Consider the following 57,671-nt stretch of genomic DNA (forward strand, 5'->3'; position numbering starts at 1 on the left):
AGCTTCATCGGTTTCGCCGACCACGCCGCCTATTGTGCTTCGAAGGGCGCGCTGGACGGGCTGACACGCGTCATGGCGAACGAGTGGGGCCGCCACGGCATCCGCACTAACGGCGTTCACCCCGTGATCACGCTGACGCCGATGGCGGTGAAGGCGTGGAGCGATCCCGAGAAGTCCGAGCCAATGCTGCGGCGCGTGCCAATGGGCCGTTTCGTCGAGCCGATCGAAGTGGCGGGTGCCATCGCTTTCCTGCTGTCCGACGAAGCCGCGATGATCAACGGTATCGACATGCCGGTGGATGGCGGCTTCCTCGTCAACTGACGCCCTCCCGCTCAAAAGGAATTAACTCTCCAGGCACTTGTTTCGGGTGTTCCATCCCAGCATCTGGTGGATCGGATTGACGATGAACCGGTCTGGCTTCGAGGTCCAAATCTTGGCGATGTAATCGTAGGGCGTCAGGACACCGCGAGTTTGGAGCCGGCGGCTTGTGTTGTAGGCCGCCATGAAATCAGTGAGGTGCGTTCGTAGCCGATCATACCTTTCGTGGTAGAAGCGTTTGACGGTAGCTGTCTCGATGTTGCAGTTCATCCGCTCGACATAATCATCGGTCCAAGGATGGTTCGGCATTGGTAATGCGGTGCGCGATGCCATTTGCCTCGCAGATTATCTCGCGCCGCAGCTGCGGCGACCAGGCAGTGCCGCGGTTGCGCGGTAGGTCGGGGAACTGGAGGCTACTGTCGGTCAGGATCGTATGCACCCGGTAGGTTACGGCTTTCAGCAGATGCTCCAAGAACACCCGTGCCGCTTGTCGGTCTGTGACCTGCTTCCGAAAGTTCAGACAGTTTTAGTTGAAATTTTCCACTTGCGACTCCGAGATCGGGATTAGGAGGATTTTATGCAGAAATCCAAATTTACCGAAGCATAGATCGCGTTTGTTCTGAAGTAGACTGACGAAGGACCGGCAGTCGCAGAGGTCTGCCAAGCAGCAGTATCTGAAGGGATCTAAGCCGAAACAGCCGTAGGCGTCGTCCTGCCGACTACTTTTCTGGTTTGCAGTCCGGTGCCAGTCGTGCGTCCGAACTTCTTCCAATGAGGTGAGCTAAAAAAACTACATCACCGCATCGCTATACCATCAGAGCTTCTTAGAAAGAAGCATTCCGCAGTACGACGACGATATAGCGTTGCCCGCCGGAACATCGGCAGGGCGAACGCATAGTTTATCTCGGAGAAATCTGATGCCCGATCAATTTGGAATTACTGAATCGGCTGACGACGATACGGACTTCGCCACTCCCGAACATTTTACGATCGCCATTGTCACCGAGCCACCCGGTGCATTCGCGATCACTACCTGGAATGGTCTCCCCCTTTGCAGTCAAACGATCCCTTCGCTGAAGAAGCTTCGGCTTCTCGGGGAGGGTGGACTGTTGACCGGACATTTGCAGTCGATCCCGAATATCAGCGCCGTCACCAAGGTCTGCATCAATCTGCCGAACAACTACGATCCGGTCGCAGGCACGCCGAAGCTCAATACTCGTTCCGGCCTCGGAAGCTTTATTCATCTGCTGGAATGGCTGCAGGTTCCTATTGTTGTCGCTCACAATTCGATCTGGCGCCATCACGTTGATGAAGCCTACGGCGTTAGGTCATCTGTCGAACATCTTCAGCATATCATTCCTCCCTTTGTCGAAGAGGATCATCCGAACGAGCAGCGAGCTGAGGCGGTTTTGCTCGCGCTTACCGCGTGCAACAATCCCAACTGGGAAGGGCTGCAACCTAACGAACTGTCGCCCATCAAGAGGTTCCTGCTTTAGGAGCTGGATAAAGCATACAGAATATTGGTCGCCGGGCACAATTGTGTTCGGCGTCCTTATATCGACCACAGTCGATATTGACCCTGCTGTGATGCTTTGGTCTTCAACGACTAGATTTGTTCGGTTGGAGATCCTCAGTCGTATCCTTGCTTCGACGCCCAGACAAACCTTCGGCTCTGTTCGGCAGAGGAGAGGTTGCTTCATTACTGTTCATGTTTGCCAGCGATGACGGTCAGGATACATCGATCCGGATGACCGTATCAACACGACTGTATGCGCTTCATATCAGCCTCTCAACGCACCTGACGAAGGCAGCGATGGTGCTGCGTAGAATGCTATACTCGTCCAGAGTAGGTCCCATGATTGCTCGGTTCAGTGACGCCTGCGGTCCTGTATCGACGGAAGGGGAGTAAGCAATCGTTCCTCCTTCGTCTTATTCCCGAAGTCGAGCCTCACGCCGCAAGCAGGCACGCTCTTCAGCATTCGAGATCGAAGCGATGTGATCGTCGGAATCGGGATCATTCGTTTCCAGCTGATCAGACGTCGTAGCATTTCCTTTTTGTGATGTTGGGATGGGGTTCACGTCCAACATCAGCCGCTCCTTGCTGGTATCGTTTCGGTATCAGGGCGTTATGCGCCTTTGCTCTGGTACCTTCGGAAGAAGCGCAGTTTTCAAGCATTCCCAACGAACTTGAGGTGAGAACTAAGGCGCGGTTCTTGCCGCCTGTTTCCGAAGGCAGAGCAGGGGCTGGCGCCATTCAGCTAGCCCCTGTCCTGCAATCTATCGAAAGTGTCGCTCGCTACGCCTTTTCGCTCGAGCCCTCGACGCTCCCAAGCGGCATGGCCATTTCCACCGACTCGCTATCCAACGTCGTCGGAAGCTGCTTCGTGAAAGGCACGATGACAGGGATTCCGCCAACAGGAACCTCCATCCAGTTCTTGAGGCGCTTCCCAGCAGCCTTCTTGGGACGAAGCGCCGGCTTCGGAACCGGATGCAACAGAAGCTGCAGAGCCGCTCCCTCAGAACCCGCTTCCGGCACGTTAACCGATCGGATCACTTCGCGGACGAAATAGTTGTCGCGATCAAAATCGCACCACGTCAAGGCTCGGGCGCGCTCAACCGGAGACGTGAGCGCAGCAATCTCCTTCAAAGTCAAATTGAAGAGAAACGACGACGGAACGTCCTTCTTGAGCGGAACACTAGCCGAAGCATTAGTGGTCACGTTCTCAGCATCCTTAGCCGAACTCAAGAGCGACGTGTCAGGAGATGGGGATGCAGTAGATTTGGCAATGCGCGTCATAAAAGAATCTCCGCGATTATGCGCAGAGTGCCGTTTCCGACCTTCGTGGGCGGGACTATTGCCTCTGCCCTCATATATAGAGAATTTCGGCTCTAAATCGCACGAATTTTGAAAATAAATTTATTTTTTTGCGATAAACCGCCTCAACAGAAGCTGGTATGCTTGGCGTCGCGCCTTCCCTAATCCAAGCATATAGGCCATTAATATTTTAAGGCAAGGCGGGTTTTTGCCTTAGCGGCCGCTTTCCCGTTTTTCATCGCTGGACGCCGTAGCAAGGAATGTTTAGCCGACAGGGATGAGCCGAACTGCTGCCCTTCCGCCTGTCCTCATTTCTTCGGCCGATCGAGCGCTGCGCGGTATCGGCTTGATGCTCGCATTCTGCGTACTTGCTCCACTTATCGATGTCGCCTCGAAACTAGCTGTGCAAACGGTTTCCGTCGGCACGGTGACGCTAGCTCGCTTCGTCGTGCAAGCCGCGCTGATGGCTCTCGTCGTCATCGCCATGCGAATACCCACTAGAACCAGCGTTCGGATAGTCAAAATGACTATTCTCCGAGCGCTCGCTGCCATCGGTTCGACTTTCTGCTTCATCGCTGCTGTACGTGTGATGCCGATCGCGGACGCGCTGTCCATCGCCTTCGTGTCGCCCTTCATCCTTTTGTTGATGGCGCGCTTCATCCTTCACGAGCAGGTGGGGCCGCGCCGGCTCGCCGCTGCACTCGTCGGCTTCGTCGGCACCGTGCTGGTGATCCAGCCGTCGTTCAGTCGCTTTGGCGCTACTGCGCTCTACTCAGTCGGCAGTGCCTGCTGCTTCGCGTTCTATATGCTGGTGACGCGCCACCTCAGCCGCGCGCAGCACCCGGTTACAATGCAATTCCATACGGCGCTCGCCGCCAGTGCCTTTTGTCTGCCGCTTCTCGCCTTCGGCACCGTGGCGGACATTCAGCCGATCGCGTTCATGGTTCCGGAAGGCGTGGTCTGGCTGTCCTGCCTCGGCGTTGGGGTCGCGGCGACGGTCAGCCATCTCGCCATGACCTACGCTCTGTCCTTTGCGCCGTCCTCAACGCTCGCACCGCTGAATTACCTCGAGATCGTCACTTCGACGCTGTTCGGGTTCCTGTTCTTCGGCGATTTTCCTGTCGGCATGACCTGGACTGGAATTGCAATAATCGTGGCGTCCGGCCTCTACGTCATTCATCGCGAGCGCGTTGCGGCCCGTTCGGATCGCGTGTTGGTTGACGATCAAGAGCATTGAACTTCGTGATGCCGGGTTAGCAACGCCAATCGGCATAATAATCGTCAATCTTACATCAGCGGCGGACCTCACGATGTATCGCGAAACGGCAGCCTGCGATCCAAATGTTGCAGCAGGCTTGGTGCTGCCATTCCGAGCTACGCCTAGCTTACACAGCGCGACCTTCTTCGTAACCCAGCATGAGTGATGCCACCCCGACCTATAAACGCTCCCCCTTCCAGGCTTCATGCAGCTTTCGAACGGCTGGTTTGCGCGCTTTATTCAAGCGACTGGGAGATGCCTTTCAGGGGGAGTGCCGCCGAGTGGAAGGCCGGCTACCACCTCATCGATCTGAAGCTTCACTTCCTCCCTCCCGCTCCCCCTGCTGATCGGCCTCACCAGACGCTGTCGGACCCTTCGCTATTTCCCGCTCTGACCGAGAAGCCGTCAGACGCGACACCATCGTCTCGATGATGCCACGTCCCCGTCGAAGGCAGCGCGATCCGCCTCCACGCTGATTGCATCCCGCAACTTCTCCAACCAATCGCTGAAGCAGGATCCACGATCGCCGCCGCTCCTGGCCGGTCGCAAGGAGCCTCGCCGCTATGCCCGCCAACGTCTACGCCGCCGTCACCGCGACGATTTCAAAACAGCTGCAGACCGCCGATCCCGCTGCCTTCGTCTGTCCCTGGCATCGGAGTGGCAGCACCGGCCTGCCCACCAACGCTAATACCCAGCGTCCCTATCGCGGCATCAACATCCTTGCCCTCTGGTGCGCTGCCCGCGCCGCCGGCTTCGGCTCCGATCGCTGGGCGACCTATCGCCAATGGACCGCCCTTGGCGCTCAGGTTCGTCGCGGCGAGGCCGGCACACCTGTCTTGTTCTACCGCGAACTCACTTATGAATCCGACGCTTCATCGGGTGCGCCTCGCCAACTCCCTTCGCGTCAACAAGCACGTGGCGATGCCGAGTCCGCCACCGACCGGGCCGTGTCGCCCCGTGTCGCCCGCACATCCTTCGTATTCAACCAGGCGCAAGTCGATGGATTCGAGGAACCTGACATTGCGCTAGACACAGCCGCTGCATTCGATCCGATGCCGCGCTTCGCCGCTTTCGTCGCGGCGACTGGTGCGGAAATCGAAGTTGGTGGCGACCGTGCCGCCTATGTGCCCAATTCCGATCTCATTCGGCTGCCGCCGCGTGAGCGGTTTCATTCTCCCGGCGGCTACGCCGCCACACTTGCCCACGAACTCTGCCATTGGTCCGGCGCTCCGCACCGACTGGCGCGCGATCTGTCCACCCGCTTCGGTTCGCGAGCCTATGCTGCCGAAGAACTGGTCGCTGAACTCGGCAGCGCCTTCGTCCTCGCCAGTCTTCAACTTGCGACGACACCGCATCCAAATCACGCAGCCTACATAGCTGGCTGGTTGCCGCTCGTTCAAACCGATCCCTGCGCCTTGATCACGGCTGCCGCGCAGGCATCGCGTGCTGCTGACTATCTATTGGGGGCTCCGGCTTCGGCGTTATCTGAAACTGATGGTGGGGAGGGCGCTTGATGAGCTTGCCGACCCTTCGTCCATCCTTCGCCACTTGGAAGCAGACCTCGCGGCGCAAGCTCCGCCTTTGGGAGGGTATGGGCGCCTTCGGCGACCACCTTCTAGCCAGTATCGATCGACGGCCCGATGGCAGTTGGCAGGCGCGCTACGCTCTCGAAACGGATGAGCAGATCTTCGCCAAACGCGAAGACTCCATCCAATACCTCAGCCAACGGGCTGCAAAGGAGCACAGCGTCGAAGTTCGCACATCGACTCGCATCGTCTCTCCACGCGTTTCGTTGCAGCCAGTCCTAGCCTAACAGTGCAGGGCCGGTGTCTAGCTCAGGACATCGCATCAGCTGCTCGCGGCTTCACAGCGGGGCTGTGGAAAGCCTGGCCTACCGTCGCCCGACGACGGTTACTAGCGGATCGCCATTTCGGCCGTCAGACAACACGTTCATTTCGACTGCGGCGAAGCCAGCCCGCTCCAGATAAAGCCGCACAAGCGCAGCTTGACCATTCGCATCGAGCGCTTGCCAGACCGCGACCGCCTTCGTCGGAAAACAGCGGTTCGAAAAGCTAATGATGACAATGCCGCCAGGACGAAGGAGACGCCGCACGTCGCGAAACACGGTGATGGGCTGTTCGAGATACTGCACGCCGACGCAGCATAGGACGGCGTCGATGCTTTCATCGGTAAGCGGTAGGACGGGCTCCCGATTCAGGTCCTGGACGAACCAGCGGTTGAGGCGAGGATTGACGGCTAGTTCCTCGCCGTTCATGCCGTGGCCGATGACGTCCCGAAGTGCAAGGTCGTCAGGCAGGTGGCTGACCCAGCTCGACATAAGGTCAAGAACCGCTCCCTGTTCCGGCAACATACCTGCATAGAACCGCGTCAGGGCTGCGACCGCCGCTTCGTCAATGTGTGTCACAAGACGCGCCGCCCGATAGAACAGCGCATCATCGCTTCTATCCGCTTTTTGAAAAGCGCCGTCCGGAAATTCAGGAAGCCCATATTTCATTGCGGAAGAATGCTCCAAACAACTGCACCGTTGCAGGACTGTCGGTCGCACCTCAACGACTTCGGTCAATATGGAGCTAATTCCTACTGCGGGCCTATAGCTACCGGTCTGCTTCGGGTAAGGGGAAGGGGAGTTGCGTTTCTCCTATCCACCCAACTCGAATCGTACAAACTGCTACGGGCACTATCCGAAAACGGGCTTGTGCGTGGGTTCGCCAATGAAGATGCCCATTTGCCGACTTGCTGCTTCGTCTTTGCAAGCGTCAGCACGATCCGCTGTGTTGCCGGCCGCTTCAACACCACCTGCGCCGCTTCCATTTACTTGACCTCGCTTCATGTCTTACCTCCTCCAGTCGTAGCTGATCCTCTCAATCACCCTGCGCAAAACCAGCCGGTCAACCTCGTGAAGCGCTATATACGAGACGGGTAAGCGAGGAGTTCGTATCGCATTGCATTAAGAGGGCTTTTTCCGCTGATTTCGCTTAATTGCCATCAGCGCTTCCATAATTGTCATGGGCGAATGTGGCCCTGTCGATTTTCCCTGCGGACCTGATAAGATCGCCCTTCTGCTCCACCGCCCTGTCCGCGCCATTCCGATCGATGACGCGCTTTCCATCGCAATCGTGTCGCCCTTCATCCTCCTGCTGCTGGGGCGCTTGATCATGACGGAATAGATTTGACCACGAAGGCGGATGTCCGCCGCCTTCGTCGGTACGGCACTGTTGATCCAGCTGTCCCTCAGCTGTTTCGACGCCACCGCTTTTCTGCCAGCCGGCAGCAACTTCTGCTTCGCCTTCGATATGCTCGTGACGCTCAACTCATCCGCAGGGAAAGCAGCTGGTTGAACACTGTATCTAAGCGATAGGGGGATCTGCCTCGAGGTCCGCACCACCGCACGCAGCAACGTTCCGCGCTCGTTGTGTGCCCGCAGCTTCCCTGCGAGTTTCGAATGGTTTTTTTGGGTTGCTCCCGATCCTACCTTCTATCGCCATGACAGCCAGGACAAACTTCATAAAGTCCATCAACAGCACGGCGGACTAACTCTTCCGCGTAATCTCGGCTATGGGTCTTTCCAAGTTCCTCAATCACTTTCGATCGAGCATCAAGATCACCTGTATCTATCAAATAACCTTCATGATCTGTGCATTGACGAGCTGCGCCGTTTTCTTCGAACAACTTCTCAACCTCATGACGCTGTTCTTCTTCCCAGTAATTTTCCATACAATTTCCAACTCCCACTTGACCTCACTCGATGAGGACAGCCTCGCCTTTCGCAGCATTCACCGTCAGCCGCAATGGGCCGGAAGCAGAAGGTCCGCTTCGAGGGAAAAGGGGCTGAAAACTGCCGTTCTGGTGTCGCCTCTTCCGGCGACTATCATGCTCTAAAGGCATTCCGAACGGAGGAGCGCGTTCAATAACTAGCGGCAGCTGCAGTCCGAAGTGGATTGACGTACATCGGTAAAAGCTTACCTCCCTACATGGCGTTCGACACACCAGGCCTCGTTGAGGTGACGCGCACAGCTCGCGAATGGCCAGTGATGTGGCCAAGGAAGCACGGGCTCCATTTCGGATGCCGCCTATAGGCAGTAACGCATAATCAAGGCCATCCGAGCCGCTACGCATGTTCGAAGCCCACGCACAGATGACTGTCGCTCCTAACGATCCAGCAACGGTCGATGCTCTCGCCGCAACCGCACCTCAAACGGTCGAACAAGCGGTGCGTGTCGATCCGGCCTTCGTCCTGTCGAAGATCGAGACCTGGGTAGTCGGCTTTCAACGCCTCCTACCAAACATCCTCGTCGCCCTTGTCCTTTTTGCTCTGACTTTCGCTGTCGCCTGGGCGGTCGAACGCAGTTTCCGCTCTTGGGCGAACAAGCACGATCGGTCCAATCTCGGGGCGGTGCTCGGCTCGTTCGTGAAATGGATCATTCTCCTTGTTGGCGGCCTTCTCGCGCTCACCATCGTCATTCCGTCGCTGAACCCGGGCGACCTGATCGCCGGCCTCGGCATCGGATCCGTCGCGATCGGCTTCGCTTTCAAGGATATCCTTCAGAACTGGCTGGCGGGTCTCCTGATCCTCATCCAGCGCCCCTTCGGCGTCGGCGACCAGATCGTCGTCAACGGGTACGAGGGTACGGTGGAATGGATAGAAACCCGGGCAACTATCATCGCGATGTATGACGGACGCCGCGTCATTATCCCGAATGCCGACGTTTATTCGCACGCGGTAACCGTCAATACGGCACGTCCGACGCGACGCTCCCAATATGACGTCGGCATTGGCTACGGCGACGACATCGAAGGGGCACGATCCGCGATCCTGGACGCGCTTCGCACCGTCGAAGGTATCGAAGCCGATCCGAAACCCGAAGTGCTCGTCTGGGATTTGGGCAATTCCAGCGTGAACCTTCGCGTCCGCTGGTGGACGCAGTCGAAACGCACGAACGTGGTGCATGTGCAAGCCGCCGTGCTGCAGGCGGTCAAACAGGAACTGGACCGAGCGGGTATCGACATGCCGTTCCCGACGCAGGTCATGCTCTTCCATGACCAGACGGAGGAAACGGACGGTATGCGCGGCCAACAGCGCGAAGGTTGGCCCCGGCGTCGTTCAACTCCGGAATCGCCGGATACGGCCACCGGCCGAAATCGAAAGGCTTCGTCGTCCGGCCTTTGACCCGAAGGACGACAAGCCATGGCTATCGACCCTCTGCGGCATAGAGACCTCGTTGTTTGGAAGGCTGAACCTTTACCGGTCTTCCGCCTTCATGGGAGCCGCATTCCTGGGAACCGTAATGACGCTCCAACAAATTCTCGCCTTCGGTGTCATCGCCGCCATGATGGTCGCGTTCATCTGGGGACGGTATCGGTATGATCTCATCGCGGCGGGCGCGCTCGTTGTTTCGGTCGCCGTCGGCATCGTCGCGCCGGGCGACGCCTTTTCCGGCTTCTCCGACGACATCGTCATCATCGTGGCGAGCGCACTCGTCGTCAGCGCCGCGATCGCGCGCTCCGGCGTCATGGAATATGCACTCCAGCGCTTTGCGCCGAACGTCACACAGCCACGCGCCCAGCTTCTAATTCTGGTTGGCATCGTCACGGTTCTTTCGGCCGGCGTGAAAAACATCGGCGCTCTGGCGATCATGATGCCGATCGCCTTTCAGATGGCGCGCCGTTCCGGGGTCTCGGCCTCCATGTTCCTGATGCCCATGTCCTTCGGAGCGCTGCTCGGCGGCCTGATGACGCAGATCGGCACGTCGCCCAACATCGTCGTTTCGCGCGTGCGCGGCGAAATGACCGGCACACCCTTCACCATGTTCGACTTCACACCCGTCGGCGCGACGCTGGCCCTTGTCGGCGTTGGTTTCCTGGCTTTCTTCTACTGGCTCCTGCCGGAGCGAAAGCGCGAGGGCGCCTCGCTGGACGAGGCCATCCGCATCAAGAACTACACCTCCGAAGCGCGCGTCACGGCCGACACCGTCGCCGTCGCCTCGACGGTCTCGGCCCTCCAGGAACTCGCTGATCGCGAGGCGATGGTCACGGCGATCCTCGACGCCTCCGGCGGTCGCCGCATCCCGGCACCGGACGCAGTGCTTCGCGAAGGCGACATCCTTCTGATCGAAGGCGATCCCGATGGTCTCGATAAGATCATCGCGCAAGGCAGCCTCGGCCTGTCGGAGCGCCGGCAGCGCGAGTTCGAGAAGGTCGAGGAGAGCATCGGCACCGTGGAGGCGGTGATCGGCGAGGGCTCGACGCTCGTCGGCTTCTCGGCCCGCGACATCGAACTCTTCGATCGGCTGGGACTGAACCTTCTTGCCGTCAGCCGCAGAGGCCGGCGCTTCTCGGAACGCCTGTCCGACATTCGCTTCAAGTTCGGCGACGTGGTCGTGCTCCAGGGTGATCTTGCCCGGATGCCGGAGCGACTGGCGGAACTGGATTGCCTGCCGCTGGCCGGCCGCAATCTTCGGCTCGGCAATATCCGGCGTGGACTGATCCCCGTTCTGATCCTGCTTGCTGCGATGGCGGCCACCGCGACCGGCGCGGTTCCGGTCGCCTTTGCCTTCTTCGCCGCCGCCGTTCTCATGATCGTTACGCGCGCCCTGCCCTTGCGCGAACTCTACAACCATCTCGACGCGCCGATCCTCGTCATGCTGGCCGCCCTGATCCCTGTCAGCGAAAGCCTTCAGAAGACCGGGGCGACGGATGTGGTGGCCCATGGCCTGTCGCAGATCGCCAGCGTCCTGCCGGCTTACGGCGCGATCGGCCTGATCCTGGTCGCGGCGATGGCGGTGACGCCTTTTCTGAACAATGCCGCGACCGTGCTCGTGATGGCGCCGATCGCGGCGAGTTTTGCGACGGACCTTCAGTTTCGCCCGGACGCGTTCCTGATGGCGGTGGCCATTGGCGCCGGCTCCGACTTCCTGACCCCGATCGGTCACCAGTGCAACACCTTGGTGATGGGCCCTGGCGGGTATCGCTTCGGCGACTACTGGCGTCTCGGTCTGCCGCTATCCATCATCGTCGTCCTCATCAGCGTGCCGATGCTGATGCTTGTCTGGCCAGTTCGATAAACGCGCCTTCCCTGAATAAACGCCGCTGCTTAAGGCGATGACGAGAGCGGGCCGAAAGCAGACCGGCCGCTTCAAGGGTCGGGATAAAAGATAGCTGCCGTGCAACTGAGCAGAACCGACACAATCTGCAACCACGGCGCATCGATCAGTTTATACCGCTTGGCCGCCATCTTCTGCTCCGCGGCTCAACACGGAGACTCATGCATCAGCAATCGGCCTGCTCGGAAAACCTGACTGTCGGTCCGTCCTGAGGGGTCAAAGCTGTGGCGCTAACCGTAAGCGCGGTGCTTCTCACCATATCCGTTGCGATCTGCCCGGATAGAGGGCGATCGAACAGGTAGCCCTGGCCTAAATGACTGCCTGCGTCGCTTACGATCTGACGCTGCTCCAGCGTCTCAATTCCTTCAGCGACGATGGTAAGACCGAGCTGGTCGGCAAGAGTGCAGATCATCGAGATGATCGCTACGCTTTCCGTGTTTCCTGCATTTTCCCGCACAAAGGACTGGTCAATCTTGATCTTGTTGAAATGAAAGCGGCGAAGATAACTCAAGGAGGCATAGCCAGTACCGAAGTCATCAAGTGATATGCGACAGCCGAGCTCTTGCAAGCCATCCAATACACCCAAAACACTTTCATCGTTTCCGATCAGGGTGCTTTCGGTAATTTCAATCTCAAGCCGACCCTGGGATATGTCATAGCGTTCAAGGCACTCCGAAATGTATCGGGACAAGCCGCGATCCGTCAGTTGGCGTGCCGAAACGTTGACTGCAACGAAAATCTCATCGGGCCAACAGGCAGCCTGCCGACACGCCTCTTCGATAACCCAACGGCCTACCTCCTCGATCAGACCGCTTTCCTCAGCGATGGGTATGAATTCGGCAGGAGAAATAAGCCCAAGCTCGGAGTGTTGCCACCGAAGCAGAGCTTCGAACCCACGTGGTCGCCCGTCGCCGAGATCGACGATAGGTTGGTAGAGAAGAAAGAACTCCGCCCTTTCGATTGCTTGACGCATATCCTCCAACAACCTTTGGCGGCGAAGGAACGATAGCTTCATATTGGGTTCGAAAACCAGGAAGGTTCCACGGTCGGCAACCTTTGCTGCGTAAAGCGCGATATCAGCGTCATTGAATAGCGAGGCGCTATCCGGCTCACCCGCAACACACAAACCCTGCGTGACGGTAGGAACGATTTCACGACCGTTGATAAAGACGGGAACCCTGACAGAACTGGAAGCTCGCTCCGAGAATGCTAGGCTCTGCTCCTCCGCGTCCTTGCCAGCGAATAAAACCGCAAACTCGTCGCCTCCAATCCTTGCGAGAGCGTGGGCTCCTTCCGCCGCGTCCCGCAAACGAGAGGCTACGATGCAAAGAAGCTGGTCTCCCGCATCATGCCCAAGGCTGTCATTGATCGCTTTGAAATGGTCCACGTCTACAACGACGAGCGATCTCTTTTGATCGACCAGTCTTCCCAGATCTGCATTGAACGCTCGCCGATTGGCTAAACCGGTCAACGCGTCCGTTCGAACAACTTTATCCAGGAGCTTGTTTTGTCGAAGTACGACGACAACCAACGACGTTCCAACAACCAGCAGAGCGATCGTCAAGATGCGGATGCTTTCGAGAACACTCCCGAGATCTTGCTGGTTCTGAAGAACCTTATCGCCGCTTTCGGCATGCGCGCGAGAAGCAACACGCGAAAGTCTTGTCACGAACGGCTCGAGTCGTTGGATGGCCGTTCGTATCGCAACTGGATCGACGCCGTTTGTCATTAGCGGCTTGATGGAGTCGAGGGTCGATCGGAGTTGTTGAAAAAGCTCGGTACGATCGGCCTCATCCAACAACGTGTTGGGCTGAACGACGTTGATGCGGTTATGGAGGATGCTGCTTCGTAATTCGACCTTTTTCAAACCGCCTGCTTCAGCGCTTTCCGCAATCGCCATTTGCAAACGAAGCAACTCGACCGAAGCTTGAGAAAAGTCGAAAGCTTGGTTGTAGCGTGACGCAGCAATCATTTCCTGTTGATAGCGAGACGCCAGCAGCGAGCAAAGGACGGCCAAAACCGCAAGGACACTTGTCAGTGCGATCAGTCCTTTGCGGACAATCTTAGATCGGTCCGAAACTTCGCCGCTGGAGCGCACTTTCATTTGACGATTTCGATCTCGGTGAGCTGCCAAACGGATCGGCTATAATAAGTCTGATGCTGAAGCTCATTTCGGCTATCGAAGGGGAAGATCAGAAAAACCGGCCCTTTGTCTTCGACCGGCATTGTCTGACCGTTCTGCCGCGTCGCCAAAATAGCGTTGCCACCTGTGAGCTCGCTGACGTTGGCGTCGACGGAATAGTCATTCAACGCAATCAATCGGATATCCTGCGCTTTCACACCGAACGCGGCGAGGTAATCCTTCAGCGAAACGCCCGAGAACTTCACAACACCCTCGTGCCAGGGTGTTGTTGTTGAGAACGACGTCTGTGGAAGCGCATCGAGATCGGCGAGAGTGCTTCGGGCTTCACCATTGCGATCAGCTTTTCCGAAGGCACCCGTCAACGTGAGGATGGGGTCTTCTGCCCTCGCATCGGTCGCGGTTACGAAGATGGCGAAGCCGAGTGCTGTAGCTGTCGTGAGTAGATCGCGGCGGTTGATCATGTGGACCCCGTACGGATGGATGTCCGTACGTAGGCGGGGGCTATTAATTTAGATTATCTGGATCTGGCCCGGCTGAAACGGGCAGCCCTGATTTGCAAAAGCATGCATAATGCTCAGTGAATATGCCGATCAGATCCTACACTGGGCTTGTTCGAAAAAGATAGGGTTCCTGTATATCTGCGGGAAACAAAGGACCGAAAGCAGACAGGCCGCTTTTGGACGCATGGAACCTAAAAGCAGACGTTCGCCAAACGACCCTTTGCCAGTCTTTCGATGATGGGTGCCGCAACAGAAAGTGTTTATCGGCGTAGATGGATTGGTTGCAAAAAGCGGTAAGGAGGAAGGAGATGGGCTCAACCGTACGGTGCCACTCAGCTAATTAGGGGCGGGTGCCGCTTTGTTACGCCAGGTTTCGAAGGAGCTGATGTGCTGGTGAGGGAGCGATGGACCGTAGGATAGGGCGACCCTTTTAGGCCTTCCGCTCTTCGGGTTCCTCGCCTGTCTGGTACGTCGCGAACGCTTGCGTGAACGAGCCGGCGGTCAGCGGCCTGCCAAATAGGTAACCCTGTCCTTCTGCAACGCGCTCCCGCAGGTAACTGGCCTGCCCCCGCGTCTCGATGCCTTCGGCGATCACCGCCAGATCGCAGCCTTCCGCCATTCGAACTACAGCATCAACGATAGCCTGATCCTTCCGATCGGTTTCGATCTCGCGAACGAAGGAACGATCGATCTTCAGGCGGGTGATGTCGAGCTGCTTCAGAAGGGTAAGAGAAGCGAAGCCGGTGCCAAAATCGTCAAACGCGATCCCGATCCCCATGCGTCGCAAGCGTTTCAAATGCGCGGATACGGTGCGTTCGTTGCTCAAAACGATATTCTCAGTGATTTCGAGTTCCAGCGCTTCCGGCGCAAGCCCGCTTTGCCGCAGCGCATCCTCGACCTGCTCCACGAAGTCCGGCATGCGCAGTTGCGCCGCAAACAGGTTCACCCCGATGCGAAAGTCCGAAAGGCCGTTTCCGCGCCATTCCGCGGCCTGACGACAAGCCCTCCCCATGATCCAGTTGCCAACCGGGATCGCTAGATGGCTTGATTCTAGAACAGGTAGAAACGCTCCAGGTGCCAGCACGCCGGCATGTGAAGAGTTCCAGCGGATCAACGCCTCCGCTCCAACAACCCTGTCATCTAGAAGGTCGACTTGCGGCTGGTAGTAGAGTTCGAAATGACTGCTTTCCCAGGCGCCGTCCAGTTCGTGTGCCGTTTTGCTCCTTTGGCTTGCCGCTCGTTTCAATTCGGGCGTGAACAGGCGAACGCGTGCCCGACCGTTCTCTTTGGCGTCGTAAAGCGCAAGATCGGCCGCGGTCAGCATTTCACCCGCGTCGATTGGTTCCAACTGTGATGGCATGATGCCAACGCTCGCCGAGACATGGGCGACCTGTTGTTGAATTCTAATTGGCACCTCGATCGCCGAGATGATGCGCCGGCCAAGTGCAGCTGCCTCAACCGGATCTGCGCTTCCATCGACTAAGATGGCAAACTCGTCGCCGCCAAGGCGCGATAGGAGGTGTAGTTCCCCTACGATCTCTCGTACCCGGTTAGAGACGACTTGGAGCACTTCGTCCCCACCGGCATGGCCAAAGGCGTCGTTGACACTTTTGAAGCCATCGAGATCAAACAAAAGCAAAGTGAAGGGCGTTCGAGAGACGCGGTTCGCCGAGACCCGCTCGCCCAGAGCGTCGTGGAAGCAGGGGCGATTGGCGAGCCCAGTCAACGAATCCGAGAAGGCAAGCATCCTGATTCGTGCCTCGCTCCGGAGCCGCTCGCGCTGATCACGGAACGCTATTACTGTCTGCGGACGTCCGCCGAGGCGCACCGCGCTGCGAAGGATGCGGACCGGAGCACGCTTTCCACTCGCCGCGACGATCTCTGCATCGGCCTCCTCGTGCTCCGGCACTTCAAGCGGATCGACGTCCGGTACGAGCGATGTAAGAAGCCGCCCTGTCAAATCCTCCCGGCGCAGTCCACAAAGCTTGGCGAGGCTGTCGTTCGCGGTCACGATCCGGTTGCCCTCGCATATCGCTAGTCCTTCCAAGGCGAGATTGGCGAGTTCCCCGAGCCGTATACGCTCTCGGCGCAAAGCTGCTTTCGCGTGAAGGGTCAAGCGCAGGCCGACGACGGCTGCCGCCAAGAGGGCAAAGCAAATCGCCGCGACGACCGGGGCGAGGACCTCAGGAGAAATAGCCATGCGGGGCAGTTGCACGCGAGGATCGAAATCGATCCGTAGAGCCGTCATGCCGCCAAGATGTAGCACCGCGATCGACAGAAGAAGAAGCGGCGCACCGAGGGGCCGTAGCTTCCGATTGCGTTCGCCAGCGACAAGCAGGGATAGACCGAATAATGGCAGTCCGACCAGAATGGAGAATGCGACGAGACCAAGATCCCAACTCACCTTTCCTCGGACCACGTAGGCTGCTTGGCCGACATAATGAAGGAAGGCGACACCAACGCCGATGACGACTCCACCGGCGAAGCGCCTGGCCCGCCCGTGCCGACCGACCGTCATCGCCATTCCTGCGCCGATGCCGAGCACGACGAGAACCAACGAAAGCGTGGTTAGAAACGGCTCAAAGCCTGATTGTATCCCCGGCCGAAACGCAAGGAGAGCGATCATATGCGTCGCCCAAGCGGTGCTGCCGGCAGCAAGGATACTGACGGCGGCCCATCTTCTGCCTAGGGCGCCTTCCGAACGGCCGGCGTGCTGCGCGATGGAGAATGAACCGTATACGCCGATAAGGCACACCGTTGCCGCCACGAGCAGCGTCGGCACGTCATGCGACGTTCCTAGGCAAGACAAAACCGATTGCATCGAAGGCCTCCGATGCAGGCACGATAGACAGGAGCATTTAAAAACCTTCCTACGCCGTACGCCGCCGTCAGCAACAGGATGGTACGGAGCGGCGCCAAAATGTCAGAAGGCGAATCTCAAGCTACCGTTGAGCGCATAAACGAGATCGTCGCCGACCGTCGCCTCGAACAATGCGCCGTCCGAAAGCGTCTGTGCGCCGCTTGTCCAATAGCCTATCAAGCCACCGAAACGCACTTCGCCAATCCCTTGTTTGAAAGATATGCCACCCGAAAGCGTGTAAAGGTCCGTATAAGTCGTTTCTGCTCCGGTAGACACACCGCTGTCGAAACCAACTGAGGCGAGCACGGATATGTTGTCAGCAAGGACACGGCCGAAACCAAGACTTGCCGTGTAGCCGTCTCGCCAGTGAAACGGCATGCTGCTTCCGGGCGCGTCGCCGATCCACGAAACGAACTCGCGGTTAGTGCTCCAATCCGTCCATCGAAACGAAGCGGTAAGCAACGTGCCGGGCGCGATGCCCGACTGAAAACTCAGACCAAGGTTTTGTGGGCTGACGACGTCGTTCAAGTTGAAGGCTTCCGGGATCGGCAGCGATGATCCGAGAGGTAAGGGCCCAGGCACGTCGAGGAGGCCGACGCCGGGTGCGACGATAAACGGCGAGCCGGCGAGGACGCCAGAAGCCGAGCCGTTGGGCGATACGTGCGTGGTCTGGGAGCGGTAAAGGACCTGAGCGCGAAGCGCGATGTCCGGGATCTCATAGGCGAAGCCTGTGCGAAAGCCCGGGCTTAAGCCATCCTTCGCCTTCGCCTCGATGCTGGCCGGCAGGTAAACAGGCGCTAACCCGAAGGGTGTTTGGACAGATCGAGCGCTCGGCACAACTGTCAAGCTCGAAGCCGAGAAGTCGAAGTTTTCGGCATAGAGACCGCCGAGGAGACTGAAACGCTGGCGACCGACGTCGTAGCTGCCGCGGCAGGTGCCGGCTACTTCATCAGAGTTGAATTCCATTTGTTGGTTGCGCGATCCAAATGGCGAAGCAGCAGGGGCTGGTAGGGCCCCGCCAGGCGAACCCGTATAATCCGCCTCGGCAGCAAAGGCGCGGACATAAGTAGCAACGCAGGCCAAACGGTCGCCGCCGAACTTAACTGCCACCGAGGGGACTTCGTAGTCCCCCGTATAGGTTCCGTAGTCGCCAGCGACGCCACTGATCTTATCGAAACCGCGCGCCGGGTTGATGTAGGACAGGCCGAAGCGGCTGGCAAAACTACCTGACTCATACAGGAGATCAGTGTCGGCTTGGCCGCGTTGGAAACCACCGGCATGTCCGGCAGAGACCGCTCCAAACAGGGCGATGCATGCGAGCGGAATGCAGCTGAACTTGTCCATGGCGAAGTCCAAAGCGTCGCAGCGGCTTTGGGCCGTTCAGATCCGACGTGTTTCCTCAGTTCGCTATCGTGGAAGAACTGGCTTACGCGAACATGGCCACGCCAGTAAGCTGCACGCTCTCGAGAACGCGTCGTCACGCGGATAGCAGCAGATTGCATTGAGCGGTTACTGCTGCGGGCCGAAAGCGGAAGGCCGGCTCTGGCGACGGCTTCACGAATAGCTGCCGTTTTCCTCACGACTTTTCTCAGCCGTTCAGGACGCTGAAGCGCATTGCTGGTGGGAGATGTCCGTCAGTCGTGTCCTTCCTACTGTCCAAGCGTTCCCACATCGGCAATGTATAGGACGCGAACCGGCCATGATGTTTCGCGGCTAGATCGACCGTGCTGGCAACGGCAGCGCGACAACATTATCGCCAAGGTCGAGTTCGGCACTGATCGTGAGATCGCGGCCACGGCGCTTCGCTTCGTAAAGCGCCTTATCCGCCCGGGCATAGCTCGACATCACGTCGTCCTGTCCGATTCGAGCGAGGCCGATGCTGGCCGTCACTTTCAGACCCTGCGGCAGGGTAGAACCGCCGATGTTTTGCAGCTTCACGCGCAGCCGATCGCCCACTCGTAGAGCTTCGCTAGATGACATGCCGTTCAGCGCGAGCGCGAATTCCTCGCCGCCTACCCGACCGACGAAATGAGGTGCACTCATCCCGTCGCGCAACGACCGGCCGACCTCGGCGATGACGTAGTCGCCGACAAGATGGCCATATGTGTCGTTGATCCGCTTGAAATGGTCGATGTCGACGACGCCGAGCGTCATGTCGGCACCGCTCGCCTTGGCGCGATCTAGAGAAGCGAAGAAGCCGCGTCGGTTCAGAAGCCCGGTCTGGATATCGGTGATGGCAAGCGTCTCAAAACGTTCTTTGAGTTCAAAGAGCCGCAGATTCGATCGCGCCAGCAAGCCGAGAAACGTCAGCGACATCGCCGCTGCGATCAGCGTCGTTTGAATGAACGATGGCCAGATGCGGTCAGGCTGGGTGTAGAGATTGACCAAGGCATCAACGCCATCGGTCACTGCGACGATGCCGAGCGTCGCGACCGTCACCTTGACCCCCATTTCCCGGCGGCTGCGGATAGCGGTGAAATTGGCGAACATCGAGTGCATGGTTGAGAGGTCCCGGAATGAGGGGGAATCCTAAGCCAGCATTATTGAAAAGCGTTGAACGAGAAGGCGCGGAAAAAGACTTACGTGGCGACCTCGACGGATCATGAATTCGCATTTGGCAGCATGGACGCTGATCCGGACTACCATACCGCGTCCAAGGTCGGGGCGTCGGCGATCTGCGAAATCTATCTGCGTCCTGCGCAGCACAATGGCGCCGGTATCTAACGCGGAAGAATGAACCTTGGACCTAATGGAAGGACAGCGTGTGAGTTGCCGCTCACAAATTTCAGCCGTTGTGCCATCATCGGGTTGAGCCGAACTTTGGCGGAGGAGCGGCACCATGGACCCGGTCGAGTGAATAGTCGGCCCTCCCGGCTAGTCAAGGACGAGTTCCAAGCCGGACCGGTTTCGGACCGTCCGTTTTGACGCATTAGTGGGGAAAGCGAACCGTTTGCGAACATCCATTGCAGCCGTGAGGACACATTCTTCCTTGCAAACCACGGCAATCAGCAGGAAGTAAGTGCGTAATCTTATGAATTCCCCAAGCCTCCAGCGTAAAAATCTTGCAAATATCTAGCGACAAGACCGATCTACGGTGAGGAGAAGTCAAGCTTAGGGATTCAAGGCATCACTCTCTTCAATGTTCCTAATCGCCGACCTTCGACTGGTGAACAGGGCTACAAGCGTGCACGCCGCGCCTGAAAAAAGGTAGGCGCCAACCGACCAAAGGCCAAAATTGGTCGAAAGAAACAAGGCGGCTAAAGGCGCGAAGCCCGCCCCGATCAACCATGCCAAGTCCGATGTGATTGCCGCTCCCGTATAGCGAAAGCGCTTGGGAAAGGCGGAGGCGACTGCGCCGGAGGACTGGCCGAAAGCTAGACCGAGAAGCGCGAAACCGAGGATCATGTAGATTGTCTCGCCGCCCTGACCCTGTGCGAGAAGCCGCGGCGCGAAGAGGCTGAAGGCTCCGATCAAAGTTGCCGAAACGCTGAGGAGCTTGCGCCGCCCGATCCGGTCCGCCAGCATCCCGGATGCGATGATGGCCAGAAGGCCGACGGCGGCCCCCGCCATCTCGATCGCCAGGAAACGCACCGGCGAGCCATCCCTGAACAGGGTGACGAAGGATAAGGGAAACACGGTGACGAGGTGAAACAGGGCCGAGCTTGCGAGCGGCACGAAGGCGCCCAGGAGCACCGTCCGGCCTTGCGCGCGCAGCGTCTCAAGGACCGAAATGGGTAGAAGCTCGCCAGATTCGAACAAGCGCTGGAATTCCAACGTCGCCACAAGGCGCAGCCGCGCGAACAGCGCCACCGCATTGATCGCGAAGGCGACGAAGAACGGGTAGCGCCATCCCCAATCGAGGAAATCTTCCTGTGAAAGCGTCACGAGGAAGAAGCTGAAGAGGCCCGCTGCCACGATGAGGCCGAGCGGTGCGCCGAGCTGGGGTATCATGGCGTACCAGCCTCGCTTCTCAGCCGGCGCGTTCATCGCCAGAAGCGAGGGCAGACCGTCCCACACGCCGCCGAGCGCCAGCCCTTGGCCGATGCGAAAGAGGGCCAGCAGGATGGCTGCGCCCGAGCCGATCTGGCTGTAACCGGGCAGGAACGCCATCGCCATGGTGGAGCCGCCGAGCAGAAACAGGGCGATAGTCAGCTTGGTGCCGCGACCGTGGCGCCGGTCCACCGCCATGAAGATGAGCGACCCGAACGGGCGTGCCACGAAAGCCAGCGCGAAAAGGGCAAAGGAGTAGAGGGTGCCGGTCGCCGCGTCGACATAAGGGAAGACCAGCGAAGGAAACACCAGAACCGACGCGATCGCGTAAACGAAGAAGTCGAAGAATTCGCTGGTACGGCCGATCACGACGCCGATCGCGATCTCGCCGGGCGAGATCTTGTGTTCGCGCGCGCTGAGGAGCCGCGCGTCGCGTTCAAGAGGCGTCGAGTTCGCCGCGGGATGAATGGAGCTCACTGTCGCCCTTTAACTTCGAGCCCGTTTGGAACGGGTGTCACGGATGTCTCGTGACACCCTGCCGCGAAAGCGACGGACCGGGGGATTGGGCAAAATGTCCAATGTCTGGACTGGGGCCCCGCGTTTAGCCAACGGAGCATGCGCTCTTTCCTTTCCCGCGCGCCCGGCGGCGCGGCACGTTTTCTCGCCGGTCTGACGCTCGCCGCGCTTGGCGGCTGCAACACCGATGTGATGTTCCCGACAGGGGACATCGCGCTGCAGCAGCGCAACCTGATCCTCGTGTCCACGGCCCTGATGCTTCTCATCATCGTGCCGGTCCTCGTGATGATCGTCGTCTTCGCCTGGCGCTACCGCAAGGGCGCCGGGGCGACCTACGACCCGCATTTCGACCATTCCACTTCGCTCGAACTGCTGATCTGGTCTTGCCCGCTCCTCATCATCATCTGCCTCGGCGCGCTGACCTGGTCGAGCACCCATCTCCTCGACCCCTTCCGGCCGCTGGAGCGCTTGTCGGCAGGGCGTCCGATCCCGGCGGGAAGCGAGCCGCTCGATGTCCAGGTGGTCGCCATGGACTGGAAATGGCTGTTCATTTACCCGAGCCTCGGCGTGGCGAGCGTGAACGAGCTCGCCTTGCCGGTGGACGTGCCCGTGCGCTTCTCCCTCACCGCGACGAGCCAGATGAACACTTTCTACGCGCCGACCCTCGCCGGCATGATCTACACCATGCCCGGGATGCGCTCGATGCTCCACGCGGTGATCAACCAGCCGGGCGAGAGCTGGGGCTATTCCGGCAACTATACGGGCGCCGGCTATTCGCACATGCGCTTCCGCCTTCGCGGCCTCGATCAGGCCGGCTTCGACCGCTGGATCGCCGACGTGAAGAACGCGCAAGGCACGCTGGACGCCGCCCGCTATGTCGAGATGGTGCGCCCGAGCCAAAAGGAGCCGGCAGCTTACTTCGGCTCGGTCTCGGACGGCCTGTTCGACAAGGTGCTGAACCGCTGCGTCGAGCCCGGCAAGCCTTGCGAGGCGGCCACCATGAGCCATGACGGCCACCATGGTATGACGCCTTCGCACGAAGCCGAGCCGATCACCGGGTCCAAGCCCGTGCCCGCCTTCGAGAAGGCGCCGGAAGACAAGGGATCGGGACCGAACGTCACGAAACCGGCTCCTCCAGAATCGGCGCCCGGCCAGCTCGATCCCGGCAACCCGCAAAATCGCGGAATGTAGTTTCCATCGCCTCATCCTTTTCGCCCGCCGCTTCGCCGCGAGGGTCCCGCCAATCGGGTCGCAATTCATGAACGACACCAGCATCTACAAGACGATATTTGGTCGTCTTACCTTCGAGTCCTTTCCCGTCCACGAGCCGATCCTGCTCGTCACCTTCATCGTGGTCGCGCTTTTCGGCCTCGCGATCGTCGCCGCCGTCTCCTACTTCCGCTTGTGGGGATGGTTGTGGCGGGACTGGCTGACGAGCGTCGATCACAAGAAGATCGGCATCATGTACATCATCCTCGGCATCGTGATGCTGCTGCGCGGCTTTTCCGACGCCATCATGATGCGCATCCAGCAGGCCGTCGCCTTCGGCGCGAACGAGGGCTACCTGCCGTCCCACCATTATGATCAGATTTTCACCGCCCACGGCACGATCATGATCTTCTTCGTCGCCATTCCGCTGGTGGTCGGCATCATCAACTTCGTGATGCCCTTGCAGCTCGGTGCACGCGACGTCGCATTTCCGTTTCTAAACAACCTGAGCTTCTGGCTGACGGTGGCGGGCGCCGTTCTCGTGATGATCTCGCTCTTCGTCGGCGAGTTCGCGCGCACCGGCTGGCTGAGCTACGCCCCGCTCGCCGAGCTCGACTACAGTCCCGACACCGGCGTCGACTATTACCTTTGGTCGCTGCTCATCGCGGGCGTCGGCACGACGCTCTCGGCCGTCAACATGGTGGCCACCGTCATCAAGATGCGCGCTCCCGGCATGACCATGATGAAGATGCCGGTCTTCTGCTGGACGGCGCTCTGCTCGAACGTCCTGGCGATCGCCATCTTCCCGGCACTGACCGTCGCCTTCTTTCTTCTCATGCTCGACCGCTATGCCGGAACCGCCTTCTTCACCAACCACGGCGGCGGCAACCCGATGATGTACTGGAATCTCGTGTGGATCTGGGGCCACCCGGAAGTCTACGTCCTGGTTCTGCCGGTTTTCGGCATTTATTCGGAAATCACCTCCACCTTCACGGGGAAACGCCTCTTCGGCTATTCGTCGATGGTCTACGCCACCGTCGTGATCACCATCCTGTCCTACATCGTCTGGCTGCATCATTTCTTCACGATGGGCTCTGGCGCCAGTGTGAATTCCTTCTTCGGCATCGCCACCATGGTGATCTCGATCCCGACGGGCGCGAAGATCTTCAACTGGCTTTTCACCATGTATCGCGGGCAGATCCGCTACGAGCTGCCGATGATGTGGGTGGTCGCCTTCATGCTGACCTTCGTGGTCGGCGGCATGACGGGCGTGCTTCTGGCCGTGCCGCCCGCCGACTTCGTGCTCCACAACTCCCTCTTCCTCGTCGCACATTTCCACAACGTCATCATCGGCGGCGTGGTGTTCGGGCTGCTTGCCGGCATCAACTACTGGTTCCCGAAGGCCTTCGGCTTCCGCCTCGATCCTTGGTGGGGCAAGGTCGGCTTCTGGGGCTGGGTGATCGGCTACTGGATCGCCTGGACACCGATCTACATCGTCGGCCTGATGGGCGTGCCGCGCCGCGTGAACTACATCGCCGACCCCTCGCTCCAGCCTTGGTTCGTGGTGGCCGCGATCGGCGCCGTCATCATCCTCGTCGGCATCCTCGGCTTCGTGATGAGCATCGTCATGGGCATCGTGCGGCGCGAGGAACTGCGCGACGGCACCGGCGATCCGTGGGGCGGGCGCACGCTCGAATGGTCCACGTCCTCGCCGCCGCCAGCCTACAACTTCGCCTTCACCCCGGTCGTTCACGATCTCGATGCTTGGTACGACATGAAGAGCCGCGGTTACGCCCGGCCGCTCGAAGGCTATCGGCCGATCCACATGCCGCGCAACACGGGCGCCGGCGTCTGGATCTCCGTGCTCGCCCTGATGCTCGGCTTCGCCATGGTATGGTACATCTGGTGGCTCGCCGCGCTCGCCTTCGTCGGCCTCTTCGCGGTCTCGATCGGCCATACCTTCAACTACAACCGTGACTTCTTCATCGAGCCGAACGAGGTCGAGCGCATCGAAGGCGAGCGCACCGCGCTGCTGGCGGCAGGAAAGGTCTGACATGTCGACGCTTGTTCACGAAGCCCCGGCGGCGATCGACGCGACCGCCTGGCACCTGGCGGAACAGGAAGATCACGACCACGGCGGCAACGGCGCCACCATGGTTGGCTTCTGGATCTACCTGATGAGCGACGCGCTGATCTTCGCCTCGCTTTTCGCCACCTTCGGCGTCCTGTCGAACAGCTACGCCGGCGGCCCGACCCCGAAGGAGATCTTCGATCTGCCGCTCGTGGCGTTCAACACCGCGCTGCTCCTTCTATCGTCCTTGACCTACGGCTTCGCGATGCTGGCCATGACCGAAGGGCGCTTGGGGGGCACAAGGGCGTGGCTCGTCGCCACCGCCCTTCTCGGCGCCGCCTTTCTCGGCGTCGAACTCTACGAGTTCTCCTCGCTCATCGCGGAAGGGGCGGGGCCGCAGCGCAGCGCTTTTCTGTCCGCTTTCTTCACGCTGGTCGGCACCCACGGCGCGCATGTCGCCTTCGGCCTCATCTGGATCGCCGTGATGCTCGTCCAGCTCGCGCAGCGCGGACTGATCCTCGAGAACCGCCGCCGGCTCATGTGCCTGTCGATGTTCTGGCACTTCCTCGACATCATCTGGATCGGCGTCTTTTCCTTCGTCTACCTGTTCGGAATGGTTCGTTGAGCATGACACAGGTCCATACCGATCCCGCCCTCCACGCGCATGGCGACACGCACGGCCACGGTTCGCGGCGCGGTTACCTCGTCGGCTTCGCCTTGTCCGTCCTCCTCACTGCCGTGCCCTTTGCCCTGGTGATGGGGGGCATGCCGCTCGGCCCCTGGTCGATCGCGCTCGCCATCTTCGGCCTCGGCCTGGTGCAGATCGTGGTCCATGCCACCTGCTTCCTGCATCTCGACAGCCGTTCGGAAGGCGGGTGGACGCTTCTCGCCTTTCTGTTCACCGCCGTTCTCGTCGCCATCACCATCGCCGGCTCGATCTGGATCATGTACCATCTCGACACCAACATGATGCCGATGGGGCCCGCCGGCTCGATGAGTGGGGCGATGTAGGCCTTGAAGGGAAAGCGTGCGGCGCTGACGGTTCTGGGGCTTCTGGCCGGCGCCGCCTTTCTCGCCCTCGGCATCTGGCAGGTGGAACGGCGCGCCTGGAAGCTCGACCTGATCGAGCGTGTCGAAGCGCGCATCCATGGAGCCGCCGAACCGCCGCCGCCGCCGTCGCGATGGTCGGCCGTGAACGAGCGGGACGACGCTTATCGCCGTGTCCGCCTCGATGGCGAGTTCCTTCATCGCTGCCAAACGCCGGTTCAGGCGCTGACGGAGCGCGGCGCCGGCTTCTGGATCCTGACGCCGCTCCGCACGAGCGACGGCATCGTCTTCGTCAATCGCGGTTTTGTGCCTTCCGACCACCGCGATCCCGCAACGCGGCGGGAAGGGGATGTCGAGGGGCCGGTAAGCGTCACCGGCCTCCTGCGGATGAGCGAGCCGAAGGGCGGTTTCCTGCGCACCAACGATCCGGAAGCCGGCCGCTGGTATTCGCGCGATGTCGCGGCCATCGGCCATGCTTGCGCTCTCGAAGGGGGGGCGCCCTTCTTCGTCGACGCGGATGCGACTGCCAACCCCGGCGGACTGCCGGTCGGCGGGCTGACCGTGGTGGCCTTCCGCAACAACCACCTCGTTTATGCCGTGACCTGGTTCGCGCTTGCGGCGATGTCCGTTGCCGGAACGGTTAGCGTTCTGCGCGCCAAGCGCAAAACCTGACTGCGGCGATGGCTCCCGCCTGTTATGACGAGGGCATGGACACGCCGCTCCTTGCCCTGACGCGCCGACACGCGCCCCCTGCCGATGGTCCCTCGCCCGAAAGCACGACGAGAGAAAACATGCGGCAGCTCAACCAATTGCGCTGGATTGCCGTCGCCGGGCAGTTCGGAACGATCCTTGTCGTCTATCAGGGTCTCGGCGTCGCCCTGCCCGTCGCCGCGATGGTGGCCGTCATCGCCATGCTCGCCCTTATCAACGTGGCGAGCATGGTCCTCGTCCGCCTTCCGAGCATCAGCAGCGCTGGAGTACTTGCTGCCCTTCTAGTCGACGTTGGCGCGCTGACTGTCCAGCTGTATCTCAGCGGCGGCTCGGACAACCCGTTCATCTCGCTCTACGTGTTGCAGATCGTTCTGGGCGCGATCCTGCTCGACCTGCGATCGGCTTGGGTTTTGATGGGATGCGCCGGGCTATGTTTCGCCTTTCTGACCATGAACCATTTGCCACTCGTATTTCCCTACGAGCTTATGCCCGAAGTGGCCGACCTGACGACGCTTGGCAACTGGCTGAGCTTTGCCCTAGTCGGCGTCCTCCTTCTCCTTTTCACGGCTCGCATCAGCCGCAACCTGCGCGCACGTGACGCTTATCTGGCCGATCTTCGCCAACATGCAGTGGAAGAGGACTACATCGTCCGCATGGGCCTTTTCGCGTCAGGCGCGGCGCACGAGTTGGGTACGCCCTTGGCGACCTTGTCCGTGATCCTCGGCGATTGGCGGCATATGCCCAAACTCAAGGACGACCTAGAACTTTCAGCTGAGATCGAGGAGATGCAGGAGGAGGTCGGACGTTGCAAGCGGATCGTCACCGACATCCTTCACGTCGCCGGCCAGCCGCGCGGCCAGGAACTGGCGAGCACGCCCGCTGACGGTTTTGTGGATGCAGTTGCGGCGGCTTGGTGCCAAATCCATCCGTCCGCTTCCCTTTCCGTACGCCGTGAAGGAACTGAAGGCGTCTCGATCGTCGCCGATCCCGCCCTTCGGCAGGCGATCTGGAATCTTCTCGACAATGCGTTCGAGGCCTCCACCGACGGCGTCAGTTTCTATATCCGGCGTGAGGAAGACAGGCTCGCTTTGTCTGTGCGAGATCGCGGCAAGGGGTTCGACCCTAAGCGACTGGAGAATTTCGGGAAGCCCTCTCCCTCCGACAAAGGACCCGGCCATGGCGTCGGTCTGTTTCTCGTGTCCAACGTCATGCGACGTTTGGAAGGCGACGTGGCTGCCCGCAACCTGCCGGAAGGCGGTGCGGAGGTTACCCTAACCTTACCACTCGCGGCCCATCAGAACTGAAAGGCGCGGGAATGATGGACCCAAAACGCTCTCTCGTAGTCATCGAGGACGATCCGAGATTTTCCGCAACGCTCAAGCGCTCTTTCGAGCGGCGGGGCTATAGCGTCCTTGCCGTGAAGAGCCTGGAAGAACTCACGGTCCTTTTCGACCGTGAGCCGATCGGCTACGCGGTGGTGGACCTCAAACTCGGGGGGGCTTCGGGCCTCGCCTGCGTGCAAGCGCTCCATGCCCATGATCCCTCGACCCTCATCGTGGTGTTGACGGGCTTTGCTAGCATCGCGACGGCGGTGGAGGCGATCAAGCTTGGCGCGTGCCATTATCTGGTCAAACCGTCGAATACGGATGACATCGAAGCGGCGTTCGGCAAGGTCGAAGGCGATGCCGACGTGCCGATCAGCGAGCGAAAAACCTCCCTTAAAACTCTCGAATGGGAGCGAATCAATGAAGTTTTAGCCGAAACCGACTTCAACATCTCGGAAACCGCCCGGCGACTCGGAATGCACAGGCGGACGCTCGCTCGCAAGCTCGGGAAGCGTCATGTTGTTTGATTATGCGTTCTTTGGATGGGTTTCCGAGTAGCAGGCTTGCAATCGTCTAGTTCTTATATTCAGTTTTGCACGATGAACTCGTGCGACGCGAGTTCAATTTTTTGCCGCCCTTAGCAGGTTGAAACGGCACCTCAGGCTCGACGGTAGAACCGCACGCCGAAAAGAAGCCGGCGCCACATCCTCGAAACGCTGATCCGCCAGACGATTTACGACGTCTTCGAAGCGCGCTTTGAGCGCAGACTTTGTTTGGGTGGATCATCGTCGTCACCATGCCCAATCGGTATCGAAACGTCAGCCCCATGTCAGCTTTCGAGATAATGCAAGCCTATCTCGGACGACCGCAATGGGCGCGCAGTTGCCGTTAACGCCGCTTCCGTCCGCTCTTCAGCGGTAGTGGTTCAATCTCATGAGCTGCTGGCGGCGCAAAAAAGTCAGCGATGTCGACGGCCATCGCCTTCGCAAGCCGGTCGAGGATCTCGATTGTTGGATTAAATGTCTGGCGCTCGATACCACTAACGTAGCCGCGGTCGACGCTAGCATCCACCGCCAGACTTTCCTGCGAAAGCCCGCGTTCGACTCTCAACCGGCGTAGGTGCCATGCCACGCGGGCGCGTCCATTCATGACGATGACGCACCAGCTTGCCGCCGATCAAACCATCGAATATCTTCGACATGTTAGCGTCGTGCCGTTCCCCCAAACGGTTTTCCCGTCCTATTTTGTCGAGTGCCCTGTACGTATGTATATCCGCATTCACCGAGGCACGCGGGAGATCGGCGGGACGTGCGTTGAGGTCAGAGCAGCGAACGGCTCGCGGCTGCTGCTCGATCTAGGCCTTCCACTGGATGGCGATCCGGACGACGTTGCTGCCCATCCGGCGATTGACGGTCTAAGGGGCGGAGGCGATCTTCTCGGACTCGTCCTCAGCCACGGCCATCTCGATCATTGGGGGCTGGCGCATCTCGCCGGCCCCGATCTGCCGATCGCTCTCGGTGCCGCAACACACCGCATCCTTCAGGCAGCTGCACCGTTCGTGCCGAAGTCTTGGGTGCCGGTAAAGGCCGTAGAGTTCTCCTCCGGCGTTCCGTTAGAGTTCGGTCCGTTTCGCGTCACGCCGCAATTGGTCGACCATTCTGGATACGATGCCTACGCGATCTTGGTGGAGGCCGACGGCCAGCGGCTCTTCTACTCCGGTGACCTGCGTGCCCATGGCCGTAAGGCCGCTCTCTTCGACCGGATGATCGCCAAGCCGCCGGTCAACATCGACGTCATGCTGATGGAAGGCTCGACGCTCGGCCGACTGGACCCGAACAAGCGCTTTCCAACGGAAACGGAGGTGGAAGCCGATTTCGTCGAGGCATTTCGCAATACGGCCGGCATGGTGCTGGTTGCGGCCTCCGCACAGAACATCGACCGAATGGTCTCGATCTACCGAGCAGCCAAACGCACGGGCCGGACCCTCGTCATCGACCTCTATGCCGCCGAGATTCTGAGAGCGACCGGCAACGCCAATATTCCGCAATCGGACTGGCCGAACGTCGCCCTCTATGTGCCGCAGTACCAGCGCGTGCGCATCAAGCAGACCGAACGCTTCGATCTTCTAGAACGGCATAAGGCGAACCGTATCTTCGGCGAGGATCTGAAGACACTCGGTTCGAAAGCGGCGTTTCTGTTTCGCCCTGCGATGCTGCGCGATCTTGATCGCGCCGACTGCCTGAGCGGCGCTGCCTGCATCTGGTCGCAGTGGGATGGGTATCTGACGCAGCCTCGCGGCGAGGCGTTGAAAGCAGAATTGGTTCAGCGCGCCATTCCGCTGCTCTCGATCCACACCTCAGGTCATGCCTCAATCGGTGACCTGCAACGCCTCGCTGCCGCCATCGCGCCGAAGGTTCTCGTGCCGGTTCATACCTTCCAGCCCAAACGGTTTCCCGAGCTCTTCGCCAATGTTCGCCTCCGCCAGGACGGTGAATGGTGGTCGGTCGGGGAAGGACTCGCCGCATGAGAAGGGCCGGCGTCGCTCTCACGACGATCTCCACCGAACTCGCTGCCCGTCTGCGAACCAACGTGTCCGTCTACGGAGACCAACTTCGGTCATTCGGACAATCAACCTGTACTGGCTGGCATCAATCCGTCCTTCTCTCATTCCGCCCTGAGATCCGTTCGTGACAGCTCCATCCCCATCTACGTTGGTACCGGTCGCCGGCCGCGGCTTCTCGCTGGAATTTACGGAGGAGCTGCGCCGTCTGGCTCACGCGCCGGACGGTCTTTGGCTGCGCGACATTCTCCTGCATCCCGATCTCGTCCTGGCCGTGCGGCGGGATGCACTGGCGGTCTATCATCGTGGCGCCTCGATCTTTCTAGCCGAGTTCGCGAATGGCCGCATCGCACCGAAGACTCACGTGAAGTATCTGCAGCGCTCCGCTCAGGCCTATGCCGCGCTCAATGACGACGGCACGTTCTCGCTCGATCCCATCAAGGCGATCTGGACGCGCTACGAGGGCACGCAAACGCTTGCCGACATGCTCCGGGCCGCTGCCAGTCTGGCGGGGCCAGAAAAGATCGGTCTTCATGCCTTGCTGAAGAACAGCCCGCATGTCGTCAACACTGAAATCGTTCTAGAAGGCGAGTCGGTAAAGGAGCCATCAGCAGCCGCGGCTTCGCCAGCATCTCGCTCGGTGCCCGCCGTTATTCCTCCGCAACCGAGCGGATGGAATGATCCGGCCGAAAAGCGGGCTGAGATCAGCGCAGCCATTGAGGTCGCCGACAGTGAGGCCACCGTTCCATCGACGGCAATGGATACGGAGGTGAGCGAATACAACGGCCTCTCGCCCGAAGCGTCATCGTCAGCTTCGTCGGGGACACCGTCCTCGCCGCCGCGGCTGGACCGTCTCGACGTCGCGACGCTGGAAGAGCGGGATGGTGCCATCCAGTTGGTGTTTCACGAAGCGAAGCACTTCGCCAACAAGGAGCTGCGTGCCGCTTCCAACAAGACCCCGCCGGTTCTCGAACAGATTGAGCGCTACGAGGCGACGCTGCGCCGTCACGAGAAGCGGCTTCTCACCGAGTATGGCGCCGTTTGCCGCGCACTGGTTGAGCTTGCCATGCTTCGTCATGAGGTCCAGCAGGACGGTATCAACGATCTCGCGTCTGCCACTCCACCGCCGCTTGATCCGCTGGTTCAACGGGTTGCCGAGGGCGAGGCGCTCACCCTCGATCTGCTGCCACGGCTGGTTATTTTCGGTTTCGACGAAGACCAAAAGTCCGGTGCGGTCTGGAAGCGGCATCGCGATCGACTGGAAGCCGCCCTTGGATCTCGTCGGCTCTACGCCGTCGGCAACACGCGGACCAAGACAAGTGCGGCATTCCGGTAACACCGCTCTGTCGATCTCCGCACGGGTGTAAATTCAAACGGACCTCGTTTGAATACCTCATCGGACCGAACGGAACGGCGGCGCAAACGGCGACCAAAGATCCTCTCCGGTTCGAAGGCCACGCTTAGTCCTGCCGTCCCGTTCGAGATTTGACGCTCCCCATGAAGGTCGTTGCCTACTTCCGCCAGAACACTGATCCCACCCTTACGGCCGGCGAACTTGCGATACAGCGCCACTCGGTCGCCGAATGGCTGGCGGAGAAACAAGGAACGCTGATCGGCGAGTTCACGGAGGTGGAAGGAGAGGGTAAATCGCGGCCGGCCTTCGGGCAGGCTCGACGGCTGGCAACGCAAGCGGATGCCGTCCTTCTGATCGCCACCACCAAGGCAATCGGTCCCCGTGGCCGCTTTCAGCTATCGTTCGACTTCACTACGCCCATCGTCCGCATGATCGACGATCCGGCCGAAATCGAACGCCGGGCCTGGGAGAGGTCCAAGCGCTTCGTCGTTTATCTACGGGATCTCAACGGCTGCGGCGAACGGGCCGAAGCGAGCCTTGCTCATCAACGATCCGCAGTCGCGGCGATAATCTCTCCAACGGACCACGAGGTGATCGCGACCTTCATCGAGATCGAGAACCCCGCCCTCGACCCATCGCCCGAGCGTCCAGCTCTGGAGGCAGCGGTCGCGCTCTGTAAGACGCATCGTGCTCGGCTTCTGATCGGCACGCGCGACATGCACGAAACGGGCAAACCACTCGCTTCGCTTTATCCCGACGTGCCGTCCTCTACCGCTTGGAACGAGCCGCCCCGTTGGGACACGGAAATATCTGCCCCGCCCAATCTGCCGACCCCACTCGCCTTGCATCTTGGTTCCTACTCGGAACGAGGCCTTCGTCCCCTCTACCTCGTCAACACCACGGGCGGAGAACTTTGGGACATCACCGCCACGCGATCCGGCTGGACGCTCAGCTTCGACGAAGAGACGGTAATGAAGCCCCGTGCGGTCATTATCACGCACCTTGCCAATGATCGTGGTCACCTGATCGACGATCACAGCGTCTTCGTCGACGGCGACTTCGTGAGCACATGGCAAGTCGCCGCTCGGGACGGAAACGGCCAGACATGGTCCGGCACGGCAGAAATCCCCAAAGGCGATCCTGACAACCGCAGGCTTGGTTTCCGCAACTGGGCGGTCGATCCGACTTCCTCGGATCCAAGCGTTACCCCAGGCGACACATAGCGGCATTCGCGTTTTGTCCGTGATGAATAGACGAAAGGGCCGCTCGACGCTCAAACGCAAGCAGTCGCGGAGTTCGCGGTAGGCCGCCGACTAGCTTGCAGCCCCCTGCCGCCGTTCGTGGCCGGTCTGGGCGCCGTTTTCACGCCGGCCGGTAGGCAATGCCGCTTCGATCGCCATCCGTAACTGTCGGCCGGAACCATTGTAGCCGGTCGTGCCACCCTCCCTCTGACATCTTCACATCATTTGACGAATTGGAGATCCCCATGGCTGAACATAGCTTACGACTTTTGCAGCGCTGCCTTGCGCTGACCGCCGCCGGCTTGTTCGTCATCGGCACCGCTATGGCCGATCTTCCAGCCCATGCGCAAAGCGCACCGAGCGGTATCGGTAAGCTGCAACCCGGGACCTATGAAACGTCGAGCGGTACCAGCGGCCTGCCAAAGGTGAAGCCCTCCTTCGTCGGCGCTTGGGGTGCCTCGGCTGCGGACTGCGAAAATGCCGAGGACTTCTACATCAACACGATCGTCAGCCGGATGCGCTTCCTTCAATACGAAATGGAATGCCGGATCACGGCGGCGAGTCCCATCGGTTCGACTTGGATCCTGGCGCTGGCCTGCGCGAAGGAAGGCGAGGAACTCGACACGCTGGCACGTTTGACGCTCGAAGATGCCAACCGCTTGACCGTCGAGCTGAGGGACGGCTCCCGTCAAACCCTTCATCGCTGCACCGGACCCATACCCGCCGCGTATCGGAGTGTCCTCAATGACTGAGCCACTCGAGCCGCAGTTCCCTCTTCCGCCGTCCGCGCCAGTCGTTATGCCGCCGGACAATTCCATCATTCCGCGTGTGAATGCGAAACGGGAGACAAGTCAGAAATCGCAGCCGACGGGCGCTCTGTCCCGCAGAGCCGCATTGTCGATCGCTGGCGTTGTTGTCTTCGGCATGGCCGTCGGCAAACAGGTCTTCGGACCAACGCCGCAGGAGCGCATCGCCACGCTCCGCCAACGCATTGCTGAACGAGACGGAACGACGCCGGCGCCCTCTCAACCGGTTATCGCTTCGGCCGGGATGCTGACGAACGGCATGACCCCGGCAGATCTGAAGACGCGGAAGCTCGTCGTCGGCGTGCTGTTGACGGATCTCGGTATCACGCTCGGCGAACTCGTCGGTGCTTTCGACACCTTCTTCCATCCGTCCTTCGAAGCGATCGATGCCAACCGTTTCATTCTGCGTGTGGCCGGCACCGATCCGCTGACCACGACGTCGGTCGAATACGCCTTCCGTTTTGTCGTTGTCGATGGACCGGAAGCCTACGGCCAGCGACACACTGAGTTCCAGGGGCGGGCTGTCGTCTTCGACGTCCTCGCCTACAATCGCCTGACCCTTCCAGTCGATGAGGCGATGGGTGTGATTACGGTTCTGCATTCGCAGGCATTGCGGAACCGACGCGCCATGGCTAGCGGCGGCTGAGGATGAGAGCATCGGTACGGTGACCAAGCGACCGGTGCCGACGAGTTGAAACGACGTTGCGCAACGGGGGAAGAAAATGAACAGCGGTCGGGAAGGGGATGACGGACAGAATGGACGTGGACGTCTCGGAAGCCGGGTCGATCCCACGACATCCAATACGAAGCCCGATCCTGCGGTTCTCGATCGAGCGAAGGGCGCATTGTTGGGGCTCGCCGTCGGTGATGCACTCGGCACGACGTTGGAGTTCACTCAACGCGACGCCCAGCGCCATCATGGCGAGATGAGAGGCGGCGGTCCCTTCGATCTTGGAGCGGGGGACTGGACCGACGATACCGCCATGGCGTTGGCGCTCGGTTGCAGCCTCGTGGAGCACCAAGGCTTCGATCCGCAGGATCTTATGACCCGTTTCGTTTCCTGGTGGCGAAGCGGCGCTTATTCCTGCACCGGTACTTGCTTCGACATCGGAACTCAAACCCGACTGGCGTTGGACAGGTTCGAACGGAATGGCGACCCGTTTGCCGGTTCAACAAACGACATGGAAGCTGGCAACGGCTCGCTGATGCGAATATCGCCGGTGGCGCTCTTTGCCCTCCATGACGACGATCTCGCCGACCGCATCGCCGAAGACCAAAGCCGTACCACCCACGGCGCCCGGCAGGCAGTCGATGCTTGTGTCGCCTTCGTCCGTATCCTTCGGCACGCCATCTCGGGTCAGTTGGATCCTGTCGGAGCAGTCGCCAAAAACACCGAGCCAGATTCGTTGCATCCAGCGATCGCTGCGGTTCTTTCGGGAAGCTACCGGCAGAAGCCGCGTGAGGCGATCTCATCGTCCGGCTATGTCGTCCATACCTTGGAAGCCGCCCTCTGGTGCGTTCACAACACGAGAAACTTCGAGGACGCTGTCGTCCTTGCCGTCAACCTTGGCGACGACGCGGACACGGTGGGTGCTGTCACTGGGCAACTCGCCGGCGCCCTTTACGGCGCCTCTGCCATTCCAGAGCGATGGCTCATGCCGCTGGCCTGGCGAGATGACATCAAACAGTTGGCGGGTGCACTTCACCACCTCAGCATGGAGCGATGACGCCGCAAGTCTCTGAACCGGCGACATCCGACAAACCCCCATACCCATCAGTCGAGGGCTGTGGACGCTCAACGACGTTCGATTGACTTCGCTCTAGCCTCAGAACAGAACAGGAACATATTCTTACTCCGAATCGTGTTCGGAAGCCTGTCTTGTTCTGAAACCATGCCCCAATCCGTCAGTCCCGATATTCTCTCGGAGTTGCGCGAGCGTGTTCAACGCCTCGAAGGAGGCGCGTCCAGAGCCCGCAGCACTCTGCCCTTCGATGTTCCCGAGATCGACGGCCGTCTGCCCGGCGGCGGTCTGGCTCTGGGCAGCCTGCATGAAGTCGCGGGCGGCGGTGTCGGCGCGGTGGACGGCGCGGCCGCGGCACTCTTCACCGCCGGCATCGCCGCCCGGACGAAGGGCAAGGTGCTGTGGTGCGTGACACGCCAGGACGTGTTCGCTCCGGCGATCGCGCAGGCGGGTCTGGCTCCGAGCCGCGTCATCTATGTCGAGGCGGGCGATGAGAAGGCACTCCTGTCCTGCTTCGAGGATGGATTGCGCCATGGCGGGCTCGGCGCCGTTGTTGCAGAGGTCGCCAAGCTTTCCATGACCGCGTCGCGTCGCCTTCAGCTCGCCGCCGAGGGAACGGGAACGGTGGCTCTCGCGGTGCGCCGTTGGCGTCGCCAGACCGAGGCCGCCGATTTCGGTCAGCCAACGGCCTCCGTCACGCGCTGGCGGGTGTCCGTGCTGCCGTCCCGGCCCTTGCCGGTGCCGGGCGTCGGGCGGGCACGCTGGCTTCTCGAACTCATCCGTTGCCGCGCCGGTGAATGCGCCGACTTCGAAGTGGAGGCCGTCGATGCCACGGGTCGTCTCGCTCTTTCTTCCCCGTTGGCCGACCGATCGGCTGCGCCGCAAGTCGCCTGGAAGCGTGCCGCCCGCTGAGATGCCGCTGGTTCTTGTCGGACGGGACGGCAACCGGCGCGTCGTGACGGCGGCGGACCGACTGGCGGAAGACGCCGGCCTCCACGTCGGCATGCCGGCGACGAAGGCGCAGGCGCTCGTGCCGGGTCTCGCCGTCCTCGATGCCGATCCGGCCGGCGATGCGGCGGCGCTCGAACGGCTTGGCGTTTGGGCCCTGCGCTTCTCGCCAATGGTCGCGGTGGACGCACCGGACGGCATCGTCATCGACACGACCGGCGCCGACCATCTCCATGGCGGCGAGGAGACCATGCTGCGCAACCTGGTCGACCGCTTCGCCTCGTCCGGCCTGGAAGCGCGCGTCGCCATCGCCGACACTTGGGGTGCGGCCCATGCCGCGGCGCGCTTTTCCGGTGCCGCGATGGCGCTCGTCGAGAAGGGCGAAACGCGCCAAGCTTTAGCCGCCCTACCGCTTGGCGCGCTGCGGCTGGAACCTCGTCTTCGTCTCGACCTGACCGTGCTCGGCTTTACCACGATTGGTGACCTCGCCGCACAGCCCCGAGCCCCGCTCACCTTGCGCTTTGGTCCTCAACTCGGCCGGCGACTCGACCAAGCGTTCGGCGCTATTCCCGAGCCGATCGATGCCGTTCGCTCGCCTGACCTCGTCGAGGTGCGCCGGGTCTTTGCCGAACCGATCGGTGCGCCGGAGACCATTGCCAGATACACCGGCAAGCTCGTGGTGGCGCTCGTCGCGGAGCTGGAGTTGAGGGCACTCGGTGCTCGTCGGCTCGACCTCCTGTTCGGCCGGGTCGACAACCTGTGGCAGGCGATCCGCATCGGACTGGCGCGACCCGAGCGCGATGTGAGGCGCCTGACACGGCTTCTGTGCGAGCGCATCGAGACGATCGAACCGGGCTTCGGCATCGAGGTCATGACGCTGACCGCGACGCTCGCCGAGCCGCTCGGCGATCGGCAGGTGATCTCGTCGCTGGTCGAGGAGCCAGAGGCCGACGTCGCCAGCCTCGTCGACCTTCTCGCCAACCGCATCGGCGACCGGCGCTTGTACCGCTTTGCGCCCCGCCCAAGCGACGTGCCGGAACGCTCCGTCACCCGTGTCGAACCGATGAGCCTCGATGATGGCGCGTCCTGGGACGATCACTGGCCGCGGCCGGCAAGGTTGTTGCCGCGTCCCGAAGCCGTCGAGACCATGGCGCTTCTGCCGGACCATCCGCCCGTCTGGTTCACCTGGCGGGGACAGCGTCGCCGCGTGCGCCGCGCCGACGGGCCCGAGCGTGTCTTCGGCGAATGGTGGAAACGCGAAGCCGAGCTTGCCACGGTCCGGGACTACTTTCGCGTGGAGGACGATGCCGGCGAGCGCTACTGGATCTACCGGGCCGGCGATGGCGAACACCCTGAGACCGGCTCGCACCGCTGGTTTCTGCATGGGATCTTCGCATGATCGGCAGTTTTCCCGGATGAGGGCCGTGACCATTCTCCGGACCGAGCGGCATGGCTGACGGCGCCCGCTACGCCGAGCTGCAGGTCACGTCGCACTTCTCGTTTCTGCGCGGCGCGTCGTCCTGCGAAGAGCTGTTTGCGACGGCGAGCCTCATGGGCATCGAAGCGCTCGGCGTCGTTGATCGCAATTCTCTCGCCGGCGTGGTTCGAGCGCACGAGGCGGCAAAAACCACCGGCATTCGCGTCGTTGTCGGCTGTCGCCTCGATCTGACGGACGGTCTGCCCGTCCTCGTTTATCCGACCGATCGCCCCGCCTATGCCCGTCTTTGCCGCCTTCTGTCGCTCGGCAAGGCACGCGGCGGGAAAGGGCGCTGCATTCTCGCCTTCGACGATCTCGCGGCTCACGGCGAAGGTCTCGTCGCCGTCCTGGTGCCGAACGAGGCGGACGAGGACCTGGCGCTCCAGCTTCGCCGCCTGCGATCCGCCTTCGGTGCTCGAGCCTATCTGGCCCTGACGCTGCGCCGCCGGCCGAACGATCAGCTTCGCCTCCACGATCTCTCGGCGATGGCGCTGGCGGCTTGCGTGCCGACCGTCGCCACCAACGACGTTCTCTTTCACGAACCGGACCGCCGTATCCTTCAGGACGTCGTCACCTGCATTCGGCACGGCGTCACGATCGACGACGCCGGATTTCGCCGCGAGCGCCATGCCGACCGTTACCTCAAGCCCCCGGAAGAGATGCATCGCCTGCTCAAGCGCTATCCCGACGCTCTCGCCCGAACGGTGGAGATCGCCGAGCGCTGCCGCTTTTCCATGAACGAGCTCGCCTACCAGTATCCGGAAGAGAAGCAGTTCCCCGACCTGTCGCCGCAGGAAGCGCTGGCGAAGCTCACCTGGGAGGGCACCGCCGAGCGCTATCCGGAAGGCCTGCCATCCTCGGTTCGGCGTAACCTCGAACACGAGCTGCGCCTCATTCAGAAGCTGGACTACGCGCCGTACTTCCTAACGGTGAACTCGATCGTCAGCTTCGCCCGCTCAAAGGGCATTCTCTGCCAGGGCCGCGGCTCGGCGGCGAACTCCGCCGTTTGCTACGTTCTCGGTGTCACCTCGATCGACCCCGACCGAAACGACCTCCTGTTCGAGCGCTTCGTCTCGGAAGAACGGCGCGAGCCGCCTGACATCGATGTCGACTTCGAGCACGAGCGGCGGGAAGAGGTCATCCAGTGGGTCTATGAGACCTATGGACGAACTAAGGCCGCGCTTTGCTCCACCGTCATCCGCTACCGCGCCAAGGGCGCGTTGCGCGATGTCGGCAAGGCGCTCGGCCTGCCGGAGGACCTGACGAAGACACTGTCTTCCCAGGTCTGGGGCTGGTCGGAGGACATCGACGAGAAGCACGCCCGCAGCATCAACCTCAACATGGAGGATCGGCGCCTGCGCCTGGCGCTGGAACTGGCCGGCCAGCTCGTCGGCGCGCCGCGCCACCTGTCGCAGCATCCCGGCGGCTTCGTGCTGACGCGAGACCGTTTGGATGAACTGGTGCCGATCGAGCCGGCGGCGATGGTCGACCGTCAGGTGATCGAATGGGACAAGGACGACATCGACGCGTTGAAGTTCATGAAGGTCGATGTGCTCGCGCTCGGCATGCTGTCGGCGATGCGCCGCGGCTTCGATCTTCTCGGCGACCACAAGGGCATCCATCTCGATCTCGCGACCATCCCGGCCGAAGATCCGCGCACCTATGCCATGATCCGGCGCGCCGACACGCTCGGCACCTTCCAGATCGAGTCGAGAGCGCAGATGGCGATGCTGCCGCGCATGAAGCCGCGCACCTTCTACGATCTCGTGATCGAAGTCGCGATCGTCCGGCCGGGTCCGATCCAAGGGGACATGGTGCATCCATACCTGCGCCGACGTGAGGGGAAGGAGGACGTCGTCTTCCCGAAGCCCGAACTCGAGCGGGTGCTGGGCAAGACGCTCGGTGTGCCGCTCTTCCAGGAACAGGCCATGCGCGTTGCCATCGAGTGCGCTGGCTTCACGCCGGGCGAGGCGGACCAGCTTCGCCGCGCCATGGCGACGTTCAAGTTCACCGGGGGCGTCAGCCACTTCCGGGACAAGCTCGTGCAGGGAATGGTGGCGAACGGCTACGACGCCGACTTCGCCGAGCGGACCTTCCGCCAGCTTGAGGGCTTTGGCTCCTACGGCTTTCCGGAAAGCCATGCCGCGAGCTTTGCGCTTCTCGCCTACGCCTCGTCCTGGTTGAAGTGCTGGCATCCTGACGTCTTCTGCGCGGCGCTTCTGAACTCGCAGCCGATGGGGTTCTACGCTCCGGCGCAGATCGTGCGCGATGCGCAGGATCACGGGATCGAGATCAGGCCCGTCTGCGTCAACGCCAGTCGCTGGGACTGCACCCTGGAACCACGCGGGGGCACGGACGGAGAAGAGGCGGACCGGGGCAGCGGTGACGGCCGCTTCGCCGTGCGCCTCGGTCTTCGTATGGTGCGGGGTCTCGGCAATGCCGACGCGGCGCGTCTCATCGCGGCGCGCGAGAATATGCCTTTCGCGTCGGTCGACGATCTTTGGCGCCGGGCGCGGATCCCGCATGCGGCCCTGACTGAACTGGCCGAAGCGGACGCGTTCCGTCCGTCCGTCAACCTGTCACGCCGCGACGCGCTCTGGGCGATCAAGGCGCTGCGCGACGAGCCGCTTCCCTTGTTCGCCGCAGCCGCCGACCGGGAAGCCAGGACCGTTGCCGAGCAGGTCGAACCGGTCGTCCGGCTTCGCGCCATGCCGGAGGGTGGCGAAGTCGTCGAGGACTACGGTCATGTCGGGCTGACGCTTCGCCAGCACCCGGTCTCGTTCCTTCGGGCGGAACTCGCTCGCCGTCGCCATATCACCTGCGCCGAGGCGATGGCCTCGCGCGACAGACGCTGGGTCGAGGTCGCGGGCCTCGTCCTCGTGCGCCAACGGCCGGGCTCGGCGAAGGGCGTCATGTTCATCACGATCGAGGACGAAACGGGCGTCGCGAACCTCGTCGTCTGGACGAAGGTGTTCGAGGCGAACCGCAGGACCGTGCTGGGTGCTGGGATGATGGGTGTGCGCGGCCGTATCCAACGGGAAGGCGAGGTCGTGCACCTCGTCGCGCATCATCTCAGCGATTTGAGCCAGGAATTCGCCAGTGTCGGTCGGCGGGGGAGAATGAACGACGACATACCTAACGATGCCGGCCATTCGTCATCGACGCCACCACGCATGCCACCAGCTAAGGATATGGCGGACCCCTACGGTCACGTCGTCGACGAGATCCGGGTGAAGACGCGTGACTTCCGATAAGTAACCATCCGTGCCGCACAGGAATTGGTTACAAAACTTCGAAAGGCGATATCTGAGACTGAGGGATTGCAAGATAGGAGCGATAGACAGAACCTTCTACGTTCCGAAGAATCGCAATTATTACTATAGATAATAATAATTAAGTCATTTAACCCATAAATTTTTATCGATCATGCAAATGATCTCAGTGGTATGGCTATGTAAAACCCATTTAAACACGAGGTTTGGTCGCGATCTTGGTTTCAGTATTTTTCTGCCGATGCGAAATCAAGATCGCTTTGGAATGTCGATGGCTCGACAGCTCAACGGAACCCTACCGGATCCATAGCCACGATCAAAAACTCAAGCTGTGGTCGGGCGAACACAACCAAAGGGTCATTTCGCAAGTTCGTCAGTTGCCAGCTGGACAGGTCACGCAATCCTCCTCTTCATGCTGACGAGTTCGCAACTTTCTGACCCCTTCGGTACGAGCGCCGATCGGGTTGGGCGGCAACTGCGATCAAAATTTTGAACTAAGAATTCTTGGGAACGGTAATGCCGCATGAGCTGCCGGGACCGAACGCTGGCGCTCGAGAGCGTCTGGAGGGGAAAGATGGCAAGCGTTCCGACGTCGGGTGATGATGTTTTAGTTGGGGCATCGGGTCCGGATGCGATCGACGGGCTCGGCGGCAACGACGAGATTCTGGGCACGGGCGGTGCGGACGATCTGAAGGGCGGGGACGGCAACGACGTCATCTATGGCGGAGCCGACAAGGGCGACGACACGATCACCGACAGCGGTCTCAATGGTGATACCGCCATGTATGGAGGCGCTGGCAACGACACGTTGCGCATCACCGCTCCAGGGTCGCAATGGTCCTACACGCAGGCCAGCCTCTATGGTGAGGACGGCAACGACACGCTGGATGCCGGCAACAGTCGCTACTTCATGCTTGACGGCGGGACCGGCAACGATGTGCTGATTGGCGGCACTGGCTACGGCTCCTTGTTGGGCGGCGATGGCGACGACACGCTGGATGCCAGCCGAAGCACGTATGGTTCCACTTCCCAGCTGATAAGCCTGAATGGGGGCGCGGGTAAGGATACGCTGATCGGCAGTGCTGGGGCGGACTCCCTCTATGGCGACACCGGAGACGACGCGCTGAACGGTGGTGGCGGCAACGATACGCTTGAAGGCGGTTTGGGAGCCGACACGCTGACCGGCGGAGACGGTGCGGACTTTCTGAGCGGTGGCGCGGGCCGGGACATGCTGACGGGCGATGCCGGGGTCGATACCTACCAAGGCCAACGGTTGGATACGTACGACCCCGACACTGGCATGTTTGTTTACAGCAACTCGCTGAACGGCGACACGATCACGGACTACCAGAACGGCGAGAAGATCAGCCTCGGCACGAACCTTGCCAGCGCTGCCCAAGTCCAGCTGGCAACGGTCGGTGCCAACACCGAACTGCGGATCGACACCGACAACAACGGCTCGTTCGACACCACCATCACCCTTCAGGGCACCATCGCCGGTACCCTTCTCGTCACCAGCGAAGGTGGATTAACCAACAACATCATCAGTATAGCGCTACGGAGGATCAAGCGCTGACAGTGTCGGCAGCGAACGGCATTCTGCGGAACGATACGGACGTGAACGGCAACGCCTTAACGGCGGTGCTCGTAACCGGCCCCGCCAACGGCTCGTTGACGCTGAATGCCGACGGCTCGTTCACTTACACGCCGAACGCAAATTTCAATGGTGCGGACAGCTTCACCTACCAGGCGGGCGACGGAACGGCGACCTCGGAACCGGTCACCGTGACGTTGAACGTCGGAGCGGTGAACGATGCGCCGGTTGCAACGAACGACAGCGGTTACTCTGCGCTTCATAATACGGCGCTGACGATCACATCGGCATCCCTTCTCGCCAACGATACGGATGGAGACCCGGAACTGACGCAAGGGCTGTCCTTGACGGCCGTCGGCTCGGCAACGAACGGCACGGTCTCGCTCGTGAACGGCAATGTGGTCTTTACGCCGACGGGCAATTATTCCGGTCCAGCCTCCTTCCAGTACACTGTCTCCGATGGCGCGGGCGGCATTGCAACGGCCATTGTTTCCCTTTCCATCGGCACGCCGTCCTCAACGAATGTCCCGACTGCTGGCAACGATGTTCTCCTGGGCACCGAAGGCGCCGACACGATCGACGGCCTTGCCGGCAACGACCGCATCTCGGGCAAGGGCGGCGATGACATTCTGCGAGGTGGGAATGGCAGCGACGTTCTGGAGGGCGGTAACGGCAACGATCTCCTGAACGGCGGTGCCGGTAAGGACACGCTGACGGGCGGCGACGGGGTCGACACCTATCAAGGCCTCAAGATCGTCACCTACGATGTCGTGAATGACCTTTACGTCACGACCAATACGCTGAACGGCGACACGATCACCGACTATAAATACGGTGAGAACATCGATTTCGGCGCGATCATCGACAGCGCCGACCAGGTGCAGTTGGTGACTGTCAACGACAATACCGAACTGCGCGTCGATACCGACCTCGACAACATCTTCGAGACCGTGGTCACGTTGCGGGGCTTGATCGTCGGGGATGTCGTCATCGAGAGCGTCAACGGCACCAACAACGTCGTGCGCATCCTCGCCCCCTCGTCTGTTCCGACCAGCGGCAACGATGTTCTTGTCGGCACCCAGGGGAATGACACGATCAATGGCCTCGGGGGCGATGATCGCCTTTCCGGCCTTGCTGGTGATGATACGCTGATAGGCGGCGCCGGCGCGGACACCCTTATCGGCGGTGCCGGATCGGATACGGCAAGCTATGCCGACGACGAGGTCGGCGGACCCATTCGCATCGATCTGTCGACCGGCTTGGGGTTTGGTGGGCAGGCCGAAGGAGATCAGCTGAACGGCATCGAGAACGTGATCGGCACGATCTTCAGCGATACGCTGATCGGTGACGATGTCGCGAACTCGCTTGTCGCTGGCAGGGGCAATGACGTCCTCGAAGGGGGCGGCGGGGCGGACACGCTGGACGGCGGCGCGAACCGTGATCTGGCGACTTACGCTTCGTCGGAGGCAGGCGTCCGCGTGGACCTTGCCGCCGGCGAAGGGTCTGGCGGAGATGCGGAAGGCGACCGGCTGATCTCAATCGAAGACCTATCCGGCTCGCGCTTCGACGACACGTTGATCGGAAGCGCCGGCAACAACAACATCGCCGGCGGTGACGGTAACGATGTCCTCGAAGGACTTGCCGGAACCGACAAGCTGGATGGTGGAGACGGCATCGATACCGCAAGCTATTCCCGCTCCGCAGCCGGGGTGACGGTGGATCTGGCCAGCAGGATCGGGTTTGGCGGCAGCGACGGCAACGACGTGCTGATCAGCATCGAGAATGCCCTTGGCTCGGCTTTCGACGACACATTGATCGGAGGAGACGGCGCCAATGTCCTTGATGGCTCTGCCGGAAACGACACGCTGATCGGCGGTGCCGGCGACACGTTGATCGGCGGCGAAGGCACCGATACCGCGAGCTATGCACGCTCCAAGAATGCCGTTCTGGTTGATTTGTCGACAGGTCTTGGGTTCGGAGGTGATGGCGCAAGTCATACCCTCATAGGTGTCGAGAACCTGACAGGCTCGCGTTACTTCGACGTCCTCTCCGGCGATGCCGGTGCCAACGTGCTCGATGGCTCTGGCGGCAACGATATCCTCGAAGGCGGTGCAGGCGCGGACATGCTGCTCGGTGGCGCGGGGTCCGATACTGCGAGCTATGCTCGCTCGGAAACCGGTGTGCGGGTCGAACTATCGACGGGGCTCGGCTACGAGGGTGATGCGGAAGGCGACAAGCTCACCGGCATCGAGAACATCACCGGTTCGACTCACGATGACGACCTTGTCGGTAACTCCGGCTACAACACGCTGGATGGGGGCGCCGGTAACGACCTCCTTCAAGGGGGCGCCGGCAATGACACGCTGATCGGCGGCGACGGCGTAGACACGGCAAGCTATTCTTCGTCTCGTTCGGCCGTTCAGATCGATCTTCTGTCCGGGACGGCGCACGGAGGCGATGCGAATGGCGATACGTTGATCGGCATCGAGAGCCTGATCGGTTCGGCATTCAATGACACGCTGCGCGGCGATGCCAACGCCAATGCTCTGCGAGGCGGTGCGGGCAACGATCTCCTTGTCGGCGGAGCGGGGGCCGATACGCTGATTGGCGGCGACGGTGCCGATACGGCGAGTTACGCTTCGTCGCAGGCCGGTGTCCGAATCGATCTGGCGGCCGGAACCGCCCGTGGCGGGGACGCCGGTGGTGACATCCTGTTTGGCATCGAAAACCTGACCGGTACAGCCTTCGCAGACAGGCTGGTCGGCGACGCCGGAAACAACGTTCTCGATGGCGGGTTCGGCAACGATACGTTGGAAGGCGGTGCCGGGGCGGATCGGTTCGTGTTTTCGACATCGCTGGATGCGGTTTCGAACGTCGACAGGATCGTCGCCTTCGATGCCGCATCCGACATCATCCAGCTAGCGCGGACGGTGTTCAACGCCCTGTCCCCCGGCGCTCTCCGAGCGGCTGATTTCGCGGTCGGGACGGCCGCGACCACGGCGGCGCAGAACATCATCTACGATAAGGACACGGGTGGGCTCTTCTATGATGTGGACGGCGTCGGCGGCGCAGAGCAGGTTCAGTTCGCAACGCTGGACACGGGCTTGAGCCTGACAACCGGCAACTTCTTCATTGGCTGAAGAGCGAAAGGGGGAAGCCATACTTCCCCCTTTTTTCCTTTACTAATTCGTACCTCCCTTCGGGGTTGATGCAGCTGTGAATCTGCAGAGCCTCGTGGATTTCGACTCGGTGAAGATGGCCTGCCCCCATTAGGTGGCCCGGTTCGAATCTAATGCATAGTAGGGCTTGCTGGCGACGGCTGAGGGGACCAGCGAACCGAGTTGACAGAAGGCGGACATCCGCTTCGTGCCTTGCGTACGGCTGCAACGGGTCATGAGCGGAATGACTGCGTTCCGCTACTTGCGCCCTTAAAGCTGTCGGTCATCTCTCGGCCCCAGTTAAGCCGAAGAACCCTTGTCTAACTTTAGGATCGGGATCTTCTCCAACTCTCGCAGCATCGCGGCCATAGGGTAGATCCCGTAGGCATTGCCAACGTTCTTGGCCGCGTGTCCTGTCATGGCGTCTACGATGTCGAGGCGAAGGTCATAGCGCCGGCCGAGCGTCTTGAAACGATGTCGCCAAGAGTGGTTCGGTGCCAACCGGGTGTCCGTCAGCCCAAGCTTACGCACCCAGCGCCCAATCACTTTTGTTCCGTTCCCACCGCGCTTACCAAACTTGTCCGGCGGTAAGTCGGTAAAGAGCGGACCACTCTTCACTGTCTTCGTGAAGTCGAGGAAGCCATTCTCGATGAGAGCTGGGTGCAGCGGCAGCGCTCGCTCCGAGTTGGCATTTTTCAACGGTCCTGCTTCGGCAGCGAAGCGCATGACCCAGACCCCTTCGTGCTCATGCACGTCCTCACGCCGTAACTGACATGCTTCAGATAGGCGGGCACCAGAATACGCGCAAATCCAGGGGACCCACCGAAGGGATGGGCTCTTCTCTTTCATCGCTGCCTTCAGGACGGTCACCGCTTCCGGGTCAGTAAAGTCGCGTCGTGCCTCTGCCGCAACCTTCTTCACCGTAAGCGTGACCTTCTCGGCGGGGTTCGCATCGAGTTTTCGGTTCTCGACAGCGACTTGGAGGATGGCGCGCACCGGTGCGATCTTCGCATCCCGGATCGTCTTCGGAGCGCGTTTTGCTTCGAGAAGCGCATTCTTCCAACGAAGGAGATCATCGACGCTCAACCGATCGGCATCGCGATGGCCAACGAAGGTCGCAAGCTCGTTCAAAACTCGCTTCCATTCGTAGATCGTTCGCTCGCGCGGACGCTTCTCGGCGATCCAAAGTTTGAAAGCATCGTCAATGGAGAAGGTAGTCTGCGCCTTTTTCTTCTGAACTGGGCCAGAAGCCGTAGGCGGCTCTGATGTGGCAAACGCTGTCGGCCAGAACCCATCGCCTTTCGCGGATGCGGCGAGGGCAAGGCTAGCTTGCTGAAGCATCTTCCCTATAGCTTTCACAACCTTGCTACGGCCAAGGGCATCAGTCCGAAGTCCGCGACGTTTCAAAAGCGCTTCGGCACCTTCTACGCAAAGATCCTGCATGCGGCGAATGGGGGTGGCGTTGGGATCGAAGGCACCTAGGTCGGGCGGAGGAGCGCTGATGTGTGTCGTCTGAGGAGGACGCTCGAGGAGATCCCTGTCGTGGCCCCCGCCTGAGGCAAACGGGACGATGATGTACGGGACCTGCCATAAGCCCTCGAACAAGTCCGTGCGCCACTGCGTCTGACTGCCCGGCTCTTCACGATGCAGCTCGATCCAACGGTCGTAGAATTCACGAACGATCTCAAGCGCCTCGCGCTCGGAGATCGTCGCAGGCCCAGCTCGCAACGTGTCCCACCGAGCCTCGACTTCCGCCAAAGCCGCTAAATGGCGTTTCTTCGCTTCCTCGGCATCTTTCGTTCGAAGGCTGACGAGTTCTTCCCGCTTGCCAACAATGGCAACGAGATCAGCAGGCACCCGGCGGCGCAGCCAGTACATTCCCGTCTTTGGATGTTTGTAAGGACGGCACATCGCGAGGACCATGTGTATCACCCGTGTGTATCACTCGGGCAGCACTAAGTCATTGCGTCTCGCGGAACTCCTGCATCTCAACGGTTTGAGAGAGGATTGGTGCCCAGGAAAGGACGGGCCTCGACGGGGATGAAAGCCTTGTGCCGCATAGGTTTGAAGAGTTGCCACCCTATCGTTGTTGAACAGTCCTGTTGAATATGAAACTGGCGACGAAACGTCAAACGCGCCGTCTAATCTAGCGTAGAAGATAGTTGCTATTTTTAGCGTAGGGCCTCCTTGCCATGCCATCTCTTTGCGCGATCCAAAGTCATGCGTAGGGGGGACGATGTTCCTGGCGATGAAAGAGGCGCTGCAACAGACTCTGGCGCAGGCGGACACATTCACAAACCAGTCGCTAAGCGCGAAGCTATGCAGACAATACCCGTCCACATGGCTAGGATTGAAGTCTTACAGGAATCAGCCCCATCTCATACTTAAGGCAGGAGTTCATGTCGGTTATTGACCCTCGGCTAGTACCCCGCGCTTTACCGGAGGTTGACACCCGGAGCTTTGAACTGTTCGGGCAAACTTTCTATGGCGCGATGCAGGACCGGGAGTTTGTCCCTCTCGGTGGAATGCACGACGGCGGCGCAGAGGGGTTCGACGCACCGCCCCTCCACGAGCCGGAGATGTTCGAGGAGGCGGCCACCGGACGTTTTCTGCAAGTCTCAAAAGAGGCGAACCCTCGGTCGAAGGTGCGGAAGACCGTTCGTCGGCTCCGGCAGTTCGGTCGGGAACCGAAGACGCTTGCCTACGTGACGTCGCAGCTCGTCCCGGACATCGATAAGGAGGAGACCCTCCTGTCAAAGGAACTGGGCTGCCGCATCGACATCCGGGACGCCCGGTACATCGAGATTAACATCAATTCCGCGCCGGCGATCCAGCAGGCCTTCCGGTCCTACCTCGAGCCCTCGATCGAATACCTCTACAAGCCTGGCGTCGCCGATATTGGGGCGCGGGCTGAGGAGTACACGGACCGGACGCTGGCTGTGTTCCTCCGCCAGGAAGTGGAGAACCGGCGGGACAAGACCGGCCTCCTCGAATCGGTCGCGGACAGCCTGATCCTCTGGGCGCTCGGCGACACGGACCCGGACAAGAAGCGCTTCATGACGCGGACGCAGATCCTCGATCGCATCATCGAGACTCTTCCCGCCGCCAACCAGTTCATGAAAGGGGTGCTTGACGATCGACTGGAGATCATGGTCGCGAAGGACGCACCGGGCGGTCGACAGATTAGGTGGTACCGCAGGCAGGACCAGTTCTGCCTGCCTTACGAGACTCGACAGATTGTCGGGGCGGAGAATGCCGCCGACGACATGCTGAAGCTCCAAGTCTCGTGCGTGATGGAGGACCGCCTCACCGAAATCAAGGAGGAGGGGGACGAGGTCGACGACATCAGGGCCGTCGTAGTGACGACCTGTCATTCGACCCTGGAACGGGTCTTCGAGCGGCAGGGCCTGAACATGGCGCTGTTCATCACCAACGGTACCGAGGACGACGAACTTTACACCGACGTCGAGGACATCGTGTCGAAGGTCGTTGACCGGACGGACGTGCCGGCTGGCGCGAAGGGGCGCGTCAGGCTGTACGCACTCAAAGTGCTGCGCGGGACATTCTACCGGTCCAGCGAGGTGGAACGGACCTATCTGCGCAAGCTCAGCCGGACCTACGTGCTGCTCCTGACGTTGAAGAACGAACCCCGGATCGTTGAGTACTTCCGCACGCTAGCGACGACGTTCCGACTCTACGTCGGGACGGATCTCCTGATCCGCGCCCTCTCAGAACAGTACCTGACTCCCGACAACCGGACGACCGTCAACCTTCTCGCCCTCCTGGTCGAAGCCGGCTCCGAACTCGTCCTGACCGAGACGACGGTCAAGGAGGTGTCGACGCACCTTCGCGCCCAGATATGGGAGTTTGAGAACCACTACGGGCACGTCGAGAGCAAGATCCCTCTGGAACTCGTCGAGTACATCGACCGCCTGATCATTCGTGCCTACCTCTACAGCCGACTAGCGCCGGCTGATGGCATCGCGCCGCCCAGGTCGTGGAGCGACTACATCTCGCAGTTCGCCACCTACAACGACGTGCGGGCGAACAGAGCCGCACCCGAGCTCGCCGCCTACCTCGTCCGCAAGTTCAAGATGACCTACGAACCGAACGAGAGGACGTCGGAGGGGATCGACGAAGAAGAGTTGCAGCGGCTGACAGACCGCATCCTCGAGGCTAAGCAGCAGAACGGCTATGCGAAAGCGGAACGCGAGATCCTGGCCCGCAACGATGCACTGCATACCCTCCGGATCTTCCGAAGGCGGCTCCAGGAAGACGAACACAGCCCCGCGAACCGTTGGGGATACCAGACCTGGTGGCTGACGCAGGACGGCAAGGTTCGGAAGGCAGGGGCGGAAGTCGTCGCCAGGCGTGCCGGCGCGCCGTTCATGATGCGCCCCGAGTTCCTCCTGAGCTATATCAGTTTTGCTCCAGACCTGAAGAAGGTACGCGATAGCTTCGAACGCATCTTCCCGACCGCACTCGGGGTGAGGTTGTCGGCGCGGCTCTCCGGGGACGTGTTCGACAAAACAATGGAGCAGGCGACGGAAGCGGTGCGGTACGACGAGGCACGCGCCGGGGCGATCATCACGACGTTGACCAACAAGCTGAAGGGCGATGCGATGAAACGCTACGAGATTACCTGGGACCCGGCGGTCTAGGCACCCGATGAAGTTTCAACGTTGGAACGTCGAACTGCTGGTGGCGGTGCCGGATCGTCGTTCTGTTCAAGCTATATCGGGACGTGCATGGAGGGAGAATGATCGGCTTCAACACGTTGCTACGGAGCGCAGGCGTCGATCCCGCGCAAGTCGTCCTCGTGAGGCACCAAGACGCTCGGGCGCTGAAAGGCCGGGCACCCCACGTCCTCTGGCGGACCGAGCCCGAGGCGCTCGAACTCTACCAACGCATCCAGGGCAAGGACCGGTTCCCGGTCGGCTCGATCCTCGCCAGCTTCGTTGTGACGCTCGCCGGTGAGACGTTGTTCATAGGGCTCTACGAGGTGACGGCCAAGAGTAAGACGCCGCCGGACCTAGTCGACCCGGTCAGCGGCAAGGCAACGGACGGCAAGTTCTTCTACGACATCCACCGCGACGAGCGGCTGGCCGAGTACCGTGGTAAGCTCGTCGTCGACTGGGGCAGGGGCTACCTCGCCTGGACGCAGAGGGCCGGAAAGCAGGACAAGCCGGTGCTGGAGATCCGCCGCGCCGTCGCAGACCCTCCGTTTCCAGGCTTCGCCGACTTCCGGCACGACGTTGCGACGATTGAGACGATCCCGGAGCAGTGGAAGGAGGTGCTGCGGGCGGTGAAGGGCGTCTACGTCCTAGCCTGCCAGGAGACCGGCGACCTTTACGTCGGCTCCGCCAAGGGCGGCGAGAGCCTCTGGGGCCGATTTGCCGAGTACGCCGCGAACGGCCACGGCGGTAACGTCATGCTGAAGCAGCGCGGGCCCATGCCGTACCGGGTGTCGGTGCTCGAGATCGCCAACTCTGGTGAAGGTATCGAGCGGCTCGAGGAGGCCTGGAAGCAGAAGCTGCTGACCCGGCAGTTCGGCCTTAACGACCCGGTGTTCTCGCCCGACCCGACCCCGATCGCCGCCTTCGCAGAGGTGCTCGACCGTCCCGGCTACTCGCTCGGCGAATGGCGGTCGCCGAAGCACGAGGACGGCTCAGTGCAGTTCCCGTTCTACGAGTTCGACGAGGAGGCGGAGGCGTTCCTCCACACGCTGTGGCGGACGGAATGGATCATCCAGTCGGGCTGGAGCTACGCGAAATGGAAAGATTCGCCTGAGGCTACAGCGCTGCGCGACGACCCGAAGAAGCTGGCGAAGGCGTCACCGTTGCAGGCGGCTCGGCTCCTGACCACGATCCTTCAGGGTGAACGGATGGTCGAGGGCCAGGTCGCGTCCGCATGGGAGTCCGGCCTGCTCCGGCGGATCGTCGCTTGGGCGGAGAAACGCACCTAAGAGGGGAAGCCTGATTCCCGCACAGGCGGGGTGGGATCCCTATCGACAGGGACCTACAGTTCGCCAATGCTGCCGCGCCAACCCGTCCACTTCCTCGTTCATCGCCTCTCCAACGTGTCGCCGCTGGCACCTCCATATCACCCGCTGGGTCCCGGCGATTGCTTCTCGCTCAAGCCATAGATCCGCATTGAGAACTGGCTTCCGCGTCGAGGTTTGGTGAATACGCTTCGTGATTAGTGACGCGTCGAAACCATCCAGCTACAACCTCAAGTCAGCAAGCTTGGGGGAGTTATGACGCCGCACGAGTTCATCACGCGTTGGCAGAATACGTCGCGGAAGGAGCGGTCAGCAGCGCAAGCGCACTTCATTGACCTGTGCCGGCTGCTCGATGAGCCGACGCCCGCCGAGGCGGACCCGGATGGGGCGGACTATGATTTCGAGTACGGCGCAGCGAAGACGACGGGCGGCCGGGGTTTTGCCGACGTGTTCAAACGGGGCCACTTCGGCTGGGAGTACAAGGGCACCCACGGCAACCTTGATGCCGCCTTCGCTCAGCTTCAACGCTACGCCGTCGCGCTCGACAACCCGCCCCTCCTGATCGTCTCCGACATCGGAACCACGATCCGCATCCATACGAACTGGACGAACTCCGTCTCGCACACCTACGTCATCCCGGTCGCCGAGCTTGGGGACGCGCAGAAGCGAGGCTGGCTGAAGGCGGCTTTGTCTGATCCAGAGGCCCTTCGGCCGAAGAAGACGCGGCAGGAACTGACGGAAGAGGTCGCCGGGGACTTTGCGGAACTGGCCCGGTCCCTTCGTCAGCGCGGCCACGCGGCGGAAGAGGTGGCGCACTTCGTCAACAAGTTGATCTTCTGCATGTTCGCGGAGGACGTGAAGCTTCTGCCCGACACGCTGTTCACGCGGATGCTGGACCGTGCCATCGAAGATCCTACCGAGTTCGAGGACTTCGCCCGCGACCTGTTCGGGGCCATGCGTAAGGGCGGGCGTGTCGGCTTCGAGAAGGTCGCATGGTTCAACGGCGGCCTCTTCAACGACGACCGCGTGTTCCTCCTGACGAAGGACGAAATCAAGATCGTTCGTAAAGCGGCGGGCCAGTATTGGGGCGACATCGACCCATCCATCCTCGGCACCCTGTTCGAACGTGGCCTGGACCCCGAGAAGCGATCCCAGCTCGGCGCTCACTACACCGACCACGAGAAGATCATGATGATCGTGCGGCCTGTTGTCGTGGATCCGTTGGCAGCCGAGTGGGAAACTGCGAAGGCTGAGATTGCCGCCCTGATGGAGAAAGCTACGCATGCACGACTCGGTACCCGGATCAAGGGGGGGCGTGGTGGTGCCGCGACTAAAGCAGAAGCGTCAGCGCAAGCAATTCTGAAGAGCTATCTCAAGCGACTGGGCGATTTCCGCGTTCTGGACCCAGCCTGCGGCTCAGGCAACTTTCTCTATATTGCGCTCCGCGAACTGAAAGACCTTGAGCTTCGTGCTCAGGTTGAAGCGGAAACACTAGGGCTGCCGCGCGGCTTTCCATCCATCGGACCCGAAGTGGTCCGTGGCATCGAACTCAACCCATATGCGGCCGAACTGGCGCGGGTATCTGTTTGGATTGGTGAAATCCAATGGTCACTCCGAAACGGCTTCCCACCACCCTCCAATCCTATTTTGAAACCGTTGGATACTATCGAGTGTAGGGATGCACTCCTCGATAAGAGCGGAGCTGAAGCAAAATGGCCCGACGCCAATGCCATAGTTGGCAATCCACCCTTCCTGGGTGACAAGGTTATGGTTCGCGAACTCGGCGAAGATTACACAAGGGCGGTTCGCGCTGCGTATAGCGGACGAGTGCCTGGAGGAGCTGACTTCGTTCTCTTCTGGGTTTCGAAAGGTTTGGAAGCTCTTCAAGGGGGTGGGACCAGTCGGGTTGGTTTTGTGACCACAAATTCGGTTAGGGGCGGTGCAAACCGTAAGGTGCTTGACCGAATCGCTGAAGGGCCCGGATTTGTCGCCGTTTGGGACGATGAACCATGGACGGTCGAAGGCGCAGCCGTTCGCGTGTCTATGATAGCCTATGGCAAGCGGAGCAGCGGTGAAATCCCACTGTTGGATGGTAAGCCGGTTTCGCGGATTAATGCCGACCTCTCGGCTTCGGAAGTGGACCTGACGAAGGCTTATCAACTCAAAGAGAATGCCAACATTGCTTTTATCGGGAATCAGAAATCCGGCTCATTCGAAATTGATGGGGAAGAGGCGCGGCGTTTGCTGAAATTGCCATCGAACCCGAACGGCCACCAAAATGCTGATGTATTGCGACCGTGGATCAATGGAATGGATGTTGTGCGCAGGCCTTCCGACAAATGGATTATCGACTTCGGACCGGAGTGCTCCCTCCAAGAGGCTGCTTTGTACGCAGCGCCTTTTTGTCATGTCGAGCGAGAGGTAAAGCCGGAGCGGTTGGCCCGGAAGCGGAGTTATGGCAACGCATGGTGGCTTCATGAACGCCCGCGCCCCGCGCTACGACGTGCAATTACAAATCTCAATAGATATATAGTTACTCCCCGAGTGGCGAAGCATAGACTGTTCTTGTTCGCTTCAAAAACTACGGTCCCCGACAGTCGGCTGGTCGCGATTGCAAGAGACGACGATACAACTTTCGGGATTTTGATTTCCCATTACCACGAGTTATGGTCTTTACGTACTGGCGGGTGGCATGGGGTCGGAAATGATCCACAATACAACGCAATTAGCTGCTTCGAGACTTTTCCTTTCCCAGAAGGGCTTACTCCGAACGTGCTGGCATCGTCCTACGCCGATGACCCACGCGCTCATGCGATTGCTGTCGCAGCCGCCCACCTAAACAAGCTTCGGGAAAACTGGTTGAACCCGGACGATCTAGTCCACCGTGAACCGGAGGTGGTCCGGGGCTATCCAGATCGCATCTTGCCGGTGAGCGCGGAGGCCGCCAAGATGCTCCAGAAACGGACGCTGACGAACCTCTACAATGAGCGCCCGGCATGGCTCGATCATGCCCATAGTGCGTTGGATGCCGCTGTGGCTACAGCCTACGGGTGGCCTGTCGATCTGCCGGACGATGAAGTTTTGGCTCGGCTGTTCACGATCAATCAGGAGCGAGCCGTAAAGCAAGGTGCAAAACGCCTGCCGACTGATGCTTTAGAACTCGAAGAGGTCGAGTGAAGGAAGCGGCTCGCTGATAAAGCCGCCCATCGTTGCGCTTCTGCCTCCCTCCGTGCCAGCCTGTCGGCTTCCTCGTTCCATTCGTCCCCAGCATGGCCTTTCGCCCAGCGCCAATCGATCCGCTGTGTCGTGGCGATCTTCTCAAACTCCATCCATAGACACAGTTTTTCACCGGCTGACGCGTTGAGGTCTTCCACCCTTTCGCCTTCCAACCGGGCAACCACTCGGTAATGCCGCTTCGGACGTAGTTGCTATCGCTCACGACCACGACCGGCAGCTGGGACCGCTTGAGCGCTCGCAAGCCCATGATGGCCGCCGTCAACTCCATGCGGTTGTTCGTCGTGTGGACCTCGCCCCCAGAGAAGGGCTTCCGCTTCTCCACTTTGCTCGATGCGTCGATCCGGCGAAGGACTGCGGCCCAACCACCGGGCCCTGGGTTTCCGAGGCACGAGCCGTCTGTGTGGATCAGGAGGAAAGGCTGGCCGGCGACGGGACAGGCGAGCGAGGTCATGTCTGGGTCTCGGATGCGGGACAGGTGGGCGGCGGTGGAGGCTTATGACGCCCCCTATGGGGAGCGCCTAAAGCCCAAACACCAGTACTATTGAAGGGATAGCTCTGGCTGATGAGTAGGAGTTGTGGGGACGAGACCATCATCACAGAGTGATGTCATCCTCTCTTGAGTGTCTCCCTTCCTTGATACCCTGGCTTGAACACCAGAGCGTCGATAGAACGCCTCTCGCATCTCATGCTCGACCCGATCGGCATCGCTGGCTGCCACCATGAGGGCGTCATGGATCGGTAAGGCGACGATGCCGTCAGCCTGTAGGTTGATGAGAAGGTCGGCTACGATCTCGCTCTCGCGGAACTGAAGCTCATGCCCGAGGCCGGTGCCAAAGAAGGCCTTAAGCGCCACATGATGGTCCCCGATGGCAGCCACCACCGTTCCGGCTCTGGTGTTCCTGGCGAAGAGCCGCTTGACCTCCTTCGGAAACCTCACGATCGGACCTTCCTTGCAGAGCATGGCGTTCATCATCTGCTTGATGCCGTCTCGGTGGTCTTCATATCCTGGGACGGCGTAGAGGTCGTGATCGGGCAGGGGAGCGCCAGCTATCCCATAGACGAGGCGGGGCCCAACCTGCCCGTAGTCCAGCTCCACCACCTGCTCGCCGTTGATCGTGATCCCTCGAAGTCGCCGAGCGGCCCGCATGTTCTGCCACCAGCCGCCGTATAGCCGACCACCGCTTTCAAAACTGGCGCGGGTGAATATGCGCCGCAGCCGGCGGTCCTGGATGTCCGGCGTCGGGTGTTCGCCGTGGAGGTCTTCGGGGTCATCGAACGCCAAGTCGGCCGCCGCAAGCCATCCGTTGATCTGGTGCATCTGTTCCCGCATGCGCCCGGTCTCGGCATCCTCTGGATAGTCGATCTCGTTCACGACCCGGAAAGGGCCGTCACCTATCGGGACACTTCGGAGGATGATGGTCTCGGCTACGTCCAACTCGATGAAGTCGGCCGGTCCCAAGGCTGCAGCGTCCACCAGTTCACGTAAGGCCGGTGCCATGCTGATGGTGGTCTCACGCGCCTGCAATTTGTCGAAGCCGCCGTCACTACCGATGGCCTGGTCGATGATCCTCAGTTCAGGTGAGGCCAAAGCGTCGAGGATAGCCGGCACCGCCTGGCCGAATGCTTTTGGGCGATACCTTGTCTTCCCACTGAGTTTCCGGTTCGATCGCGAGATGCGGCGCCGCGCATCCAGCCCGCCAAGATGAAGGTGCGCGAGGTCGGACACAATGGCATCCACGACCTCAGCCATGCGTTCCCGATCGGCCGCCTTCCGGGCTCTCGCTCGAATGGCTTTGGCGGCCTCATGCTCTTCTAGACGCTTCACCACTTCGTTGACGACCGCCCGGGCACGATCCGTCCCGGCACGACGCCATGCGTTCAGGCGGCGCTCCCTGGCGATCTCTAAGGCCGTCTCGTCGGGATCGATGAGGCCGGCATCGTCGGCGCTGTCACCGGCAGCGGTCACTGGATTTCTTCAAGGGCGCTGCGGAGTGTCTGAGCGCTGGCCTGCCGGGCTTCGATGTCCCGAACCTCAAGCGCGGCGAGGCGTAGACCACCGGCTCCAAAGGCCTTGGTGAGCCAATCGGCGAGGATCGCGGCGGTCCTGGGTGGAAGGTCTTTATATCGCCGCTTAAATTTCCCCTCTGCGTTGTTCCACCCGCCGCCGACGTTGACATCGCCGACGCCACGGACGCGCCTGACGAGCTGCGTCTGGAACCCTTGGTCGGACCCGAAGCGACGCGGTTCCAGCTCCCACATCATGAACATAGCCAGGGCGGTATCGATGACCTCCCGGCGGTCTTCCTGCGCCAACCTGGCGATGTCATCGGCGGCGCGAAGCTGATAAGTGATGGTCGTCTTGCCTGCGCAGAAGGACCTATTGGCGGCTGCAGCGCT

The 57,671-nt window shown here is 60.7% G+C and carries 43 protein-coding genes and 1 pseudogene (2 of these 44 cut by a window edge); 29 read left to right on the forward strand and 15 right to left on the reverse strand.

Annotated features, from left to right (window positions below; translation table 11 throughout):
* Positions 1-321, forward strand: partial view of an SDR family oxidoreductase gene (locus F9929_RS15875; protein ID WP_152047570.1) — the end only. The gene continues 405 nt to the left of window position 1, outside the view; the window shows 321 of its 726 coding nt (coding positions 406-726); its start codon lies off the left edge, out of view; its stop codon occupies positions 319-321.
* 21 nt (positions 322-342) lie between these two features.
* Here the strand turns inward: F9929_RS15875 and F9929_RS15880 are convergent, their stop codons facing one another.
* On the reverse strand, positions 343-651 hold the full coding sequence (locus F9929_RS15880; RefSeq protein ID WP_152047571.1) for a hypothetical protein: 309 nt from the start codon (positions 649-651) through the stop codon (positions 343-345).
* 584 nt (positions 652-1,235) lie between these two features.
* Here F9929_RS15880 and F9929_RS15885 point away from each other — a divergent pair.
* Positions 1,236-1,814, forward strand: a complete 579-nt coding sequence (locus tag F9929_RS15885) for a hypothetical protein (protein ID WP_152047572.1) — start codon at positions 1,236-1,238, stop codon at positions 1,812-1,814.
* A gap of 800 nt (positions 1,815-2,614) precedes the next feature.
* On the opposite strand, the gene F9929_RS15890 is transcribed toward F9929_RS15885, so the two are convergent.
* On the reverse strand, positions 2,615-3,115 hold the full coding sequence (locus F9929_RS15890) for a hypothetical protein (RefSeq protein ID WP_152047573.1): 501 nt from the start codon (positions 3,113-3,115) through the stop codon (positions 2,615-2,617).
* A gap of 295 nt (positions 3,116-3,410) precedes the next feature.
* Between F9929_RS15890 and F9929_RS15895 the strand changes: the two genes are divergently transcribed.
* Positions 3,411-4,370, forward strand: coding sequence for a DMT family transporter (locus F9929_RS15895; RefSeq protein ID WP_210251353.1), 960 nt, complete (start codon positions 3,411-3,413; stop codon positions 4,368-4,370).
* A gap of 584 nt (positions 4,371-4,954) precedes the next feature.
* A complete protein-coding gene (locus F9929_RS15900) occupies positions 4,955-5,905 on the forward strand; it encodes an ArdC family protein (protein WP_152047574.1) in 951 nt (316 codons plus the stop codon).
* 377 nt (positions 5,906-6,282) lie between these two features.
* Here the strand turns inward: F9929_RS15900 and F9929_RS15910 are convergent, their stop codons facing one another.
* Positions 6,283-6,906 (reverse strand): methyltransferase domain-containing protein, encoded by a 624-nt coding sequence (locus tag F9929_RS15910; RefSeq protein WP_152047576.1) that lies wholly within the window; start codon positions 6,904-6,906, stop codon positions 6,283-6,285.
* Between the two features lie 691 nt (positions 6,907-7,597).
* Here F9929_RS15910 and F9929_RS24080 point away from each other — a divergent pair.
* Positions 7,598-7,750 (forward strand): hypothetical protein, encoded by a 153-nt coding sequence (locus tag F9929_RS24080; protein ID WP_193227796.1) that lies wholly within the window; start codon positions 7,598-7,600, stop codon positions 7,748-7,750.
* A gap of 130 nt (positions 7,751-7,880) precedes the next feature.
* Here the strand turns inward: F9929_RS24080 and F9929_RS15915 are convergent, their stop codons facing one another.
* Positions 7,881-8,126: a hypothetical protein gene (locus F9929_RS15915; RefSeq protein ID WP_152047577.1), complete on the reverse strand. Its 246-nt coding sequence runs from the start codon at positions 8,124-8,126 to the stop codon at positions 7,881-7,883.
* A 421-nt stretch (positions 8,127-8,547) separates the two neighbouring features.
* On the opposite strand from F9929_RS15915, the gene F9929_RS15920 reads away from it, so the two are divergent.
* Positions 8,548-9,579, forward strand: a complete 1,032-nt coding sequence (locus F9929_RS15920; RefSeq protein WP_235919353.1) for a mechanosensitive ion channel family protein — start codon at positions 8,548-8,550, stop codon at positions 9,577-9,579.
* A 118-nt stretch (positions 9,580-9,697) separates the two neighbouring features.
* Positions 9,698-11,473: an SLC13 family permease gene (locus tag F9929_RS15925; protein WP_152047579.1), complete on the forward strand. Its 1,776-nt coding sequence runs from the start codon at positions 9,698-9,700 to the stop codon at positions 11,471-11,473.
* Positions 11,474-11,678: 205 nt separating this feature from the next.
* Here the strand turns inward: F9929_RS15925 and F9929_RS15930 are convergent, their stop codons facing one another.
* The 5 genes from F9929_RS15930 to F9929_RS15950 all read right to left on the reverse strand — a co-directional run bounded on the left by F9929_RS15930 (position 11,679) and on the right by F9929_RS15950 (position 19,514).
* The gene (locus F9929_RS15930) at positions 11,679-13,616 is read right to left on the reverse strand and encodes a putative bifunctional diguanylate cyclase/phosphodiesterase (RefSeq protein ID WP_152047580.1); all 1,938 of its coding nucleotides are present in this window, start codon (positions 13,614-13,616) and stop codon (positions 11,679-11,681) included.
* Complete coding sequence (locus F9929_RS15935; protein ID WP_152047581.1) at positions 13,613-14,116, reverse strand: molybdopterin-dependent oxidoreductase; 504 nt, start codon at positions 14,114-14,116, stop codon at positions 13,613-13,615. Before F9929_RS15935 ends, F9929_RS15930 begins: the two co-directional genes overlap by 4 nt.
* A gap of 469 nt (positions 14,117-14,585) precedes the next feature.
* Positions 14,586-16,937, reverse strand: coding sequence for a bifunctional diguanylate cyclase/phosphodiesterase (locus F9929_RS15940; protein ID WP_193227797.1), 2,352 nt, complete (start codon positions 16,935-16,937; stop codon positions 14,586-14,588).
* A gap of 141 nt (positions 16,938-17,078) precedes the next feature.
* Positions 17,079-18,359: a long-chain fatty acid transporter gene (locus F9929_RS15945; RefSeq protein ID WP_152047583.1), complete on the reverse strand. Its 1,281-nt coding sequence runs from the start codon at positions 18,357-18,359 to the stop codon at positions 17,079-17,081.
* Positions 18,360-18,728: 369 nt separating this feature from the next.
* Positions 18,729-19,514, reverse strand: coding sequence for a GGDEF domain-containing protein (locus F9929_RS15950; protein ID WP_152047584.1), 786 nt, complete (start codon positions 19,512-19,514; stop codon positions 18,729-18,731).
* A 54-nt stretch (positions 19,515-19,568) separates the two neighbouring features.
* Here F9929_RS15950 and F9929_RS24085 point away from each other — a divergent pair, with 54 nt between their 5' ends.
* The gene (locus tag F9929_RS24085) at positions 19,569-19,739 is read left to right on the forward strand and encodes a hypothetical protein (RefSeq protein ID WP_193227798.1); all 171 of its coding nucleotides are present in this window, start codon (positions 19,569-19,571) and stop codon (positions 19,737-19,739) included.
* Positions 19,740-20,126: 387 nt separating this feature from the next.
* On the opposite strand, the gene F9929_RS15955 is transcribed toward F9929_RS24085, so the two are convergent.
* Positions 20,127-21,473: an MFS transporter gene (locus F9929_RS15955; RefSeq protein ID WP_235919365.1), complete on the reverse strand. Its 1,347-nt coding sequence runs from the start codon at positions 21,471-21,473 to the stop codon at positions 20,127-20,129.
* Positions 21,474-21,620: 147 nt separating this feature from the next.
* Here F9929_RS15955 and cyoA point away from each other — a divergent pair, with 147 nt between their 5' ends.
* The 7 genes from cyoA to F9929_RS15990 all read left to right on the forward strand — a co-directional run bounded on the left by cyoA (position 21,621) and on the right by F9929_RS15990 (position 28,411).
* Positions 21,621-22,712 carry a ubiquinol oxidase subunit II gene (cyoA, locus tag F9929_RS15960; protein ID WP_152047586.1) on the forward strand — a complete coding sequence of 364 codons (1,092 nt, stop codon included), beginning with the start codon at positions 21,621-21,623 and terminating at the stop codon, positions 22,710-22,712.
* 67 nt (positions 22,713-22,779) lie between these two features.
* On the forward strand, positions 22,780-24,783 hold the full coding sequence (gene cyoB, locus F9929_RS15965; protein ID WP_152047587.1) for a cytochrome o ubiquinol oxidase subunit I: 2,004 nt from the start codon (positions 22,780-22,782) through the stop codon (positions 24,781-24,783).
* Position 24,784: 1 nt separating this feature from the next.
* Positions 24,785-25,426, forward strand: coding sequence for a cytochrome o ubiquinol oxidase subunit III (gene cyoC / locus F9929_RS15970; protein WP_152047588.1), 642 nt, complete (start codon positions 24,785-24,787; stop codon positions 25,424-25,426).
* A gap of 2 nt (positions 25,427-25,428) precedes the next feature.
* Positions 25,429-25,812: a cytochrome o ubiquinol oxidase subunit IV gene (gene cyoD, locus F9929_RS15975; protein WP_152047682.1), complete on the forward strand. Its 384-nt coding sequence runs from the start codon at positions 25,429-25,431 to the stop codon at positions 25,810-25,812.
* A gap of 3 nt (positions 25,813-25,815) precedes the next feature.
* A complete protein-coding gene (locus F9929_RS15980; protein WP_235919355.1) occupies positions 25,816-26,520 on the forward strand; it encodes an SURF1 family protein in 705 nt (234 codons plus the stop codon).
* A gap of 221 nt (positions 26,521-26,741) precedes the next feature.
* Positions 26,742-27,863 (forward strand): sensor histidine kinase, encoded by a 1,122-nt coding sequence (locus tag F9929_RS15985; protein WP_210251354.1) that lies wholly within the window; start codon positions 26,742-26,744, stop codon positions 27,861-27,863.
* 14 nt (positions 27,864-27,877) lie between these two features.
* A complete protein-coding gene (locus F9929_RS15990; RefSeq protein ID WP_152047684.1) occupies positions 27,878-28,411 on the forward strand; it encodes a response regulator transcription factor in 534 nt (177 codons plus the stop codon).
* 361 nt (positions 28,412-28,772) lie between these two features.
* On the opposite strand, the gene F9929_RS15995 is transcribed toward F9929_RS15990, so the two are convergent.
* Positions 28,773-29,033: a helix-turn-helix domain-containing protein gene (locus tag F9929_RS15995; protein WP_152047590.1), complete on the reverse strand. Its 261-nt coding sequence runs from the start codon at positions 29,031-29,033 to the stop codon at positions 28,773-28,775.
* Between the two features lie 115 nt (positions 29,034-29,148).
* Between F9929_RS15995 and F9929_RS16000 the strand changes: the two genes are divergently transcribed.
* The 11 genes from F9929_RS16000 to F9929_RS16050 all read left to right on the forward strand — a co-directional run bounded on the left by F9929_RS16000 (position 29,149) and on the right by F9929_RS16050 (position 46,018).
* Positions 29,149-30,411 (forward strand): MBL fold metallo-hydrolase, encoded by a 1,263-nt coding sequence (locus F9929_RS16000; protein ID WP_152047685.1) that lies wholly within the window; start codon positions 29,149-29,151, stop codon positions 30,409-30,411.
* A gap of 184 nt (positions 30,412-30,595) precedes the next feature.
* Complete coding sequence (locus tag F9929_RS16005) at positions 30,596-31,780, forward strand: hypothetical protein (RefSeq protein ID WP_152047591.1); 1,185 nt, start codon at positions 30,596-30,598, stop codon at positions 31,778-31,780.
* 161 nt (positions 31,781-31,941) lie between these two features.
* Entirely contained in the window at positions 31,942-33,021 is a 1,080-nt protein-coding gene (locus F9929_RS16010) for a recombinase family protein (RefSeq protein WP_152047592.1), read from the forward strand.
* A 263-nt stretch (positions 33,022-33,284) separates the two neighbouring features.
* The gene (locus F9929_RS16015) at positions 33,285-33,791 is read left to right on the forward strand and encodes a hypothetical protein (RefSeq protein WP_152047593.1); all 507 of its coding nucleotides are present in this window, start codon (positions 33,285-33,287) and stop codon (positions 33,789-33,791) included.
* Positions 33,784-34,491, forward strand: a complete 708-nt coding sequence (locus tag F9929_RS16020; protein WP_152047594.1) for a hypothetical protein — start codon at positions 33,784-33,786, stop codon at positions 34,489-34,491. Before F9929_RS16015 ends, F9929_RS16020 begins: the two co-directional genes overlap by 8 nt.
* Positions 34,492-34,567: 76 nt before the next feature.
* Positions 34,568-35,572, forward strand: coding sequence for an ADP-ribosylglycohydrolase family protein (locus F9929_RS16025; protein WP_152047595.1), 1,005 nt, complete (start codon positions 34,568-34,570; stop codon positions 35,570-35,572).
* Positions 35,573-35,737: 165 nt separating this feature from the next.
* Positions 35,738-36,499 carry an ImuA family protein gene (locus F9929_RS16030; protein WP_152047596.1) on the forward strand — a complete coding sequence of 254 codons (762 nt, stop codon included), beginning with the start codon at positions 35,738-35,740 and terminating at the stop codon, positions 36,497-36,499.
* Positions 36,414-37,934: a Y-family DNA polymerase gene (locus F9929_RS16035; protein WP_152047597.1), complete on the forward strand. Its 1,521-nt coding sequence runs from the start codon at positions 36,414-36,416 to the stop codon at positions 37,932-37,934. The genes F9929_RS16030 and F9929_RS16035 overlap by 86 nt, the downstream gene beginning before the upstream one ends.
* Before the next feature lie 50 nt (positions 37,935-37,984).
* Positions 37,985-41,266 carry an error-prone DNA polymerase gene (locus F9929_RS16040; protein ID WP_152047598.1) on the forward strand — a complete coding sequence of 1,094 codons (3,282 nt, stop codon included), beginning with the start codon at positions 37,985-37,987 and terminating at the stop codon, positions 41,264-41,266.
* Between the two features lie 592 nt (positions 41,267-41,858).
* A complete protein-coding gene (locus F9929_RS16045; protein ID WP_193227799.1) occupies positions 41,859-42,860 on the forward strand; it encodes a calcium-binding protein in 1,002 nt (333 codons plus the stop codon).
* A gap of 2 nt (positions 42,861-42,862) precedes the next feature.
* A complete protein-coding gene (locus F9929_RS16050) occupies positions 42,863-46,018 on the forward strand; it encodes a tandem-95 repeat protein (RefSeq protein WP_152047600.1) in 3,156 nt (1,051 codons plus the stop codon).
* Between the two features lie 318 nt (positions 46,019-46,336).
* Here the strand turns inward: F9929_RS16050 and F9929_RS16055 are convergent, their stop codons facing one another.
* Positions 46,337-47,914 carry a site-specific integrase gene (locus F9929_RS16055; RefSeq protein WP_152047601.1) on the reverse strand — a complete coding sequence of 526 codons (1,578 nt, stop codon included), beginning with the start codon at positions 47,912-47,914 and terminating at the stop codon, positions 46,337-46,339.
* Between the two features lie 521 nt (positions 47,915-48,435).
* Here F9929_RS16055 and F9929_RS16060 point away from each other — a divergent pair.
* The 3 genes from F9929_RS16060 to F9929_RS16070 all read left to right on the forward strand — a co-directional run bounded on the left by F9929_RS16060 (position 48,436) and on the right by F9929_RS16070 (position 55,214).
* Positions 48,436-50,697: a hypothetical protein gene (locus tag F9929_RS16060; protein ID WP_152047602.1), complete on the forward strand. Its 2,262-nt coding sequence runs from the start codon at positions 48,436-48,438 to the stop codon at positions 50,695-50,697.
* A gap of 98 nt (positions 50,698-50,795) precedes the next feature.
* A complete protein-coding gene (locus F9929_RS16065) occupies positions 50,796-52,001 on the forward strand; it encodes a DUF6508 domain-containing protein (RefSeq protein ID WP_152047603.1) in 1,206 nt (401 codons plus the stop codon).
* 291 nt (positions 52,002-52,292) lie between these two features.
* Complete coding sequence (locus F9929_RS16070; protein WP_152047604.1) at positions 52,293-55,214, forward strand: class I SAM-dependent DNA methyltransferase; 2,922 nt, start codon at positions 52,293-52,295, stop codon at positions 55,212-55,214.
* On the opposite strand, the pseudogene rnhA reads toward F9929_RS16070, so the two are convergent.
* The 3 genes and pseudogenes from rnhA to F9929_RS16085 form a co-directional block, all read right to left on the reverse strand.
* Positions 55,142-55,725 (reverse strand): annotated as a pseudogene (gene rnhA / locus F9929_RS16075) (ribonuclease HI). The gene F9929_RS16070 and the pseudogene rnhA overlap by 73 nt on opposite strands.
* Before the next feature lie 87 nt (positions 55,726-55,812).
* Positions 55,813-57,240 (reverse strand): hypothetical protein, encoded by a 1,428-nt coding sequence (locus F9929_RS16080; RefSeq protein WP_152047605.1) that lies wholly within the window; start codon positions 57,238-57,240, stop codon positions 55,813-55,815.
* A protein-coding gene (locus F9929_RS16085) for a hypothetical protein (RefSeq protein WP_152047606.1) crosses the window boundary here: on the reverse strand, positions 57,237-57,671 show its 3' portion. Its footprint extends 195 nt past the window's final position; 435 of the gene's 630 nt are visible here — the last part of the coding sequence; its start codon lies beyond the right edge, outside the window; it ends in the stop codon at positions 57,237-57,239. The genes F9929_RS16080 and F9929_RS16085 overlap by 4 nt, the downstream gene beginning before the upstream one ends.

The organism is Aureimonas psammosilenae, assembly GCF_009176975.1.
GTDB lineage: Bacteria > Pseudomonadota > Alphaproteobacteria > Rhizobiales > Rhizobiaceae > Plantimonas > Plantimonas psammosilenae.

Coding starts and splice junctions, on each gene's coding strand:
- F9929_RS15880 (WP_152047571.1), bottom strand. CDS start 651: ATGGCATCGCGCACCGCATTACCAATGCCGAACCATCCTTGGACCGAT.
- F9929_RS15885 (WP_152047572.1), top strand. CDS start 1,236: ATGCCCGATCAATTTGGAATTACTGAATCGGCTGACGACGATACGGAC.
- F9929_RS15890 (WP_152047573.1), bottom strand. CDS start 3,115: ATGACGCGCATTGCCAAATCTACTGCATCCCCATCTCCTGACACGTCG.
- F9929_RS15895 (WP_210251353.1), top strand. CDS start 3,411: ATGAGCCGAACTGCTGCCCTTCCGCCTGTCCTCATTTCTTCGGCCGAT.
- F9929_RS15900 (WP_152047574.1), top strand. CDS start 4,955: ATGCCCGCCAACGTCTACGCCGCCGTCACCGCGACGATTTCAAAACAG.
- F9929_RS15910 (WP_152047576.1), bottom strand. CDS start 6,906: ATGAAATATGGGCTTCCTGAATTTCCGGACGGCGCTTTTCAAAAAGCG.
- F9929_RS24080 (WP_193227796.1), top strand. CDS start 7,598: ATGTCCGCCGCCTTCGTCGGTACGGCACTGTTGATCCAGCTGTCCCTC.
- F9929_RS15915 (WP_152047577.1), bottom strand. CDS start 8,126: ATGGAAAATTACTGGGAAGAAGAACAGCGTCATGAGGTTGAGAAGTTG.
- F9929_RS15920 (WP_235919353.1), top strand. CDS start 8,548: ATGACTGTCGCTCCTAACGATCCAGCAACGGTCGATGCTCTCGCCGCA.
- F9929_RS15925 (WP_152047579.1), top strand. CDS start 9,698: ATGACGCTCCAACAAATTCTCGCCTTCGGTGTCATCGCCGCCATGATG.
- F9929_RS15930 (WP_152047580.1), bottom strand. CDS start 13,616: ATGAAAGTGCGCTCCAGCGGCGAAGTTTCGGACCGATCTAAGATTGTC.
- F9929_RS15935 (WP_152047581.1), bottom strand. CDS start 14,116: ATGATCAACCGCCGCGATCTACTCACGACAGCTACAGCACTCGGCTTC.
- F9929_RS15945 (WP_152047583.1), bottom strand. CDS start 18,359: ATGGACAAGTTCAGCTGCATTCCGCTCGCATGCATCGCCCTGTTTGGA.
- F9929_RS15950 (WP_152047584.1), bottom strand. CDS start 19,514: ATGCACTCGATGTTCGCCAATTTCACCGCTATCCGCAGCCGCCGGGAA.
- cyoA (WP_152047586.1), top strand. CDS start 21,621: ATGCGCTCTTTCCTTTCCCGCGCGCCCGGCGGCGCGGCACGTTTTCTC.
- cyoB (WP_152047587.1), top strand. CDS start 22,780: ATGAACGACACCAGCATCTACAAGACGATATTTGGTCGTCTTACCTTC.
- cyoC (WP_152047588.1), top strand. CDS start 24,785: ATGTCGACGCTTGTTCACGAAGCCCCGGCGGCGATCGACGCGACCGCC.
- cyoD (WP_152047682.1), top strand. CDS start 25,429: ATGACACAGGTCCATACCGATCCCGCCCTCCACGCGCATGGCGACACG.
- F9929_RS15985 (WP_210251354.1), top strand. CDS start 26,742: ATGGTGGCCGTCATCGCCATGCTCGCCCTTATCAACGTGGCGAGCATG.
- F9929_RS15990 (WP_152047684.1), top strand. CDS start 27,878: ATGGACCCAAAACGCTCTCTCGTAGTCATCGAGGACGATCCGAGATTT.
- F9929_RS15995 (WP_152047590.1), bottom strand. CDS start 29,033: ATGAATGGACGCGCCCGCGTGGCATGGCACCTACGCCGGTTGAGAGTC.
- F9929_RS16000 (WP_152047685.1), top strand. CDS start 29,149: ATGTATATCCGCATTCACCGAGGCACGCGGGAGATCGGCGGGACGTGC.
- F9929_RS16010 (WP_152047592.1), top strand. CDS start 31,942: ATGAAGGTCGTTGCCTACTTCCGCCAGAACACTGATCCCACCCTTACG.
- F9929_RS16015 (WP_152047593.1), top strand. CDS start 33,285: ATGGCTGAACATAGCTTACGACTTTTGCAGCGCTGCCTTGCGCTGACC.
- F9929_RS16020 (WP_152047594.1), top strand. CDS start 33,784: ATGACTGAGCCACTCGAGCCGCAGTTCCCTCTTCCGCCGTCCGCGCCA.
- F9929_RS16025 (WP_152047595.1), top strand. CDS start 34,568: ATGAACAGCGGTCGGGAAGGGGATGACGGACAGAATGGACGTGGACGT.
- F9929_RS16030 (WP_152047596.1), top strand. CDS start 35,738: ATGCCCCAATCCGTCAGTCCCGATATTCTCTCGGAGTTGCGCGAGCGT.
- F9929_RS16035 (WP_152047597.1), top strand. CDS start 36,414: ATGCCACGGGTCGTCTCGCTCTTTCTTCCCCGTTGGCCGACCGATCGG.
- F9929_RS16040 (WP_152047598.1), top strand. CDS start 37,985: ATGGCTGACGGCGCCCGCTACGCCGAGCTGCAGGTCACGTCGCACTTC.
- F9929_RS16045 (WP_193227799.1), top strand. CDS start 41,859: ATGGCAAGCGTTCCGACGTCGGGTGATGATGTTTTAGTTGGGGCATCG.
- F9929_RS16055 (WP_152047601.1), bottom strand. CDS start 47,914: ATGTACTGGCTGCGCCGCCGGGTGCCTGCTGATCTCGTTGCCATTGTT.
- F9929_RS16060 (WP_152047602.1), top strand. CDS start 48,436: ATGTCGGTTATTGACCCTCGGCTAGTACCCCGCGCTTTACCGGAGGTT.
- F9929_RS16065 (WP_152047603.1), top strand. CDS start 50,796: ATGATCGGCTTCAACACGTTGCTACGGAGCGCAGGCGTCGATCCCGCG.
- F9929_RS16070 (WP_152047604.1), top strand. CDS start 52,293: ATGACGCCGCACGAGTTCATCACGCGTTGGCAGAATACGTCGCGGAAG.